This is a genomic window from Neolewinella aurantiaca (assembly GCF_008014675.1).
GTDB lineage: Bacteria > Bacteroidota > Bacteroidia > Chitinophagales > Saprospiraceae > Neolewinella > Neolewinella aurantiaca.
Map to the genome: position 1 here is coordinate 178,011 of NZ_VOXD01000005.1, position 45,708 is coordinate 223,718.

Annotated in this window: 31 protein-coding genes; 19 read left to right on the forward strand and 12 right to left on the reverse strand. The window is 53.6% G+C overall.

Going from position 1 to position 45,708, the window contains the following annotated elements; genetic code table 11:
• Window positions 1-140: 140 nt before the first annotated feature.
• The 4 genes from FUA23_RS05115 to FUA23_RS05130 form a co-directional block, all read right to left on the reverse strand.
• Window positions 141-1,313 carry a phytase gene (locus tag FUA23_RS05115; protein ID WP_147929650.1) on the reverse strand — a complete coding sequence of 391 codons (1,173 nt, stop codon included), beginning with the start codon at window positions 1,311-1,313 and terminating at the stop codon, window positions 141-143.
• Between the two features lie 67 nt (window positions 1,314-1,380).
• The gene (locus tag FUA23_RS05120; RefSeq protein ID WP_147929651.1) at window positions 1,381-4,149 is read right to left on the reverse strand and encodes a TonB-dependent receptor; all 2,769 of its coding nucleotides are present in this window, start codon (window positions 4,147-4,149) and stop codon (window positions 1,381-1,383) included.
• 256 nt (window positions 4,150-4,405) lie between these two features.
• Window positions 4,406-7,309, reverse strand: coding sequence for a TonB-dependent receptor (locus FUA23_RS05125; RefSeq protein WP_147929652.1), 2,904 nt, complete (start codon window positions 7,307-7,309; stop codon window positions 4,406-4,408).
• Between the two features lie 446 nt (window positions 7,310-7,755).
• Window positions 7,756-12,216: a T9SS type A sorting domain-containing protein gene (locus FUA23_RS05130; RefSeq protein WP_246144036.1), complete on the reverse strand. Its 4,461-nt coding sequence runs from the start codon at window positions 12,214-12,216 to the stop codon at window positions 7,756-7,758.
• A 299-nt stretch (window positions 12,217-12,515) separates the two neighbouring features.
• Between FUA23_RS05130 and FUA23_RS05135 the strand changes: the two genes are divergently transcribed.
• The 8 genes from FUA23_RS05135 to ilvA all read left to right on the forward strand — a co-directional run bounded on the left by FUA23_RS05135 (window position 12,516) and on the right by ilvA (window position 19,283).
• On the forward strand, window positions 12,516-12,947 hold the full coding sequence (locus FUA23_RS05135; RefSeq protein WP_147929653.1) for a DUF2147 domain-containing protein: 432 nt from the start codon (window positions 12,516-12,518) through the stop codon (window positions 12,945-12,947).
• Between the two features lie 79 nt (window positions 12,948-13,026).
• Entirely contained in the window at window positions 13,027-13,263 is a 237-nt protein-coding gene (locus FUA23_RS05140) for a hypothetical protein (RefSeq protein ID WP_147929654.1), read from the forward strand.
• A 181-nt stretch (window positions 13,264-13,444) separates the two neighbouring features.
• A complete protein-coding gene (locus FUA23_RS05145) occupies window positions 13,445-13,948 on the forward strand; it encodes a metallophosphoesterase family protein (RefSeq protein ID WP_147929655.1) in 504 nt (167 codons plus the stop codon).
• 267 nt (window positions 13,949-14,215) lie between these two features.
• The gene (gatC, locus tag FUA23_RS05155; protein ID WP_147929656.1) at window positions 14,216-14,509 is read left to right on the forward strand and encodes an Asp-tRNA(Asn)/Glu-tRNA(Gln) amidotransferase subunit GatC; all 294 of its coding nucleotides are present in this window, start codon (window positions 14,216-14,218) and stop codon (window positions 14,507-14,509) included.
• A 112-nt stretch (window positions 14,510-14,621) separates the two neighbouring features.
• The gene (locus tag FUA23_RS05160; RefSeq protein ID WP_147929657.1) at window positions 14,622-15,365 is read left to right on the forward strand and encodes an ABC transporter ATP-binding protein; all 744 of its coding nucleotides are present in this window, start codon (window positions 14,622-14,624) and stop codon (window positions 15,363-15,365) included.
• Between the two features lie 193 nt (window positions 15,366-15,558).
• Window positions 15,559-16,410 (forward strand): DUF3667 domain-containing protein, encoded by an 852-nt coding sequence (locus tag FUA23_RS05165; protein ID WP_147929658.1) that lies wholly within the window; start codon window positions 15,559-15,561, stop codon window positions 16,408-16,410.
• Between the two features lie 361 nt (window positions 16,411-16,771).
• On the forward strand, window positions 16,772-17,818 hold the full coding sequence (ilvC, locus tag FUA23_RS05170; RefSeq protein ID WP_147929659.1) for a ketol-acid reductoisomerase: 1,047 nt from the start codon (window positions 16,772-16,774) through the stop codon (window positions 17,816-17,818).
• A gap of 208 nt (window positions 17,819-18,026) precedes the next feature.
• Window positions 18,027-19,283 (forward strand): threonine ammonia-lyase, encoded by a 1,257-nt coding sequence (gene ilvA / locus FUA23_RS05175; RefSeq protein ID WP_147929660.1) that lies wholly within the window; start codon window positions 18,027-18,029, stop codon window positions 19,281-19,283.
• Between the two features lie 153 nt (window positions 19,284-19,436).
• On the opposite strand, the gene FUA23_RS05180 is transcribed toward ilvA, so the two are convergent.
• The 4 genes from FUA23_RS05180 to FUA23_RS05195 all read right to left on the reverse strand — a co-directional run bounded on the left by FUA23_RS05180 (window position 19,437) and on the right by FUA23_RS05195 (window position 22,293).
• On the reverse strand, window positions 19,437-20,135 hold the full coding sequence (locus tag FUA23_RS05180) for a hypothetical protein (RefSeq protein WP_147929661.1): 699 nt from the start codon (window positions 20,133-20,135) through the stop codon (window positions 19,437-19,439).
• A gap of 108 nt (window positions 20,136-20,243) precedes the next feature.
• Entirely contained in the window at window positions 20,244-21,206 is a 963-nt protein-coding gene (locus FUA23_RS05185; RefSeq protein WP_147929662.1) for an AlbA family DNA-binding domain-containing protein, read from the reverse strand.
• Window positions 21,207-21,311: 105 nt separating this feature from the next.
• Window positions 21,312-21,794 carry a helix-turn-helix transcriptional regulator gene (locus FUA23_RS05190; protein ID WP_147929663.1) on the reverse strand — a complete coding sequence of 161 codons (483 nt, stop codon included), beginning with the start codon at window positions 21,792-21,794 and terminating at the stop codon, window positions 21,312-21,314.
• The gene (locus tag FUA23_RS05195; protein WP_147929664.1) at window positions 21,781-22,293 is read right to left on the reverse strand and encodes a hypothetical protein; all 513 of its coding nucleotides are present in this window, start codon (window positions 22,291-22,293) and stop codon (window positions 21,781-21,783) included. Before FUA23_RS05195 ends, FUA23_RS05190 begins: the two co-directional genes overlap by 14 nt.
• A gap of 184 nt (window positions 22,294-22,477) precedes the next feature.
• Between FUA23_RS05195 and FUA23_RS05200 the strand changes: the two genes are divergently transcribed.
• From FUA23_RS05200 to FUA23_RS05210, 3 genes are all read left to right on the forward strand, one after another.
• Window positions 22,478-25,774 (forward strand): UvrD-helicase domain-containing protein, encoded by a 3,297-nt coding sequence (locus FUA23_RS05200; RefSeq protein WP_147929665.1) that lies wholly within the window; start codon window positions 22,478-22,480, stop codon window positions 25,772-25,774.
• A 2,167-nt stretch (window positions 25,775-27,941) separates the two neighbouring features.
• Entirely contained in the window at window positions 27,942-28,421 is a 480-nt protein-coding gene (locus FUA23_RS05205) for a hypothetical protein (RefSeq protein WP_147929666.1), read from the forward strand.
• A 13-nt stretch (window positions 28,422-28,434) separates the two neighbouring features.
• A complete protein-coding gene (locus FUA23_RS05210; protein WP_147929667.1) occupies window positions 28,435-28,911 on the forward strand; it encodes a nucleoside deaminase in 477 nt (158 codons plus the stop codon).
• A gap of 27 nt (window positions 28,912-28,938) precedes the next feature.
• Here FUA23_RS05210 and FUA23_RS05215 read toward each other — a convergent pair whose 3' ends face one another.
• The gene (locus FUA23_RS05215; RefSeq protein WP_147929668.1) at window positions 28,939-29,529 is read right to left on the reverse strand and encodes an alpha-ketoglutarate-dependent dioxygenase AlkB; all 591 of its coding nucleotides are present in this window, start codon (window positions 29,527-29,529) and stop codon (window positions 28,939-28,941) included.
• A gap of 159 nt (window positions 29,530-29,688) precedes the next feature.
• Here FUA23_RS05215 and FUA23_RS05220 point away from each other — a divergent pair, with 159 nt between their 5' ends.
• A complete protein-coding gene (locus FUA23_RS05220) occupies window positions 29,689-29,937 on the forward strand; it encodes a CBU_0592 family membrane protein (RefSeq protein ID WP_147929669.1) in 249 nt (82 codons plus the stop codon).
• A 34-nt stretch (window positions 29,938-29,971) separates the two neighbouring features.
• Window positions 29,972-30,520: a hypothetical protein gene (locus FUA23_RS05225; protein WP_147929670.1), complete on the forward strand. Its 549-nt coding sequence runs from the start codon at window positions 29,972-29,974 to the stop codon at window positions 30,518-30,520.
• Between the two features lie 69 nt (window positions 30,521-30,589).
• On the opposite strand, the gene FUA23_RS05230 is transcribed toward FUA23_RS05225, so the two are convergent.
• The 3 genes from FUA23_RS05230 to FUA23_RS05240 all read right to left on the reverse strand — a co-directional run bounded on the left by FUA23_RS05230 (window position 30,590) and on the right by FUA23_RS05240 (window position 32,630).
• Window positions 30,590-31,246, reverse strand: a complete 657-nt coding sequence (locus tag FUA23_RS05230; RefSeq protein ID WP_147929671.1) for a DUF4349 domain-containing protein — start codon at window positions 31,244-31,246, stop codon at window positions 30,590-30,592.
• Window positions 31,247-31,250: 4 nt separating this feature from the next.
• Window positions 31,251-31,790 (reverse strand): HD domain-containing protein, encoded by a 540-nt coding sequence (locus FUA23_RS05235; protein WP_147929672.1) that lies wholly within the window; start codon window positions 31,788-31,790, stop codon window positions 31,251-31,253.
• 276 nt (window positions 31,791-32,066) lie between these two features.
• Window positions 32,067-32,630, reverse strand: a complete 564-nt coding sequence (locus FUA23_RS05240; RefSeq protein ID WP_187270894.1) for a TlpA disulfide reductase family protein — start codon at window positions 32,628-32,630, stop codon at window positions 32,067-32,069.
• A 258-nt stretch (window positions 32,631-32,888) separates the two neighbouring features.
• On the opposite strand from FUA23_RS05240, the gene FUA23_RS05245 reads away from it, so the two are divergent.
• The 6 genes from FUA23_RS05245 to FUA23_RS05270 all read left to right on the forward strand — a co-directional run bounded on the left by FUA23_RS05245 (window position 32,889) and on the right by FUA23_RS05270 (window position 45,503).
• Window positions 32,889-36,116 carry a S41 family peptidase gene (locus FUA23_RS05245; RefSeq protein WP_246144037.1) on the forward strand — a complete coding sequence of 1,076 codons (3,228 nt, stop codon included), beginning with the start codon at window positions 32,889-32,891 and terminating at the stop codon, window positions 36,114-36,116.
• A 111-nt stretch (window positions 36,117-36,227) separates the two neighbouring features.
• Window positions 36,228-37,469 (forward strand): hypothetical protein, encoded by a 1,242-nt coding sequence (locus tag FUA23_RS05250; protein WP_147929674.1) that lies wholly within the window; start codon window positions 36,228-36,230, stop codon window positions 37,467-37,469.
• Window positions 37,470-37,854: 385 nt separating this feature from the next.
• The gene (locus FUA23_RS05255) at window positions 37,855-39,786 is read left to right on the forward strand and encodes an alkaline phosphatase PhoX (protein WP_147929675.1); all 1,932 of its coding nucleotides are present in this window, start codon (window positions 37,855-37,857) and stop codon (window positions 39,784-39,786) included.
• A 124-nt stretch (window positions 39,787-39,910) separates the two neighbouring features.
• Window positions 39,911-41,869, forward strand: coding sequence for a cytochrome-c peroxidase (locus FUA23_RS05260; RefSeq protein WP_187270895.1), 1,959 nt, complete (start codon window positions 39,911-39,913; stop codon window positions 41,867-41,869).
• Window positions 41,870-42,021: 152 nt separating this feature from the next.
• Window positions 42,022-43,560, forward strand: coding sequence for an FG-GAP repeat domain-containing protein (locus FUA23_RS05265; RefSeq protein ID WP_147929677.1), 1,539 nt, complete (start codon window positions 42,022-42,024; stop codon window positions 43,558-43,560).
• A 176-nt stretch (window positions 43,561-43,736) separates the two neighbouring features.
• Complete coding sequence (locus tag FUA23_RS05270) at window positions 43,737-45,503, forward strand: ABC transporter substrate-binding protein (protein ID WP_147929678.1); 1,767 nt, start codon at window positions 43,737-43,739, stop codon at window positions 45,501-45,503.
• Window positions 45,504-45,708 lie beyond the last annotated feature (205 nt).

Consider the following 45,708-nt stretch of genomic DNA (forward strand, 5'->3'; position numbering starts at 1 on the left):
CAGGGCTACTGTAACCAATCAAACCCAATGGATTTTCAACAGCGGTAGCCAAATCGCTTATCACATATCCCTTATCGCTTTTCCCTTATCTGGTTTCGGAGAAGCCGCCGGCTGAAGCCGGGGCTACTGTAGAAGTAGTTTTACCGCAGCTCCAGTTCTTTAACCACCGCTCCCCAGTCGACCAGTTTAAAGTTTTGGGGCAGCATCTTACCATCTTCGTAGTTGAACCCGTCCTGCGCAACGAGCAGGCCATTGGGGAAGGCGGGGCCAAAATCGCCGGTCATTACTTCCAGGCCGTCGGTTTCTTCGATTCCATCGCAGTTTGATCCATCCGTAACCTTGAAGCTTCCGAGGTATTTATTATCGCCCGCGCGGTCAAATACGGCGTAGCTGAAGTTCCCCTGAATGCTTACCACTAGGTACCCCTCTCCGTTCGCCTCCCGGGCAAGGGTGATCCCCTCGATGTCAGGAACGAGCGCGGTATTGGTTTCTGCATCCGCATCTTTAACCAGGCTTTGCACCTGCGTTCCCGCCTGATCATCTTTGGGATCCAGGGGCAGTTTCCAAACGCCCCGGGCCTCCTCGCCTACGTAGAGCCAACCCAGCTCCGAGTCGGCGACCATCCCTTCGGTCTGGGAGGCAAATGAAATATCCCGCACCAGTTCCAGCGCATATTTGCCGTCCGTTTCCACGAGTTTGAACTGCTGCATCCGCCCGTTCTTTCCGTTGGCGATGGCATACACTTCCGCGCCGGACCGACCGAGACAGAAACCGTAAATGTCGTCAATTTCCGTGCTGTCTACCTTCAGTGCGTCTACCGCTACATCTGTCAGTTTTCCGGTTTCCGGATTCACGCTGAACAAGTCGATCGACTGGTCAGACCGGTTGCTGCAGCCCAGCAACGTAATGGTGCTGTCGCCAGACTGCACGCCGGTCAGGATATCGATGTTGTTGATCTTCCCAATGGGGTAATAGTCCACCTCCGCTCCGCTGAGGTCGTACACGGCCATTCCGCCGGTTTTATTGGAACCGTAGATCAGGCTCTTTGCCGGGTCAGCCGGATGCCGCCAGATGGCAGGGTCGTCGGCGGCGTCCTCCAGCGAAGTCGCCCGCGCGCTTGCCGTTTCCACGAGCGCCGTCACGGAAGGTTCTATCAGGTCCTGGCCGGCGTACGCAGCCACCAGGGCGAGACTGTCTTCGCGGGCTTCGGTGGTAGCTGCGTCTACGGTTATCGGGGGCTCCGGAGGAAGCTCGTTACCGCAAGAAAGAAAAAGCTGGAGGAGTAAAAAGAATGGTACAATGCGGGACATCATCAATCATGGTTGAGACGCTGTGCGTCAGTGGGTGGACATACGACGCACAGCGTCTCGGCCATAAGTTTTACTTAACGAGATCGAATTTGACGCCGAGATCGAAGCGTACGTTGTAGTACTCCGCCTGGAAGGTTCTTGATGTGTTGCTGCCCTGGAAGTAGCGCAGCGGTTGATTCAGCAGGTTGTTGGCGTTTCCGTAGAGCGTGAAACGCGGGCTGATGCTGTAGTTGAAGTTGAAATCGAGGTAAGTCACCGCATCGTAGTTGATGTCTCCAAAAGCCTCCTCGCCTACTTCGTCGATGAAATCGGAAGCATAGTTAAACGAAACGCGCGTGGTCAGTTTTCCTGCGTCGTAACCTAACGATGCATTGAGGGTATGTTTAGGAGCTCCCGGCAGCCTCAGCTCTTCGTTCTCACGGCCTTCGAAGTTGAAGTCGGTTACTTTAGAGTCGATGTAGGTGTAGTTGAAGTAAACACCAAGGCCAGCGAGTGACGGGCTGATGAAATCGAGCTGACGCTGGAAGGCAACCTCCAGGCCAAGTAAGCGGGCACTGCCTCCGTTGATTGGCTGGGTGAAGCTTCCGTATTCAGTACCCTGAAAGGTGAAATCATCGAAGGTCTGGCTCACGATGAAGTCGTCGATGTTTTTGTAGAAAACGCCACCGGACACGAGGCCGACGTTGCCGAAGTAGTGCTCCATCATCAGGTCGAGGTTCATGCTTCGGGTAGGGTCGATGTCCGGATTGCCGATGCTGATGTCTTCACCGTCTTCGATTTCCTGGTAGGGCACCAGGTCGAAGTAGTTCGGGCGGGCCAGGGTATTGGTGAAGGCAAAACGCAGGATGGTTTTTGGCTTCAGGTTGTACTTGAGGTGGAGGCCGGGCAGGAGGTTGAGGTAGTCGGATTTTTCGGCCTCTGTGGCCGTCAGCGTTTCCTCTTCGTCGTCGTAGCGGAAGCCGGAGTATTCGAGGCTTGTTCTTTCCAGGCGCAGACCGGCCACCGCCAGCAGCTTGGAGCCGAGTTGTTGCTCGATCATGGCGTAGCCACCTACGATGTTTTCGTTGGCGTCGAAGTTACCGGCCAGTTCGCTCAGGTCTGCTTCCCCTTCAAAGCCGCTGCCATTCAGGTTCAGGTTACCGACGAATTCACGGTTTACGTAGGAGCCGGCGCTGTAGTCTCCGGCCAGGAAATCGTCGCGAGTCAGGTCTTCCAGGTTATTGAGGCTCTGGTCGAAAACATCATCGTTGACGGGTTCGTACTCGAAGAAATTGTTGTCGCGGACTTTAGACTTTGTCCGCAGGCGAGCACCAAACTTGAGGGTATTGCGCTTCGGCCCTGCCGCGGTGAGCGGCAGCTCGAAATCGAGGCGGCCGTTGACGTCCTCATCTTTCGTGAACTGGTTTTCCTCGGTGAGCTCGGCCAGTTCCCAGGCGGAAGAAGGATTCTGAAATTCACCCTCCAGGGCGGAGATTTGCGGTTCTTCCTGGTTGGAGAAGTCGACGGTAACGGGCACTACGTCGCCGCTGCCGAGGGTCATGTAGCGTTCGTGCGGGCGGTCTTCGCTGGCCCGGGCGTAGTTGGCGCTCCAGGTGGTTTTCAGTTTACCGAGCAGGTGCTCGCCGCTGAGACTGAAGTTCATCATCCGCTGGTCTTCCAGGCGGGCAAATTTCTCGTCTTCGGTGCCCGACTTGGTTTCGCGCTCCAGTTCGGCCACCCACTGGCCATCCTCTTCTTCGATGTCGGCATAGACAACGCGGTAGCGGTTTTCCCAGTCGTTGCGGTGGTTGTAGATGCCCCGGAAGAAAACGGTGTTGTTGGGGTCGAATTTGTAGTCGAGGCTGAGGGAGTAGCTCTGGCGTATCCGCTGCAGGTAGTACTGGCGGATCTGAATTTCTTCGGGGTACTCGGTTTCGCCTTCGTCGAAGATATCATTGTCGTTGGCATCATCGTAGGTCCATTCAGCTTCTACGTTGTCGGAGCCGAGGTTGTTGTCGAAGTAGGAGCCGGAGACGATCACGCCAAGCTTGCCGTCGGCGTAGCGATCGCCGTAGATGAGCGATCCGTTGAAGGTTGGCTCGTTGGCCAGCAGGTTATAGCCGCCGCCGATGGTTCCGGAAATACGACGCTCGTAGGGCGCGGCGCGGGTAACCAGGTTTACGGCACCGCCGATGGCGTCGGCATCCATATCCGGCGTAACGGCTTTGCTCACCTCCACGGCCTGCACCATGTCGGCGGGAATGAGGTCGAGCTGAATGGATCGTGCTTCGGCTTCCGCCGAAGGGATGCGTTCGCCGTTAATGGTGATGGAACTGAGCTGAGGAGGTGTACCACGGACGTTACCGAAGCGTGCTTCGCCCTGGTCGTACTGCACGTTGACGCCGGGAACGCGCTTGAGCGCGTCGCCGATGTTCTGGTCGGGGAAGCGGCCGATCTGGTCGGCGGCAATCACGTTGGTAATGTTAACCGCAGACTGCTGTTGGCTCAGGGCGCGGCTCTGGCCGCGCAACTGGCTGATGACGGCTACTTCGGCCAGAACGACCCCCGGTGCGAGGCGTACGTCCAGCTCTGTCGTCTCGCCTGCGGCGATGGTGAAGGTTTGGGTGTTTTCGGTAAAACCGATGTATGTTGTCGTGAGATTATGACTACCGGCAGGCAGATCAAGAAGGTTGTAGCGGCCGTTTTGGTCGGTCACCGTTGCTCCTTCCCCGTTCAGGAAAAGCGTGGCACCGGCAAGCGGCAGGTTTGCTTCGTCGATCACGCGTCCGGTAAGTTTGCCGGTTTGGGCGTGCAATAAAGAGGTGAAGACAAAAAGGACTAAAAACAGTAAGTTTCTCATAGTATACGTAGTGAGCCGCAAAGGTCTACAGGCTGTGTTAAGCCGTTTACGCATCAGGATGAAGACGGGGTTAAGAGACGTGGGCTCAATGTTAAACTTTCTGGGCGCGGCCGCGGGTGCAAGGGGCGGTTTTTTCAGGCGCGGTACAGGCATCTACTAACTCCCTTTGCACCTGCGGCCCCGCCATAAAAAAACGCCCCCCGCAAAAAGCAGGAGGCGTTGTAAAAATGATTACAAGGTAATCTAGTGCAAAGTCTTACAGGCTGTAGCTAACGCCCAGGCTGAGGTCTACACCCCGGGTGTACTGGCTGAAGATGTATTCTTCTCCCTGGAAATCACTGAAGGTCTTGAAGTCAGGGTTCAACAGGTTGCGGCCACGGAGGCTGAATTTGAAGTTGTTCACCTGCTTGGAAACAGAGATGTCTAACTGACTGCGTCCTTTCTCAAAGATATCAGGAGACCCAACGGCACCGATCGACTGAAGACGATCGCTGAAGTAGTTGTAGGCAATGATCGCGTCCCAGCCGGTTTCTGGCGTACGGAAAGCAAGATTAGCGTTGGCAACGAAGTCAGACTGACCGTTGAATACCCGCTCGCCGCTGAAATTAGGATCAACCTCCTGGCCGAGTTGAACCTCACGCTCATCGATTTCCTGATTACTCTGGATGTAGGCGAAGTTAGAGCTGAATGTAAAGTTCTGGAACGACTCACCAAGAACAGCCAGTGACTTACGGAATTCCAGTTCGACACCGTAAAGATCAGCGCTCTCGGAGTTCGTCCAGGTAAACTGCTGTTCTCCGGCAAGGCGGAAGGTTGTTACGATCGGGTTGGTGAATTGCTTGTAGAAAGCACTGAAAGCGATCACTTCGCCCGGATTAGGGAAGACCTCGTAGCGAAGATCGAAGTTGTTGATGTCGGTCAACTTAAGGTCAGGGTTACCAAAAACGGGAGGTTCACCAAGGAAGCCGAAGCTACCGAAGGGCGCTACCTCACGCATGTTGGGGCGAGCGATGGTTTGGGAGAAACCAAGGCGAACGTTGGAAGATTCGGTTGCCTTGAAGATCAGGTTGAGGGCTGGCATCAGGTTGGTTTCTTCGATGTTTGCCGTATTATCGTCGATGTTGGCTTGGTTCGGCTCGTCGCGCTCGCGCTCGATGCCTACTACATCACTTTCAACCAGGATGGTCGTTTGCTCAACTCGTAATCCACCAACTGCCTTCAGGCGCTCAGAGATTTCGTAAGTAAGCATACCGTAGCCTCCGGCTACATCAAAGGTTCCTGTGTAGCTGTTGGCAGCGTTGGAGTTATCGAATACGTGAACACCGATGACGTTGCTCCCCGGCTCTCCTCCGATGATACCTAGGTTGTCAGGACCAAGAAAGACGTCGAAGTCTCCTCCTGCCTGGCTGAAGGAGATTCCGCTGCGGTTGTTGTAAGCGTAGATGTTCTCGTTGAAGTCCCGCTCTTTGGTCTGGTACAGCCCACCAAACCTGAAGTTGTTAGCCTTGCTCTTTTTCTGAAGGAAAGGAATGGTGATGTCTAGTTTACCCTGGTAAGAATCATCCGACAGGTCGCGGAAGAAGCGGCTGGGGCGTTGGAACTGAGACGGGTCGATGATGAAGTTCTCACCCTGCTGGATGTACTCCGCGAAGCGCAGATCGGGTTCGTTCTGCTCACTGTCAACGTAGTTGGCTGTCCATTCAATTTTGGTACCGCCAAGGTTAGTCAGTACGTGCTCACCCTGAGCTACGTAGTTGATCAATTCTCGCTCCAGGAAGGTAGATGCCTGTGAACGGTAGAAGTTGTCCGCCTCACCGCTGGCTCCTTTGTCTTCGTTAGACCCCTGAAGGATACGACCTTCGGTAAAGCCCTGGTGGCTATACAGACCGTAAAGGGTAATGTTGTTGGAAGGGCTGGGCTTGAAGCTCAGGCCGAGCATACCGCCAACCTTGCCCGCCTGCGTGCTTTTATCATCACGAACATCGTAAATTTCCTGAAGCGGGCCACCGTCGCCGGGGTTAACGTAGTTACCACGACGGCCGTCGTTGTACTGGCTGTAATCCTGGCTAACACTCGCCGTAGCGAATACGCCTACTGGCATAGAACCGAGGTTGAACTGGTTGCCAATGTTTGCGCTCAGGCTGTAGTCAAGGCCGGAGTCTTTATTATTCAGGGTAAATCCGTTACCAAAATCATTAGCAACGTCGTCCAGTGCTGCGGCAAGTTCATCGTCGGAACGGGCCGGACGACCAGCGCTTGAAGAAAAAACAGCAAGCTCACTGTTTTCGTAAGTTGCAACCGCTGCCGGACGGTCAAGCGTACCGTCGTTATAGCCCAGGCCGATACCGTCTCCGGCGTCGTAGGTTACGAAATTATCCTGCAGGTTGCTCTGTCCGTTGTAGCCAGCAGAAGCGGATACGCCCCAGGTGAAACGCTCAGGCAGCGCCTTGATTTTGATGTCTACGCTACCACCGGTGAAATCACCAGGCAGGTCGGGCGTAAAGGTTTTTGAGGCAGAGATATTATCGAGGATGCTCGTCGGGATCAGGTCAAGCTGAGCACTATTGCGGTACGGGTCGATGCTCGGCAGGCGCAGACCATTGATGGTTGTAGCCGAGTAGCGGTCACCAAGACCACGAACGTAAACGTACTTGCCGTCAACAACGGTTGTTCCGGTTACCTTCGTTAGAGCCGAAGCCGCAGTAGATGCACCGAGAGAAGAGATTTCCTGCTGGGAGATAAGATCTTTCGCGTTGATGTCGTTCTGACGAATTTTCATCACCGCTACTTCACCGCGTTCCAGCGCCTTGGCCTTTACGGTAATGTCCATATCAAGTTCAATGCCTCCACCGTCGGCGCTGAAGTTTACGTCTAACACGGTAGTTTCGTTTGCGATCACTTCTACGTCCGGAACTACCTGATCAGCGTAACCCACGTATGATGCTACTATGGTGTAAACACCGGGGTCGGCCTTGAACTGGAACTTACCTTCGATGAAGTCGGTCTGAGCTCCAGTAGTAGTTCCTTGAATTACAACGTTGGCTCCCAGCATCGGGAAACCGTCCTCGTCGTAAACAGTACCGGAAACGGCTCCGGATTGCGCGAATGCCGTTGTTGCCACCAGTAGGAGCACGGCGAGGGTCAAAATGCGATTCAGCATAAGATCAGAAATTAAGAATTTTTTTGCACTAAATTATGGTGCAAAGTTCGCGGTGTTTCGCGGGCATACCGCGCAATTAGGGTTTATCATAATGTTAAGTCTCAACCACTTAAAAACCTAGTGTTTATGCGGGTTTTAGGCGCACACGCAGGTACGGGGAAAGCTTTTTAAAAGGCAATGTAAAACCAAGGTTAAGCAAATTCTCTCGCAGATAGTGTCCCATTTACACTATCGTTCCTGTTTTGCCTTCCTTTCGCCCGGAATACAGTTGCCGGACAGCGCATTACGCTCAAATGAACGCTAACCTGTTGTACTGCCGGAGAGACACGCTCTAACGGTGAAAACAACAGCGCACCGGCTCATTCATAAACCAGAAAGCCCCGAACAGCAGAGTGCTGTCCGGGGCTTTCATCGTCAAATCCCGGTGGGGGGATTTGAGGCAGAGCTTATTTGTTTACAACAAGCTTCTGGAGCAGACGGCCACCTTCTGCATCGAGAACGATGAAGTAGGTACCGTTAGGCATGTTGGTTACGTCGATGTTCTCGAACTGAGCACCTGCGTTGTAGGTGCGGGCACGGCGGGCCAGTGGGCGACCGAGCATGTCGATTACAGTCAGGGTAACATCAGCAGTGCGGGGCAGTGTGAAGTTTACGCGGGTAACATCACTTGCCGGGTTAGGCACAGGAGCGTCGAGCAGGAATCCTGCACTTTCAACTTCACCTACGCCAGTAGTACCCATCACTACAACGTTGGTAGTAGTAAGAGCAGACCAGCCGGTGAGCCAGTTAGGAGCGCCGTTGCCGAGGTTCTCACCTGGCTCGAATGCACCGTAGTACTTAACAGATTCGAAACCGTCAACCGCAGCGGGAGCACCAAAGGCAGCAGGGCTGAACTCATTCGGACGTGGGTCGATGTCACCACCGTCACTTTCACGGTCCATGTCGAGGAGTACCGGATCAATCAGGCGGTTGTTGGCAGCAACCATGCCGGCAGCTACAACAGCAGAAGATACAGTGTTCACAGCTTCGCCCTGATCAACAGCCAGGAAGAGATCGGCAGCATCAGTGCCTGCACCGAAGTTGAAGAAGATGTTATCGCTAAGGGCGAGGTCACCGGCAACGAAGCGGGCGTAAGCATCCACTTCAGTGTCGTCGCGGTCTTCGATAGCGATGGCAGCACCGTTGAAGTCAGTGAAGATAGAGTTGCGGTAGAATCCACCGGCGTTGTCACGGAAGAGAACGGAGAGAGGAAGTGCACGGTTAGCGTCACCACCAGTAGCAGTTTGGCCGTTACCGATACCTACATAAGTAGCATTGTAGATAGTCGGCTGGCTGAAAGGAGCCTGACCGTCGGGGTTGGCACCATCGTGCTCACCGGAGCGACCAGTACCAGCGCCGGGGCCCTGCAGGGCGTACCAGAACTGGCCACCACCGCGCCATCCGAAGTCGTAGTCGAAACCATCGTCTCCACAGAAAGAAACAGCGGCGTGATCTACTCGTACAGTTCCGCCGAACCACTCGATACCATCGTCGAGGTTGGCGAATACTTCAACGTAATCAATGGTTGTACCAGAACCTACACCACCAAGGGTTAGGCCGTTGATTTCGTTACCGGTAGAAAGCTGGGAACCACCGTGACGGATAGAAACATAAGTAAGTGTACCGGAACTTTCAGTGTCGTCGGGGTTAGCACCACCACCGAAGGTGGCACGGGATTCGTCGGCGTCGATACCTTCGATGTTGTCTTCGCCACCGGGGCGGGCAACGGTAGCGTTACCAAGGATGATCAGTCCACCCCACTCACCACGGTCAGCGTTGGTGAAGTCGTTGTCGTCGTCCAGATCATCACCGGCTGCGGTGAAGATAATCGGAGCTTCAGCAGTACCGGTTGCGTTGATCTGAGCACCACGGGAGATGATCAGGGCAGAAGTATTGTCTCCGGTAGATACATCGTCAGCACCAAGGCCGCGGATCACGGTTCCCTGCTCAATGTTAAGCACACCGTCCTCTTCGAGGAATACGAGACCATCAAGGGTGTAGCAGTTACCGCCACCCCAGTTGTAAGTCTGGCCACCAACGAGGTCAGCATCGGTGATGGTGATACAGTCGTTGTTGTTGATCGGAGTAACTACGTCACCAAGGTAACCGTATTCTGCAAGGGCAGTCCAGTCAGCCAACCAGTTGGCAGTGTTACCGAATGCACCACGGTAAGTAACGATGCTGAAGAATTCATCGTCGGAAGGAACACCTCCTCCGAGAGCAACGCCACCGGCGTTGATCCGTGGGTCAAGGCCTCCGTTCGGTGTGCGGCTGATACCGGCGATACCAGTAGCACCGATGGTGTTGTCCGCAGCGAATGCAGCAGATAAAGCAGAGGTAGAAGCAGGAACTACAACTTCGCCCTGGTCTACAGCAAGGAAAAGGTCAGAGGGGGTAGTACCGGCACCGAAATCTTCGAAGATGTTGCCAGAGAAGGCCAGGTCACCCGCCTGGAAGCGAGCGTAAGCATCTACGTCGGTGTCATCGCGGTCTTCAACGGCAATGGCAGCGCCGTTAAAGCCAGTGAAGATGGAGTTGTTGTAGAAACCACCAGCGTTGTCGCGAAGCAGAACAGACAGTGGAATGGCACGGTTGGCGTCGCCACCGGAAGCAGTAGCACCGTTACCGATACCTACGTAAGTAGCGTTGTAGATCGTTGGCTGGCTGAAAGGAGCCTGACCGTCGGGGTTGGCACCATCGTGCTCACCGGAACGACCGGTTCCGGTACCGGGCTCCTGAATAGCGAACCAGAACTGGCCCTTACCGCGCCAGCCGAAGTCGTAGTCGAAACCGTCATCACCACAGAAAGCAACAGAAGCGTGCTTCACAGAAACGGTACCACCGAACCACTCGATACCATCGTCGAGGTTAGCAAAAACTTCGATGAAGTCGATCTCAGTACCAGCACCTACACCACCGAGGGTAAGGCCGTTGATTTCGTTACCGGTAGAAAGCTGGGAACCACCGTGACGGATAGACACGTAGTTCAGCACACCGGAGCTTTCAGCATCGTCAGGGGTATCACCGCCACCGAAGGTTGCGCGGGCTTCGTCGGCGTCGATACCTTCGATGTTGTCTTCGCCACCGGGGCGGGCAACGGTACCATTACCGAGGATGATCAGGCCACCCCACTCACCGCGGTCAGCGCTGGTGAAGTCGCCGTTATCGTTGAGGTCGTCTTCAGCAGCAGTGAAGATGATTGGCTCAGCGGCAGTACCACGAGCGAAGATCTGTGCGTCGCGGGCAATGATGAGGGCAGAAGTGTTGTCTCCGGTAGAGATACCGTCGGCGTTGAGGCCACGGACAACGGTTCCTGCTTCGATGTTCAGTACACCGTCAGCTTCGAGGAACACAAGACCGTCGAGGGTGTAGCAGTTACCGCCACCCCAGTTGTAAGTCTGGCCACCAACAAGGTCAGCGTCAGTCACTACGATACAGTCGTTAGTATTTACCGGTTCTACGTTGTCACCGAGGTAACCGTATGCGTCTAGTGCAGTCCAGTCCTCAAGCCAGTTAACACGGTTGCCAAAGGCACCACGGTAAGAAACGAGGTTGAAGAATTCATCATCGGAAGGTACGCCGCCACTAAGAGCAGCACCACCGGCGTCGATCCGTGGATCGAGGCCTCCGTTTGCGGTACGACCAATGCTGGCTATGCCGGAAGCACCAATGGTGTTATCAGCTGCGAAAGCAGCAGCAACAGTAGCGGTAGAAGCAGGAACTACAACTTCGCCCTGGTCTACAGCAAGGAAGAGGTCAGCGGCAGTGCTGCCGGCTCCGAAGTCTTCGAAGATGTTGCCGGAGAAGGCCAGGTCACCTGCCTGGAAGCGGGCGTAAGCATCCACGTCTGTGTCATCACGGTCTTCAATGGCGATTGCAGCGCCGTTAAAGCCAGTGAAGATGGAGTTGTTGTAGAAACCACCAGCGTTGTCGCGAAGCAGTACAGACAGAGGAAGAGCACGGTTGGCATCACCGCCAGTAGCAGTAGCACCGTTGCCGATACCAATGTAGGTAGCGTTGTAGATCGTTGGCTGGCTGAAAGGAGCCTGACCGTCAGGGTTTGCACCATCGTGCTCACCGGAACGACCAGTACCGGTACCGGGCTCCTGGATAGCGAACCAGAACTGGCCCTTACCGCGCCAGCCGAAGTCGTAGTCGAAACCGTCGTCACCACAGAAAGCAACAGAAGCGTGCTTTACGGAAACAGTACCACCAAACCACTCGATACCATCGTCAAGGTTAGCGAATACTTCAACGTAGTCGATCTCAGTGCCAGCACCTACACCACCAAGGGTAAGGCCGTTGATTTCGTTACCGGTAGAAAGCTGAGCACCAGCGTGACGAATAGACACATAGTTCAATACACCGGAGCTTTCAGCATCGTCGGGGGTATCACCGCCACCGAAGGTTGCGCGGGCTTCGTCGGCGTCGATACCTTCGATGTTGTCTTCGCCACCAGGGCGGGCAACGGTAGCGTTACCGAGGACAATCAGGCCTCCCCACTCACCGCGGTCAGCGCTGGTGAAGTCACCAGCGTCAGAAAGATCGTCTTCGCGTGCCGTAAAAATGATAGGAGCATCAGCGGTACCGCGGGCAAAAATCTGTGCTCCACGGGTGATGATCAGTGCAGAAGTATTATCTCCGGTAGAAATCTGATCATTCTGGATGCCACGAATTACTGTTCCTGCCTCAATATTGAGGACACCTCCTTCTTCAAGAAATACGAGGCCATCTAGGATATATTCGTTGTCATTCGTCCAGTTGTAAGTCTGACCACCAACGAGGCTGGCATCAGTGATGGTGATCTGAGCTGAAGCGAAACAGCTGCAGAACATCGCCACCATAAATAAGGAAAGCTTGGTATGCATAGTACAAGAGTTGATTTATGCCGCAAAGGTCACTTAAGGCCGTTAACGCTACCTTCGCAGAATGTTAACTTATTGTTACACGTACACTATCCAGGATTAAGTTTGGCTACCAAATCCAGCTATTTGGGCGCGGCCGCAGGAGCAAGGTCCGGGACCAAACAGGCTAACAATGCTTTCCCGAAGGCGTTCCACACTGCATCCTGCGGCCCCGCCCCTGGCCCATACTTCTAAAAAGTCTTCCATTCCATACGAAACCCAACAAATTGTCCGTTATCTTACCGCATACCAACCTGAGCTAAATGAGCAAAACCTACACACTTCTCCTTTTCATCTTTGTCGTTCTCGCAAGTAATCTCCAGGCCCAAAACACCGGAGCCATTACGGGAAGCTGGAAGACCATCGATGACGAAACCGGCGAGACAAAGTCGGTCGTGGAAATCTACGAACAGGACGGTAAGTATTTTGGCCGTATCGCCTCGCTGCAGAAGAACAAAGACGCCCGGTGCACCGAGTGCTCCGGCAAGAAAAAAGACCAACCCATCGTCGGCCTCGTTATCATCGAAGACCTGAAGAAAGACGGTGACTCCTGGAGCGGCGGCTCCATTCTCGACCCGCAAAAAGGCGCTACGTACAAACTTTCAGCCTGGTTCGACGAAGACCCCAATACCTTATATATACGCGGTAAGCACTGGACGGGGCTCTACCGCACCCAAACCTGGACCAGAAATTAAAATCATGCCCCGAAAACGTTTTCCCCGTTTTTGGGATCATACATAAACCAAACCTATTATTTCACTCTTAAAGATCATCATGAAGCAAACTTCTACTCATAATGACATGCTCGCCTATTTGTACGGCGAAAGCACCCCAGCCCAGACGCGGGCGACGGAGGCAGCCCTGGCTGCTGACCCGGTCCTGCGCGGAGAGCTGGCGGAGCTCACCCAGGCCCAGGCAGCTCTGCCGCGCGTGCGCTTCAGCGCACGCAAGCGACTGCTGGACGTAGTTCGTAACTACGCGTTCGGGCCAGATTTGCAGCTATCGGTTTAGTCTGAGACCCGCTCTTAGCAGCCCGATGGTTTTGTGGTCCCCGCGGTGCTCACGCACCGGGTCGGTTCCACGCAACTGCCGCGCACGGCAACAACACAGGCGTTACCTGGGGTGAACCTTCACTCTGGTAACGCCTGTTTACTTTTGCAGCAGTACCTCATGCATCAGCAACCAACCCACCATGAAGATAGGCCTCCTCTCCGACACCCACTCTTACCTCGATCCCCGCGTTTTCGACTACTTTGCCGACTGCGATGAAGTCTGGCACGGAGGTGATGTCGGCGATGAATCCCTCCTCGACGAGCTGGAAGCCTTCAAACCTCTCCGTGGTGTCTACGGCAACATCGACGATACGGCCGTTCGGCGGCGACTGCCCCTTAACCTCGATTTTGAAGTAGAAGGCCTGCGGGTGTTCATCACGCACATCGGCGGCTACCCCGGCCGTTACACGCCCCGCGTCCGAAAATTGCTGGACGAAATAAAACCCGGTCTCTACATCTGCGGCCATAGCCACATCCTGAAGGTAATGATGGACAAAAAACGCCACTGCCTCCACATGAACCCCGGCGCCTGCGGTAAACACGGCTTCCACAAAATGCGGACCTTGCTGCGCTTCGACGTCGAGAACGGCCGGGTGGAAAACCTGGAAGTGATCGAGCTGGGGTTACGAGGGAAAGCGGACTGAGTCGGGAGTCGGGAGTCGGGAGTCGGGAGTCGGGAGTCGGGAGTCGGGAGTCGGGAGTCGGGAGTCGGGAGTCGGGAGTCGGGAAAATAATTTTTTTATGGTAAAGATCCGTAAGTTAAAATCACCTCCCTGTGCATGGTTACCTGCGTTAAAGCCGGTTCTGTAGGAGGCGAGAGGGAGATCCCTACACCTTCTTGTGACACACGCCATAGCAGCCTGTTCGGAGCATCTATCATTCCGTACATTACATTTGTCGAAAAAAGTACCATGACCGTAGACGATGCCCTAATATCGCGTTTAGCGAAACTCTCCCGCCTCTCTCCTACCCCGGAGCAGTCCGTGAAGCTGCAACGTGACCTGAAAAACATTCTGGGTATGGTGGAAAAGCTGGACGAATTGGAGCTCGACGCCGTGGAGCCGCTTCGCTACGTCACCGGAGTGGAAAACGTTCTGCGCCCCGATGAAGTATCCGGCCACATCGATCGCGACCGCGCCCTGGAGAATGCTCCCGACGCAGACGTAGAAGGTGGGTTTTTCCGGGTCCCCAGAGTTATTGAATAGATTGCTGGTTCTTTGATCCGTTGGATCCTCAGAATATCGGGAGCCTCTCCCCCATCAGTCTTTACGACAACTGCTAAAACACCAACAAACTAAAGAACTAAAATACCAATTGATGTCCCATCCCGTAATTCAGATCCACGATCTTACCAAGACCTATATTATGGGTCAAACCAAGGTTCACGCCCTTCGTGGCATCGAGTTGCTCATCAATACGAATGAGTACGTTGCACTGATGGGACCTTCGGGCTCCGGGAAATCAACCCTGATGAACCTGCTCGGATGCCTGGATACGCCAACCGCCGGCCGCTACGCACTGGACGGTAAGGATGTCTCCAAAATGGACGACACGGAACTGGCCCGGATCCGCAACGAAAAGATCGGCTTCGTCTTCCAGACGTTTAACCTTTTGCCGCGCCAGACTACGCTGGAGAACGTCGCCCTTCCCCTCGTCTATGCGGGCATCAGCCGTAAGGAGCGCGAAGCGCGCGCCCACGAAGTGCTCACCTCCGTTGGCCTCGGAGACCGGACCGGACACCGCCCCAACGAACTCTCGGGTGGTCAGCGGCAGCGCGTAGCGATTGCCCGCGCCCTCGTCAACAACCCCAAGATCATCCTTGCGGATGAGCCTACCGGCAACCTGGATACCAAAACGAGTATCGAAATCATGGAGATTTTCGAGAAGATCCAGGCCGAAGGCAACACCGTTATCGTCGTTACCCACGAGCCCGACATCGCCGAGCACGCCCACCGCATCGTCCGTTTGCGCGATGGATACGTTGAAAGCGACGAGCGTAACAAAGAGATCAGACTCGCCAGTGACCCCGACCACCGCTACAAGCAAGGACTCAGCCTTTAGGTTCGGCTAAACTGTTCCAAGACGCGTAGCTTTTTATAGTGCTTCATCTTCTGGTCAAAGGCCATGAAATCAGGATGCAGAACACAGAGATCAGAACCCCGCAAACTGCGGATTTCTGCCCGTGGCCTGCATATTGTGTTCCGAACACTGCCTTGATTATATTCCAACCACTACGTAAGCTACCTTAGCCCTCATGTCAACCACCTGCCTGAACTGCCAGACTGAATTTACCGGCAACTTTTGCCCGGAATGCGGCCAACGGTCGAATGTGGAGCGGTTCACGTTTCCGTATTTCTTTTCCCGCGAGTTCCTTTCTGCTACCTTCAATCTGGAGCGGGGCTTCTTCCATACCTGCCTCAACCTTGCTTATCGCCCCGGACACATGATCCGGGAATACCTTAGTGGCCGGCGGAAGGAGTATTTCAACTTCATTACCTTTTTGCTGGTACTACTGACCGTTGAGGCGGTGCTCTGGTCATTGGCCTACAACTCCCCGGCGGAGTTTATGCGGCAACAAATCCATGACCAGATGGTGAAAACAGGGTCGAATTTGGCGGACAACCTGACTTCAGCCGATGTCATATCAGTCCTGGCCAATCAAAAGTTCCTCTTCATCTTAGCCATCCCGTTAGCGGCGGCGGTTCCGTGGCTCGTGTTCAAACGTACTGGCTTCAATTACCTGGAGCACATTATTGCGGTCTGCTTCCTGCTCGCCATGAATACCCTGCTTGGTATGACTATGGGAATACTGGGCTTGTTTCCGCTTGATTTCGGAATTTACAGCGGAATTTATATGGTCATTGCCAACGTAATACTGGTATTCGACTTCGCCCTGTACTGGCAACTCTCCAGGCAAACGAAGTACACCAACGGCGGGCGGTTATGGAGAACACTCGCAGCAGGGCTATCCGTGCTCATTGTGATCAGCATGACCCTCCAGTTCGCCATTGGTATTTTGGTAGGATATAAGGGAAAAATGGAAGCAGACGAACAACAGATCGAAGTTCCGCTGGCGCAGCCGGAGGCAGAACCGACCGTTGATTAGGCTATCCTTACAACCGGTTCGTAAGGCAGTCAGGTGGCGCGGCCGCAGGTGCAAAGAAGAGGTTTGGGGGCGATGCGCTTTCAGAAAACGCACTTTGCATCCTGCGGCCGCGCCTGCACAGCTTGTAGAAAGTAATGAGTTGATTTACCACATGTTTCTGGGTGTTTGCACACTTCGGTCCTGCGGCTTTCGTCTGACCAAATACACTTCTGACCCGAGCGAAGCAAGCATCGATTTGCCGAGCACTACCCACTACATTCTACCCTATGCCCACTCTCTTACCCATCGTAATTATCTTAAGTTTTACCCTAAGCCAGTTGCGCCTCCTTTCGCATATTTGCAATCCAATAAATAATAAGATATGGCAATGCTGAATTTTGGCGGCACCGAAGAAAAGGTCGTCCTGCGTGAAGAATTCCCCCTGGAGAAAGCCCGGGAAACCCTCAAAGACGAAACCATCGCGGTGATCGGTTACGGTGTACAAGGCCCCGGCCAGAGCATGAACCTGCGCGACAATGGTTTTAACGTAATCGTAGGCCAGCGCAAGGGCGGTGCCAGTTGGGACAAAGCCGTCGCTGACGGTTGGATTCCCGGTGAGACACTCTTCCCCATCGAAGAAGCTGCCGAAAAAGGCACCATCATCCAGTACCTCCTCTCCGATGCAGCCCAGATCGAAGTTTGGCCAACCCTGAAGCCCTACCTCACCCCCGGTAAGGCACTGTACTTCAGCCACGGCTTCGGCATCACTTACAACGAGCGCACCGGCATCGTTGCTCCCGAAGGTGTAGACGTAATCCTCGTTGCTCCCAAAGGCTCCGGTACTTCCCTCCGCCGGATGTTCCTCGCCGGCCGCGGACTCAACTCCAGCTATGCTATCGCCCAGGACGCTACCGGTCGTGCTTACGACCGCGTGATCGCTCTCGGTATCGGCGTTGGCTCCGGCTACCTCTTCGAAACCGACTTCAAACGCGAAGTATACTCCGATCTCACCGGCGAGCGCGGCACCCTGATGGGTTGCATCCAGGGCATCTTCGAGGCTCAATACAGCGTTCTGCGCGAAAACGGCCACAGCCCTTCCGAAGCCTTCAACGAAACCGTGGAAGAACTCACCCAGAGCCTCATGCCACTCGTTGCCGAAAACGGAATGGACTGGATGTACGCCAACTGCTCCACCACCGCCCAGCGCGGCGCGCTGGACTGGAAAGACAAGTTCCGCGACGCTACCCGCCCCGTCTTCGAAGAGCTCTACAAGAGCGTCGCCTCAGGCGAAGAAGCACAGCGTAGTATCGACTCTAACAGCCAGGACGACTACCGCGTCAAGCTGGAAGCAGAACTGAAAGAACTCCATGACTCCGAAATGTGGCAGGCCGGCCGTACCGTGCGTGGCCTCCGCCCGGAAAACAACTAGATTGCTGTAGTTGCAATCTGTTTTACTCCACGGAGTGATTCCCCTCTCCGGAGGAAAAACAAATCACGTAGCGCCGGTAAAGCCCATGGGCATTACCGGCGCTTTTGTACCAAAAACTACCTCCCCTGTCCGGCCGCCAGAGCAGGAATCGGGAATCCGATCCTTCCCCGTGTGGCAGTCAAAGCAAGAATCAAATATTGAGAATCCCATGCCCGCAAAACTGATTTCAGTAGAAGAAATAATGCGCGCCCGTCGGCGCCTCCGCAACGTAGCTTTGCACACGCCTCTGCAACGCAGCCCCCGGCTCAGCGATCATTACGGAGCAGAAATTTACCTGAAACGTGAAGATTTGCAGGCTGTACGCAGCTACAAAATACGGGGTGCCTACAACAAGATGGCTAAGCTCTCAGCGGAGCAGAAAGAACGCGGCATCGTGTGCGCAAGTGCGGGTAACCACTCGCAGGGCGTTGCCATGGCCTGTCAGCTGATGAAAGTGAAAGGTGTGATCTTCATGCCCGCCGTAACCCCCATGCAGAAAGTGAATAAAGTGCGCTCCTTCGGCAAGGAATACGTCGAGATCGTGCTCACCGGAGACACTTTCGACGATGCTTACGCCGAGTCTATCAGAGCGATGGAAGAGCGCGGGCTTACCTACGTTCACCCGTTCGATGACCGGGACACCATTGCTGGCCAGGGAACCGTAGGGCTGGAAGTTCTCGACGACGCCCCCCGCCCCGTGGATTACCTGCTGATGGCCATCGGTGGCGGCGGCCTGAGCGCCGGTGTTGGGAGTGTATTCGCCCAGCTCAGCCCCGAAACCACGCTCTACGGCGTGGAACCGGAAGGAGCACCCGCGATGTACGACAGCCTGGAGAAAGGAGAGGTCGTAACGCTGGGCAAGATCGATAGCTTTGTGGACGGCGCCGCAGTGCGCCGGGTGGGAGCCAACAACTTCCCCATCGTACAGGAAGTCGTCGAGTCCGTAATGCTCGTCCCCGAAGGCAAAGTCTGCCAAACGATGTTGGAACTTTACAACGAAGACGGCCTGGTGGTGGAGCCCGCCGGCAGCCTCTCGGTCGCGGCCCTCGACCAACTCGCCGCCAAGCACGACCTGACCGGCAAAACGATCGTCTGCGTTATCGGCGGCGGCAACAACGACATCACCCGCACGGCGGAAATACAGGAACGGGCCTTGCTCTACGCCGGCCTGAAGCACTACTTCATCGTCCAGTTTCCGCAACGGGCGGGTGCGCTGCGCGATTTCCTGAACATCCTTGGCCCTGAAGACGACATCACCCACTTCGAGTACACCAAGAAACACAACCGGGCCTCGGGGCCGGCGCTGGTCGGGATTCAACTTGGCTCGCAGGCTGATTTCAAGGCGCTCGTGAAACGGCTTACGGATGGAGGAATCCGGTTCGAGCATATGAACGACCAGCCGCTGTTGTTCCAGATGTTTGTGTAAAGTCTCCCCCTTCTTCATGGGAAAGGGAGTTTTGAGAACGTCGGAAGCGCTTGTAAAATGCAGCCCTATGCAGAATTGTTGTCGGCCTCGGGCCATTAGTAATCCGGCGCGGCCGCAGGTACAAAGCCGGTTAAAAAACCAGTCGCTCCTCCGCTAGCAAATCATCAACAGGCGGCGCTTCCCGTCCGCCTCCAGGGGTGCACGGTGCAGACAGGGAAGTACCTCACTCTCCGGATGATCAATCGCCAGGCGCCACATATGCCCGACGCCCAGATTGATCGGGCGTGCCTCCGGCAACGCCTGGTAGTGGAGGTCGAAGTAGTTTTCCTTCAGGAAATCTTCAAAACCTTCCTCCTCTCCGCCGTAGAGTTCCCTCAGCTTTTCACGCAGCTCGGGTACCAGAATTTTCTGGACGCCCTGGTCGTTCGGCAATATATCGCTGGCCGCGCCGTGGTAAGTACACAGAATAGTATCGGTAGGTACCGGAGAACAGTCTACGTGATAGGAATAAACATCGGTTGGGAAGGCCAACGAGCTGTCGTCCCTCTCATAGCATCTGATTACGTTCAGGACGGGGTCGGCGCCGTAGTCCTGCAGTAGTTTCAGGTCATTCAGCAGCGTTTTTCGGGCGAGCTGGCCTTGCTCGCTCAGTTCGAGCGCCATCAACTCTTCCTCGCCGAGGGTAACGATGTCTTCCGCCACATCCACCTTTTCGACAATTTCGGCGAAGTCGCCCTCCAGATTGCGGCTCCAGCAGATGGCGTTGGTGTCGCCTTTGAAGGGAGTGGTGGTTAGGAGTTTGAAGGTGTTTGTTTTTTGGATTTGGGGGGTAGAGGGAGAGGAGATTGGCATGGTTGGATGGATGCAGAGAATTCGTAGAAGACAATTCCAACTGTAGCGCAACTTAATGCCTCGTTGCAGTTGGGCGAGTTTTGAAATTTAAGTGGCGTGCACTTACATTCAGCGAACAGAACAATGCTCAGGTTTAAGCATATCTTCTTTACTTATTGTTATTTTTCTTTTTACCAATTCCATGTTCTCAGCAATCAATTCAAACTCCAAAATTATATCGCAAAAATCTTCCATTCTTAGGAATGAAAATTCTCCTCTAATTCGGTCAACTTCGAGAAGAACATTTGGATAGATAACTATATCATTTCCACCTGAATATTCTCGGTAACATCTAGTTCCGTTTATTTTTTTGAGTCCAATATGTCCATTCCCATTGAGTCCATGCTCTGCAAATTTATATGCTAGATTCATCTGAACAAATAGGTAAGGGAATTTCGCAATAGCTTTTCCTTTATTTTCCACAGCAAATACGATTTCCGCTCTAAATTCATTTTGTTCTGCTCCGATTCTCCTCCAAGACATGTCACTAATTTTAATGTCTAACATCGGAGATTTATCCCTAGCGAACATATCCGTAATATCGTAATGTTCGGCAATGTAAAAACTATCTCCACTTCTTTTGTAATAATGCTTATCAGAATAAAGCGCCATATGAGGCGCAACCCTGCTTTTTGGAACAAATGTCTTAATAAATCCTCTATCGCCTTCGGACTCCAACAGGATAATTTCATGTCTGACACCTTCAATAGTAGGAACTACTGATTGCCCTTCAAGAGAATTGAGTCGATTCGAGAATTTTTTCAATTCATTAATTGGTTTTAGTCTCGTCGCACAATCAACTCCATTATTCATAGCTGCTTCTATCCCCCAAATTAATATTCCACCATCAGAATTGGCGAATCCTGAGAGACACTTTGATAGATTCTTTTTATCAGAATTTCTATTTTTATCATTAAAATTTAAATGGACCGCTCTTTTAAATTCTAAATGAACATCTTCCTCTCTTTTATCCTTAACGAATCTCTTTAATTCTTCAAGGTCAATTTCATCAAAATATTTTTCTAAACTCATCTTAATTAATTTTTAAACAAGTATGCCCGAAACCATCACACCTGCAACAGTGTCTAGAACAATGTGATTGTCAAAAGAACTTAACTTTGTGATAACCTACACCCCTCACTCAATAAGCTCCAAAAGACTATACTCCTCATAAGAAGCCGAAGACCGCATATAAGCCGAAAGCTCATTCTTAGACTCAATATGAAGCCAAATAACCGGACTGATACTAAATATCTTACCCGTCTTTATTGCCAGATCAGGATTAATTTTCCGTCGTCCTTTAAGCGTAGCAATCAAGTTAGAGTAATCGTAATCGATGTATTCTGAAAATCTCTTCTTACTGATTCCTGTTGCCTTAAGAAGCTTCTCGATAAAGCTTCCTGCAGGAATTATGTCAGTGTTATCATTGTCTGACAGGTAAGACTCCATCTGGAATCTCAGCGAAATAATCTTGTTTTCGACGATCGCAGACTCAGTCTGACTTTTATTATGGTTGACAATAGCATCTTTCAATGCTTTAAACGATTGGCTATTCATGTTGACCAGACTTTCACCTAATCCGTTGACACCACCGGGATTAACAATCTTATTCTTCTTCATTTTCTGCTAGTTTTATTGTTAAGTATTTCTTCATCAGTTCCTTACCAGCTTGAGGGTCAAAGAACATCTTCTGGCCCATTGCAAAAGTTGCACCGTACTTCTCTTGATACAACTCAATCAATTGGGTTTTGCTCTCAAACGATAGGTAGCCTAAGTAGTAGTTCTTTCCTTGCTCGAAGCTTTTATAACAACCGAAGGCTATTAATCCTCCGGCAACATTGTCGTATTTTCCTTCGCTACCATAGTTATGAGGAGCTACTTCAATGTTGTTCATGTACAACATTTCCTCATTGATGAAAGTAAGCATGAGCATTCCTTCGACTGTATTAGGCTCTTCGACTGTTGACAACTTGTAAAACTCAGCCCCTTCCGTTTTCCCGAGCTTCTTCCAAGTGAACTGCCAACCATCTCGCTTTGAAGGTAATTCTGCTTTACTTGCTTTGGTGATTAGACCTTCAATTAGCTCACCGCTTTCTACTTCCTTGAGGTTAACTCGCATCTGTTGTTATTTCATCGCAAAGATACGGTCTTAAAACGACAGCAACAACTTAAATAGTGTCAAATTTAGACTATTTTAAACACCTCTTCCCTGCTCCAAAACCTTCCCCCCGCACCTGCGGCCCCGCCCTGAAAACTCCGCTTACTACCCTACAAATCAGCCGACAGACCTGTACCTTCGCCCCATGCCCCTGAAAAACCTGAAACTGATCTCCGCCGGCGCCGGCTCCGGCAAAACGTACCGCCTGACCCAGGAAATGACCGCGCTGCTCACCTCTGGTGCAGCGCGTCCTTCCGGCATCATTGCCACCACCTTCACCAAACGGGCTGCTGCCGAACTGAAAGAACGCGTACGGGTAAAGTTGCTGCGGGAAGGGATGACGCAGGAAGCCAACGAACTCAAGAACGCCCTGATCGGTACCGTCCACGGGTTGGGCGTGAAGCTGCTGAAGCGCTTCGCATTCGAGGCCGGGGTGTCTCCGCAGGTAGACATTATTGCCGACGAAGACCACCAGCGGCTCTTTAACCTGAGCATGGCCGCCGTCATTAAGGTGGAAACCATCGAGGAAATCGAAGAACTGTGCGATAAGCTCGGCCTGAGCCTCGACGGCGAAAAATTCAACTGGCGCAAAGAAGTACTGCGGGTGGTCGACATCATCCGGGGCAACAACTTCGATGCCGACGCCATCGCCAAAAGCAAGCGTAAATCGTGGGAAGAACTGGCTAAAATCCTGCCGCCGGTCAACGCTAAAATAACGGATGAGTCCTTCCGGTCGCGGCTGAAGATTGCCCTGTCAGAAACCATCGCCGCACTGGAAGCCAACGAAGACGTGGACGCAACCAAAGTCACCGCAACCGGCAAAAACACCCTCAAGCGACTCTTCAGCCAACTCAACCGCAAAGGGTACCTCCCCTGGTACGAACTCTGCAAACTGGCGAACTTCAAAGCAAAAGGCGTGGGCGCCAAGAGCCGCGACCTGGTTGACCCCATTGTGGAAATCGGTCAGCTTCACCCTACCCTTTCGGCCTTCCAGAACGATTTGCACCGTTACCAGGACCTCATCTTCGACTGCGCCGAAGCCGCCATCGCTGAATACGATAAATACAAGAAAAACCGGGGCAGGATCGATTACACCGACATGGAAGTACTCGTCCTTGGCTTACTGGACAACCCCTCCGTACAGGAAACCCTCCGCCGCGAGCTGGACCTCCTGATGGTCGATGAATTTCAGGACACTAGCCCGATTCAGCTCGCGTTGTTTCTGCGCCTGAGCGAACTGGCGAAACAGTCCGTTTGGGTTGGTGACCCCAAGCAATCCATTTACGGATTCCGGGGAGCAGAACCCCGGCTCATGAAGGCCGTAATGAACGCCAATGGCCCGGTAAACCCGGCCAACATCCAGAAGAAAAGCTGGCGGAGCCGCGAAGATGTGGTCTACGCCTGCAACGCCATCTTTACGAAGGCATTCCCCGACATCACCGAAGAAGCGGTAGTCCTCGACCCCGTACGGACCCGAGAAGGAAGCGAACTCGCTCCGGCGGAGAGCCCTGAATTTGCCGAACGCTCAGGTATCATGCACTGGCATTTCGAACTGGACGGCAAAGGGCGCATCTCTAAGTCATGGACAATGGATGTGCTCGCCAAAGCCATCACCGAATTGCTCGAAAACCCGCCCCTGATTCTCCCGAAAGGCAGCGACGAAGAACGACCACTGATTGCCGGAGACATCGCCATCCTTTGCCGGACTAACTACGGATGTGTAGAAATGGCCTCCGCACTCGCCAAGCAGGGCCTACCTGCCGCCATCGCCCGTACCGGTTTGTTACAAACCGCTGAATCGACGCTGATCCTCGCCTGCCTGAAGTACCTCCTTAATTCGTCCGACAGCCTCTCCGTGGCGGAGATTCTGCTCTTCGGCAGCCGCCACGACCTCCCCAATATCATTGATTCCAGGCTTGACTTCCTCGAGGAACAGGACGATGACAGCAAACAAGACCGACCTGCCCGCTGGGAAGAAAACGACCCTTTCATCAGCATCCTCGACGGGTTGAGGACAAGTACCGGCGAACATTCCACCAGCGAAATGATCAACCTGCTGCTGGAACGCCTCGACCTGAGGCGTGTCATCGTTGCCTGGGGTGATGGAGAACAACGGCTCAGCAACGTAGACGAGCTCCGCCGGCTGGCGGTGGCTTACGAAGACAATTGCCACCGGCTGCACCGCGCGGCCTCGCTGGGTGGTTACCTTCTTTACCTCGACCAACTGCTCCGCGCCGAAAAAGACGCACAGGGCGCCAGCGAACGGCCCGAGGCCGTTAACGTCCTCACCTACCACCGCAGTAAAGGACTCGAATGGCCTGCAGTTGTGGCGATGAACTTGGACCAGAAACTGAGGGCAGATGTGTGGGGTATCTCCGTTGAGGCGGAAAAAGAAGAAGTAGACCTGAGTCGCCCCCTGGCCGACCGCTGGTTGAAGTACTGGGTCAACCCCTACGGCCGCCAGACCAAGGGCGTTGATTGGCTCGAAGCCCTGAGCGAAAGCCAGTGGCAGGTGCGTTCCACCGATGCCGCAACGGCCGAAGAAGCACGGCTCCTCTACGTCGGTTTCACCCGCGCCCGCGACTACCTGATCCTGCCCACGAACAAAGACGGAGCTCCCTGGCTAGACCGCGCCTTTGCGCGCGGCGGCGGCACGGTTCCTGTCCTGACGCCCGATTCTACCGATGCGCCCTTCGACTGGGGCGGCAAGGAGGTAAACAAATTTCTTCAGACCTGGACGGAGCCGCGCAACCTGCCTTCGGCGGAGCTCGGCTACACAGCAGTTCCCTTTATCGACGAGCTGCGGGAAGGAAGAAAAACCTATCCTGATGGCTTCGCATCGCCGGAATGGCGGCTGGACAATTACGGCGGCGGAACGCTCGCCCGCCAACACCGGTATTTCTCTCCGTCAGCCCCGGACCCCGCCACCGATGAACGGCTATACGGGCAGGCTATCGGAAATTTCCTCTCGGGTATGCCGACTCAACTCGATCCGGCCATACAGATCGAACGCGCCGCAAGCCTGCTGGAAAATTACCTTCCCGGAGGAGAAACAGACCCGCAGGAAATGGTGAACCAGGCAACGGCTTTCTCTGACTGGCTGAAGCAAAACTACCCCACAGCGACGGTTCGCCGCCGCGTACCGCTCAACTTTCAGATCAGCAACAAACAAATTCATCTTACCGCCGACTGGCTGCTCGAGCTCGACAACGACCAACTGGTCTTGATTCAGGATGTCTATCAATCTGGCAAACAATTTGATAAGCAGAGCGCACAGCACGTAGCAGATCTGGCGCTGACGCAGGATGCAGTGCGGAGTTTGACGGGCAAGGTGGTTGCGGAAAGCTGGTTGCACCTCCCGGTAATGGGCTGCGTGTGGAACAGTTCTGCCTCTGTTGCGGTGAAGGCTTCAGTTGGTGAACAAGGGTCTTTGTTTACTTAATTCGCAGTTCCCTGAATGGGCATAAAGGGAAGAGTTCGGTCCTCGCATCGATGGAGGAGTTTTTCTCCGATTAGCTCCGCATCACATCTCGTCTTACCATGCCTACCGGCGGCCCTCAATGCCGAACTTCAGTTTTTCAGGAGAGTCGGACCGGATCGGGATGCTAAATATTCACTCAACAATCAAAGTGTAGAGTGCAAAATGCAGAGTTCAGTCCCTCTTGGTTAGGCCTTGGCACCGGCAGTGGAATCCGGTTTTTGAAGCCGTTAAAAAATGGAAACTGTCTGAGCGTTCCCGAAGCCCAAAAATCTGCACCAAAGATTTCGACCAACCAACAAGCCAGGAAACAACCCAACCAACGCCGACGCGAGTTTTTCCATTTTAGGCTTCAGAAATTGGATTCCACGATCAGCCGGTGGCATAGCCTTGATTTTTTGGTTCGTTTTTTATCAAGAAAAAATGAACGGGCCTAAGGGAAAGAGCTCAGTCCTCAGACACCGGTGGAGAAGTTTCACTCCGATTAGCCCCGCATCACATCTCGTCTTACCTTGCCTGCCGGCGGCCTTCTTTGTCAGGGCAAAGAAGCAAACCCCTCAGGCTGTGTCCCCGGCTGATCAATAATCCGGTCACTGCTGGCCTAAAAAGCAAAAACTCGCCTCAAACTGATCCTTCGAAGTCTGGAACTATCGGAAGTCGAAGCCCTTCGGAAATGCAGCAACTCTGTGTTGGCTCATACAACTTGCTTTTCTTAACGGCCACCAGCAACCGCATTAGTGGCCGGGGCCAAGGCCGAAGTAGCTGCGCAATGAAAATAGTCGAAGGCATCGATGGAGGAGTTTTACTCCGATTAAATCCAACCCGTCAATCAAGCAACCTGAAGTCGCTAATCCCTGCTATTCACCGGAGGTGAAGGCGGCCGGACCAAAGCTTATACTTGATGCTCCAACTTCCGTAATTGAAAGCAAAGCACAGAACTCCGACACTCCGCCTTCGGCCTTGGCACCGGCAGTGGAATCCGGTTTTTGAAGCCGTTAAAAAATGGAAACTGTCTGAGCGTTCCCGAAGCCCAAAAATCTGCACCAAAGATTTCGACCAACCAACAAGCCAGGAAACAACCCAACCAACGCCGACGCGAGTTTTTCCATTTTAGGCTTCAGAAATTGGATTCCACGATCAGCCGGTGGCATAGCCTTGATTTTTTGGTTCGTTTTTTATCAAGAAAAAATGAACGGGCCTAAGGGAAAGAGCTCAGTCCTCAGACACCGGTGGAGAAGTTTCACTCCGATTAGCCCCGCATCACATCTCGTCTTACCTTGCCTGCCGGCGGCCTTCTTTGTCAGGGCAAAGAAGCAAACCCCTCAGGCTGTGTCCCCGGCTGATCAATAATCCGGTCACTGCTGGCCTAAAAAGCAAAAACTCGCCTCAAACTGATCCTTCGAAGTCTGGAACTGTCGGGAGTCGAAGCCCTTCGGAAACGCAGCAACTCTGTGTTGGCTCATACAACTTGCTTTTCTTAACGGCCACCAGCAACCGCATTAGTGGCCGGGGCCAAGGCCGAAGTAGCTGCGCAATGAAAATAGTCAGAGGCACCGGTAGATAAGTTCTACTCCAACTGAACCCAACAGGAAAATTATGCGACCAGAAGTCGCTTTTCTCCGCTATTCACCCGAGGTGAAGGCGGCCGGACCAAAGCTTATACTTGATGCTCCAACTTCCGTAATTGAAAGCAAAGCACAGAACTCCGACACTCCGCCTTCGGCCTTGGCACCGGCAGTGGAATCCGGTTTTTGAAGCCGTTAAAAAATGGAAACTGTCTGAGCGTTTCCAAAACCCAAAAATCTGCGCCAAAGATTTTGATCAACCAGCAAGCCAGGAAGCAACCCAACCAACGCCGACGCGAGTTTTTCCATTTTAGGCTTCAACAATTGGATTCCACGATCAGCCGGTGGCGCAGCCTTGATTTTTTTGGTTCGTTTTTTTATCAAGAAAAAAATGAACGGGCAAAACGAGAAGAAGCGCAGTCCTCGGGCACCGGTACTCCGATTGAGCCCGCGCTACATCCCGTCTCACCTTGCCTGCCGGCGGCCCTCAATGCCGAACTTCAGTTTTTCAGGAGAGTCGGACCGGATCGGGATACTAAATATTCGCTCAGCAATCAAAGTGTAGAGTGCAGAACGCAGAGTGCAGTCCCTCCGCCTTCGGCCTTGGCACCGGCAGTGGAATCCGGTTTTTGAAGCCGTTTAAAAATGGAAACTGTCTGAGCGTTCCCGAAGCCCCAGGATCTGCACCAAAGATTTCGACCAACCAACAAGCCAGGAAACAACCTAACCAACGCCGACGCGAGTTTTTCCATTTTAGGCTTCAGAAATTGGATTCCACGATCAGCCGGTGGCGCAGCCTTGATTTTTTTGGTTCGTTTTTTTATCAAGAAAAAAATGAACGGGCAAAACGAGAAGAAGCGCAGTCCTCGGGCACCGGAAGAGGAGTCTCACTCCGATCAAACCTCTACGCACCAATCAAGCAACCTGAAGTCGCTAATCCCTGCTATTCACCGGAGGTGAAGGCGGCCGAGGAGCTGCAGCCTCCAGCAAAACCACAACCATCAAAAATGAAAGCGGTAAATTTGCCCAACTACAGAGTAAGCTAATTAAACTATCGACATGACAAACAGGGACGAATACTTCATGAAACGAGCCATCGAGATGGCAGAAAAAGGAATGTCGATGAACGCGGGAGGCCCCTTCGGTTGTGTGATCACCAAAGACAACGAAATCATCGCCGAAGGCTTCAACCGGGTAACCTCCACGAACGACCCAACCGCTCACGCCGAAGTAGTCGCCATCAGAGAAGCCTGTAAAAAGCTGGGATCGCACCAGCTTGAGGACTGTACCATCTACGCCTCCTGCGAACCCTGCCCAATGTGTTTCGGTGCGATCTACTGGGCAAGGCCCAAGCAGGTATATTTCGCCTGCACAAAAGAAGATGCCGCAAAAATCAACTTCGACGATCAGTTCATCTACGATGAATTAGAGAAAGAGATTGACGACCGGCAAATCAACTTCATCAGCCTGCTCAGGAAAGACGCCATTCATGTCTTCGACAAATGGGCCGAGAAGGTAGACAAGGTGAAATACTAGTACTCAAAGACATCCCAATCTCATTTATCAGGAAAATGCACGCAAGGTAACGGAGACCCTGCGTCCGGTATACTTCTTCGACTTCGGTACTTCGTGGGTCCAGGCCAGGTTGGTATCCCAGGGAATAACGAGGGCTGATCCGTCCGTGAGCAGGGTGTCCTTAAAGCCCTGTCCGCCCCAGGGGCGGAAACGAAAAATCCGATCTTCCCCCAACGAAATGGTCACAATCGGAGTGTCCGGAATCAGCCCGGTACGGCTGTCGCGGTGCTTGCCCATGTAGTGCCCGGCGGCGCCATCGTACCAGTTGAGCAGAAAACCATTCAGCCGCTCGTCGACGTTGGCCCGCGACCAATCAAGAAATTGCTGCAGTTGAGGAGTAATCGGCACGGCATTATTCCGTGAGCCGGAATACCGGTAATCACGCCCGTAAGCTTGTTGCCACCGCGGAGTTTTCACCTCTTTTCCGTGCATAACCAGGGTGTGGTATTCATCGGGGTGCATGTCCCATAATTCGTCAAATTCAAGGTATTCTCTCAATTCCTGTACCGGAAAGCCCGTCGTATACACTACGTGATCGGGGTCAAGAGAAACAGACGTAAAGATTTCTGAATTAAGCATCCTGCAAAATACAAACAAAAACACGTTTTAAATAAAATACAACCTTAAAAGTTTCATTTAATTCTTTTTCGGAATGTACCTTCGGCAAACAAACGATGTATTGATCAACAAATACTCACAATGGCTACACAAAGCAGACTTCCGTTTGTTAGGTTTCCCATGGACACATTAATAACTATTGCGGGCTGGGTTGGTGCTTTGGGATTACTCTTCGCTTTCGTCGGTTCCTCACTGGATAAACTGGACAACCTCGGCACGCCTTATCACCTCATCAATTTCGTTTGCTCGGTACTATTGATCGTCAACGCAGCGGCTAACAGTGCTTACCCATTCGTTGTTATCAACTCGTTTTGGTCGCTGATGTCAGCTTATGCTATCGGTAAAAACCTTTTGGGCCGACCATCCTGACAAACCTATACCTCACCATAAAGCCTTTCAGCTAATGCTAAGATTTTCAATTCTGGGCCTGCTCCTTTTCAGTCTCAGTCTACTCTCTGCCCAACGCGAAGCAGACTACATTGACGCCCTGGCGCTTCATCTTGGAGCCCAAAAAGAAGTCGCCGTAACCAGCGGCCGTGTCGACCTCGAAACAGCCACCCACGCCATCGAGGTGGAACGCGCACCGAAGTGGAAAAACAGTATCGGTCAGGCCCTGTGGTACGGCCTTCAGCGCAACAAACAGCCGGGTATAATCCTTTTGGTAGAATCTCCCGCTCAACGGAAATATGCTATCCAGTTAGGTTCTGCCCTCGATTATGCCGGTCTTGGCAACAGCATCACCGTGTGGCTATGGCCGGATGATTTCCCCGGCGTCGAACCACGGGCCGCTGCAGCGTCTGAACAGCAACAACCCGCTGCCGGAACCGGGCAGTACTGGCTCAATCTGAACGGCAACAAACGACACAAGAGTAGCTGCCGCTGGTTTAAGAACACAGCAAAAGGGCGACTTTGCACGGCAGACGAAGGCGTGGCGGCGGGCTGCTGCCGCTAGCCTACCCGGAGGGATTCCCGCTGAAAACAACCGGCTGAACAATTCTGCCCTACCCGCCTTCTACGGCCACTAATTACGAACAAACAACCACTTCACCGCGGAGTAGGCGCCCTTGAAAACGTAGCCTAAAGGCCCCGGCCTGGCCCGACGGGCCAGATCAACGGAAATGGAGGAATAGGCTTCCTGCTGATCAATGCGGTTGATCCGGCCCTTCAGTAAATCTATGGTTTCGGTGAGGCGTTCCAGTTCACGCTCCACCAGGAGCGTCTCTTCTACGTTTTGGGCCCTGGCCAGTAATTCGAGGTAGCGCTGGCGTGCTTTTTCGGCGTTGTCCAGCCGGATGCCCATATCGAAGTACGCTTCCGTTACGTCTTCGGCGGTAATGTTTTTGCGGGTCACCTCTCCCAGCGTACTGATACGGCTGATCACCTCGTCCAGCTCGGCGGCTGGTACACGGATGGTTGCTCCGTAGCTGCTTGTCCGGTTCACATAACCATCGAACTCCTTCGTCATTGCCACAATCACACTTAGTGCCGAATCCGGTTCAGCAACGGTGACTCCAAGGCTGGCCGAGTAAAGGAGCTTACGCTCGTCGTCATTTACCTGTTGTTCAGACCTTTCGCCATCAAAATATGCTGCCCCCACTCCGGAGGCAAGGTAGGCTTTGGAGCTGCAGCCAGAGAGGGCGAGCACAATAGACAGGATAAATAGTGTAGCGTATTTCATTGTATCAGTTAACGATGTATTCACTGATCTTCTTGCGTAGCCGCGCAGCGGCTACCGGGCTGGCGGCTCCGAGTTGCTTTAGTATCAGCTCGGCTTCTTCCCGGTAGGCCATCCTTTTTTCCTTAGGCCAGGACGGAGGCGGAGGCGAAAGGTTATCGATGCGGTCGCACAGTTTAACGATCGCCACCTCGCGGGGCTGCGCGAGGATTCGGGCCAGGCTGTCTTCCATCTGAGCGCGCTTTGTAGGCAGTGTTTCGTTCTTGGTGAGTGCTCGTACGCCGGCGAGCACTTCATCGCCGAACTGCTCGCTGAGTGCTTCATCCTTTAGGCTGGTATCCTCGAGGCTGTCGTGCAGGATGGCGCACAGCCGGGTAAGTTTAGCGTTCAGTCCGGGTTCCTGGCTGAGGACGTAATTGACCTCGATGAGCACCGCACCAAGGTGGGTCAGGTAAGGAACCGAAACATCTTTTTCGGGAGTCTTGTAGCGCTGGCCGTCGTGCAGGCGGGAAGCCAAAAGCCAGGCTTTTTTAATGGTATCAGGCATAGTGGGTCAATTTACGCAGCGCAGACGCAGGATACAAATCTGTTCAGCGGTATTCAGATTGCTGTCTTCTGAGCTTTAACCAGAAGGCCTGAAGGTTACACCAAAGAATACACTGCATACCTGAACTGATACGAGGAGGCTTTGCCTTCTGCTGAAGGCATGACGAACAGAGCTTTCCGAAGGAGTTCGAAAACTTACTGACCAAAAGACTTGTCTTCCGGTTCGGTTCCTTGCCTTTCAACGTTCGTTGCACCTGCGGCCGCGCCTAAACCGCCCTTACTGTACCCGCGCTACAAGGCCTTCCAACTCCCGGTAACTACTGATCTGGCCTCTGTTGAAGTAGCGTTGCCCATTGCGGTAAAACAACGTAACGGGAATAGAACTGCGTTGCCATTGCTGATCGACTTTGTAAATCCAACCATCGTAGAAATTATCGGTAAATGCTACTACCGGCAGATTGAGCGGCCGGCTCTCGACGAAGTCTTTCATTTTGCTGCGGACGTCTTCCGGCTTATCAAGACTGATCATGACCACCTGTACATCGTTACGGCTCGTCTCGTTGGTCAGTTGCTCAAAGAAAGCCATCTCAGTGATGCACGGCCGGCACCAGGTTGCCCAAAAATTGATGACGTAGGTGATGTTATCGTCTTTGCGCTGTAACAATGGTTCGATTTCCGAGAAAGAAGCATAGACCGGGTACTTCAAACCGGGGTCGTTAGCAGTAAGAAGCGCCTTCATTTGGGGAGAAACCACTCCGGCGGCATTACTCGCGCCAGCGGGCTTAAACAATGCACAACTGGTCAGAGTCAGAAACAGAGCGAGTACCGGGAAGATTTTCATAGATTGATTTTGAAGGCTAATACGGTGGCAAAGGATGTTTTGTTGTGTACACGGGCCTGTGTATGCAAGCATACTTCTTCAAAAAGGATTCGTGCCTTGCAACCATTCGTTCGGCCTACCGTCTTTGGGTCAGAACCCAAAGTGCCTCCGGCAGGTAATAAAGCCTTTCCGGAAAATTGAAACATCTGTATTCATACTCAAAACATCAGAACCCGAATTTACTTACCTTACCTTTCCATTCTAACCAGAACCACCCAAATGAAATTTCGCCTCTTTTTTGTCCTGGCTGCCCTGTGCTTTGCCGGGACATCCCACGCCCAGACCCGGTTGCTCAGCAACCCTGCCATCAGCAGTAACCATATTGCCTTCAGTTACGCTGGCGATCTTTGGATCGCGGACAGTAACGGCAGCAACCCTCGCCGGCTTACCATCGATGACGGAGCAGAGATCGCTCCCCTATTCAGCCCCGATGGTCAAACCCTTGCCTTCACCGGCCAGTACGACGGAAACTACGATGTTTACACCGTCCCCGTAACCGGCGGAATCCCCAAACGGCTGACCTGGCACCCCGATGCCGACATTGTACAGGACTTTACCCCCGACGGCAAAGATCTTCTGTTTACCTCCCGCCGGGACGTGTTCACCAACCGCTTTAACCACGCCTTCACCATCGGCCTCGGGGGTGGCGCAGCCACGCCACTCAACATCCCCACCATCAATGATGCTGCTTACTCCGCCGACGGGAAACACCTCGCCTATACTCCCCTGGGCGATCGCTCAAGCATGTGGAAAAATTACCGGGGCGGCACCATCTCCCGCATCTGGGTAATGGACATGTCGGATAACTCCGTCGTTGAAATCCCTAAACCCGAAGGCGGTTGCAACGACAACCAGCCACGCTGGATCGACGGCAAAGTCTACTTCCGCAGCGACCGCAACAAAGAATACAACCTCTACGAATTCGACCCCGCGACCAAGGCCGTGAAACAACTGACAAAGTTCAAAGACTTCCCCGTCCTCAACATCAATTCAGGTGGCGGAAAAGTCATCTTTGAGCAGGCAGGTTATCTGCACATTTACGACCCCGCAAGCGGCAAGCACCGGCAGGTAAGCATCACGGTAAATACCGACATCATCGACGTCCGCCCTTACTGGGTTTCCGGTGCGCAAAACATCCGCCACGCCGGTGCTTCTCCGTCCGGCAAACGCGTAGTGGCCGACTTCCGCGGCGAGGTCCTCACCGCCCCCGTAGAGAACGGCGACGTGCAGAACCTGAGCAACACCCCCGGTGTACACGAAACACATCCACGCTGGAGCCCGGACGGCAAAACGATCGCCTACTTCTCCGATGCTTCCGGAGAGTACGCGCTTCACCTCTACGACAACAAGCGCAAGGAGGCTAAGTCTATCGCCCTCACCGGAACCGGATTTTACGCCTTCCCGCACTGGTCTCCCGACAGTAAAAAGATTGCATTCGTGGACAACGGACGCAACCTTTACTTCCTTGATATTCCGTCAGGAAAAATAAGCAAAGTAGCCACCGACGATGCCTACTTCCCCGGCGATTACCGCGAACTGTTCGGTTCGTGGTCCAAAGACAGTAAATGGCTGGCCTACTCCAAAATAACGGAGACCAACTTCGAACGTGCCTACATCTACAACACTGAAACCGGGGAGAGCAAAGCCGTATCCGATCCGCTGGCCAACGTCACCGATCCTACCTTCGATGCTTCCGGCAAGTACCTCTACCTCTCCGTTTCAACGGATGCGGGCCCGGTCATCAATTGGTTTCAGCAGTCGAGCAACGACATGCGGATCACCAACGACATTTACCTGCTGACGCTGCAGAACGACGAAGTTTCTCCGCTCATCCGCCGCAACGATCTCGAAGAGATTGAAGAAGACGGCGAGGACGCAGGTGCAAAGGAGGCTGAAGAGAGCAAAGACGAGACTGTCCGCATCGATTTCGATGGTATCGAAAGCCGCATCGTTCATCTCCCCATCGGCAACGGCAACTTTTACAACCTCGAATCCGCCAAGCCCGGCGAGCTGCTCTACATCTCGAGCGGCGACGAAGGAAACACCCTCCACCGCTACTCGCTGACGGAGCGCGAAGACAAAGAATTCATGCCCGCCTCCTGGTTCGAAGTAACCGGTGATGGAAGCCACCTCTTCGTTGGTGCCCGCGGGCAATGGGCCGTAACGTCGGTAGGCAACCCCACCGCCAAAGATCTCAAATCTCCCGACAGCTACGGCATGAAAGTGAAGATTGAACCCCTCACGGAGTTCCCCAATATCTTCAATGAGATGTGGCGCGTCAACCGTGATTATTTCTACGACCCCGGAATGCACGGCGTAGACTGGGAAGCCATGAAGAAGAAATACCAGGCCTTTCTGCCGCACGTAAAAACACGCCCTGACCTGTACCGCGTGATGGAATGGATGGGTTCTGAACTTGGCGTTGGTCACCACCGCTTCGGCAGCCGGGGTACGCGCCTCAACAATCCCGACCGCGTAGGCGGCGGCCTGCTCGGCGCCGACTATACCGTAGAGAACAACCGCTACCGCATCACCAAAATCTACGGGGGGCTGAACTGGAACGGCGATCTCCGCAGCCCGCTTACCGAACCCGGCGTAAACGTTAAGGAAGGCGAATACATCCTGGCCGTTAACGGTGAGGACGTAGTTGGCACCGACAACTTTTACCGCTTTTTCGAAGAGACGGCCGACAAACTCGTAGAACTGACCGTTGGCCCCAATGCCGACGGCAGCGGTTCGCGCACCGTGATGGTTACACCTGTGAGCAACGATTATGCGTTGCGCAACCGCGACTGGGTAGAGGGTAACATCAAAAAAGTAGATGAAGCCACCAACGGGCAGGTAGCCTACGTATACGTACCCAACACGGGGGGCGGTGGTTTTCAGTACTTCAAGCGCTACTTCTTCCCGCAGGTAAATAAAAAGGCCATCATCGTAGACGAGCGCTTCAACGGCGGCGGGCAGATTGCCGATTATTACATCGAACACCTGATGCGCCCCTACCAGAACAGCTGGACCTACCGCTACGGCAGAGATCAACACGCTCCGGTGGCCGCCATCCACGGTCCTAAAGTGTTGCTCACCGACGAAACGGCGGGATCCGGAGGTGACCTCTTCCCCTACCTCTGGCGGAAGAACAATCTCGGGCCCATCATCGGGAAACGTACCTGGGGTGGCCTCGTTGGCGTACTCGGCTATCCTGAATTCATCGACGGCGGCTCAGTGACTGCGCCCAACGTCGGCTTCTGGGATAAGGATGGCTACCGCGTCGAAAACGAAGGCGTTGCACCCGACATCGAAGTCGAGCAATGGCCCGCCGAAGTAATGTCTGGCAAAGACCCCCAATTAGAGCGGGCGATTATGGAGGTGATGAAATCTCTGAAAGCAAAGCCCGTTACCGAGCCTAAACGACCACCGTTCGAAAAGCGGGGCTCGGCGGGGTACTAAGCTCTCTATTGGTTCCGAAAAGCTGCTGTCCGGCCGCCTTGCGTTCGCCGTTTTTTTGCCCGTGGGCGGAGGAACAGCCAACGCAAGGCGGCCGAATAGTATCTTACCCCCGTGAAAACACTCACCTTACGCATATCCAACAGTGGCGCGCACTTCAGCGACACCGGGTTCATCCCCTGGTCTGCAACCAACCTGCCGTCCGGTGATTTTCGTTTCAGCGAGCGGACCGATATTTACTGGCAAGTCATCATGCTGGCTTACGATAAGAATACGGCACGGCTGCGGGTGCAGGTATTGGATTTTGAAGCAAAGCCAGAAAGCTTTGTTCCCGGCCGGGAGATGAAGTCTCCGGTGCGCATGCTCGAGTTTATGCCGTTAGCGGAAGCCCCCTTCAAGGCACAGCTGTCTTACTACAAAGCTGGTGCGCTGAAGGATATTTTGCTGCCGAAGACCAGTGTCGATGAACCCGCTTTGCATCCTGCGTCCGCGCCCGGTGAGGAGGCTACGTCTTCGTCAGTCCGCCCGGTACAATTCACTTATCCCCTCCTCGATCTGACCTTTGCCAACGGCGGTGTGAAGGGCGAAGTCGACCTGCCCGGCATCAACGAATTGCTTCCTTTCAAGATCATCAACGACCACATCGTGGCCGAATTTGACGCCATCAAAGCTTTTTTCGTCAAAGCCCTGAAACGGCAGACCATCAAGGTCAGTACAACCCTGCGCTTTGTGGACGGAGAGCCGCAACTGGGCCGCGCCACGTCGCCTCAAATAGACAGGATCAACGGCGAGATGCTTGAGCTTTTCCGGGCCCGCGCCGTAAAGTCACTTCTCAACTTCGACCCCGTCAAAACGGTAGACAAATCGCTCTTCACCCCGGAGGATGTCTTTGCCAGCCTCGACGACGACGAACTCGGAAAAGCAACTTTACCGACCGACGGCCACGACCTGCTGGCCGAAATACTTCGTCACAAAAAGGTCCGCAATGCCCGTCAGCTTGAGTTTTTGGCGGGTACCCTCCACGAAGCCCATACTAAACTTCGCTACGTCCTTTCCCCCTCCTTCGGCTTCGTCTTTCTGGCCACCGGCCAGGATGCCAACCATTTCATCCTCGAACTTCTGGACAGTCACGCCACCTACGTTTGGTCCATCCCCAAAGCGTGGGAGAGCCTGAACGCGCAGTTTCGTTCCGTAGAACGGGAAATTGCCGCCATTGGGCAACTTGGCCGGGGGCAATACCGCCGGACGCTGCACTTCGAGCACGAATTCTGGTTCGTTATTCACGAAAATGCCGAATCGGGTCTGGTGGACGGCTTCCCCCGGTGGAGGAATCGACTGCTGGAAGGATTGGTATAATTCATATTCTCGTTTTACCCTACATCAAGTTTCCCTCAACCCCGGGATTCCGTTCATTTTTGAGCTATTTAAAAGTGGCCGGGGAGAGTATATACCGGAACCAAAGTGGTTAAGTCTTTACCGCCAAACAACATTCTGGTAACAAAAACACAATAAATGTTTAAATGCATATTTACCATAAGTTTAAACGCTCAGCAGTCTTGCATTTTACATGTGAAAACATCATTAATTTCCGTATTAAATTATTCGTAATTAATTAAACCGAAGCTCATTTTTACTCGAAAAACAGCGCAGGGTTATTCATACTTTCATAATATCAAATAGTTGATCAATCGGTGGTGCAATGGGGACATTTGTTTTTTTTAACAAACCAATACCACACACCATGAGATCATTTTTTCTTTCACTAACCATACTACTGGTTGGTGGGCTTGCCCACGGCCAGCTCGTATTTCCTTTCGAGATCGATGCTCCTACCGACTACACCCCCAACCGCGTTGTGATGCCCGGCAGCCCGCTGAGCCTTCAGGTACTGTTCATTGGTGGTACCGACATGGTACAGACCACTGCAACCTACGGTAACGAAGCCGGCCAGACCCACGCCAAAGAATGGCACGACTTCATCGGCTTTACTCCCGATGAGACCGGCGAAAGTCTGGGTTGGGTTTCGGTCAACCACGAGAGCATTTACCGCGACGACCGCATCGGCGACGGTGGCGGCATGTCCGTTTTCAGAGTTGAGCGCGACGAAATCTCCGGCGACCTTAACATCCTTGACCAAACCCTCGATGACGGCCGCTCCGGCAAGTTCTTCAACGTAGACTTCGTGAACACCGTTGGCGAAACCGGCATGAACTGTGGAGGCATCAGCTCAGTAGTAGACGGCCGTATATGGACCGCAGAAGAGTGGTTCCGCGGCAACAATGCCTCTATCAACAACGGTGTCTTTTCTAACGACAACGCATTCGGTTCCGGCCCTTACGGCATTGGTTACAACGAAGAAGGCGGCAGCAACACAGCTAACCAGGGTGTACGTGACCTTCGCCCCTTCGAAGTTGACGCTCCTGAGTTCCCCTTCATCCACGGCGATACCATTGCCAAGTATGAGAACTTCAACTGGATGGTTGAAATCGACCCGAAACAAGCTAAAGCCATCCGCAAGCAGTACAACTTCGGCCGTCAGGGTTTCGAAGGAGGAACTGTTTCTCCGGACAACAAGTACATCTACCTCGGTGTAGACGCTACTCCTGGTTTCTGGATGCGTTTCGTTGCTGACACTCCCGGTGACTTCACTCAGGGCGATATCCAGGTCTACAAGCACGACGCTGACGAAAAATGGATCACCATCGAGCAAACCGCTGAGAAGATGCTCGACTTCGGTACACAGGCGGTTGCAGCCGGTGCAACTATGTACAACCGCAACGAGTGGGTAGCCATCGACGCTACCACCGGTATCGTTTACTGGACCGAGACCGGCCGCGACAAACCCGGTGGCAACTGGAGCGATGAAGCCGCTAACGGTGCCGTTTACGCTCCTCACCACCTTGCCCGTGCAGCTGCTCAAGGTGTTGAAGGCCCTGGTTCATCTGATTACTGGGACTACTACGGCCGCGTACTTCAGTACGACCCCGCAACCGAAGAAGTTTCTGTTGTTATTGAAGGTGGCCCTTACTTCGAAGAAAGCCCAACCCAGGCAGATTACCCAACCAAGCACCTCTCTAACCCTGACGGCCTCAACGTGATGACCATCGACGGAGAGCAGTTCCTCGTTATCATGGAAGACCTCAACGGTGAAACCTTCGGTCGTATGCCGCTCGAGAACAACTCCGGTGGTACTGGTATCCGTCACCGTATGTGTGAAATGTACCTCCTCCAGATCACCGACCGTGACACTGTAGCCAGCGTAGACGAACTGGTTCGTCTCACGGTTACTCCCGTAGGAGCTGAAATTACCGGGGCCATCGCTACCCCCGACGGCAAAAGCCTTCTGGTAAACAGCCAGCACCCAAGTGGCGCCAACCCATTCCCGTTCAACCACTCACTGACCTTTGCCATCCACGGCTTTGACAACCTGACCGTTACCGGCCTGCAGGCTCCTGATATCAACGGTGACCGGGACCGCTTCGCGATCTACCCTAACCCGACTACACAGATTGTGTACTTCAATACCAACCAGGACGTGGCACTCTACAACGCCAACGGTCAGCGCCTGCGCGTTTACCGTAACGTAGACAGCATCGACGTTGCTAACCTTCCTTCCGGCATGTACTACCTGCGTAGTGAAGACGGACAGGTGGTTGAGCTCGTAAAACAGTAACCACGGCTGAAGAGAAATGAGTTTGCACAGCAAGCGAATTCCTCCTCAACCCCTTCAGTTCCGGCCGGCCGGTGCCTTAACCAGCACCGGCCGGCTTTTTTTAAGAGTTTCAAGCTATCGACGTATGAAATCCCTCCTTTTTGTGGGCAAAGCATTGCTTTTTTCCTGTAGTTATATTTTTCTGGGTCACTTCCTGAGTATCGGTGATCTTTTCCCTCCTGAAAACGAGCTTGACCAGGCCCTCTTTCAGACCACTGAAGATTTTCACTCCGACCTTTCAGAACTGGAAAACCGTCTGACAACCTACGCACAACTGGCCGCCAACGACCATACACCCGTAAACGATTTACGGGAGATTCACACCAGTTGCCGCGAACAATTCAAAAGAACTGAATTCCTGTTGGAATACATCGAGCCTGCTACCGTCAGGCTGCACCTTAATGGCGCTCCCCTCCCTAAAACAGAACCCTCGGTCCCCGAGGTCGTCGTGATCGAACCCGGCGGGCTGCAAACCCTCGACGAAATGGTTTCCGAACCGGAGATTGACCGCAAGGCTATTGCCAATATCGCTTCTAAGCTTCTTAAAGACTACCAATTGCTGTACCGCCAGGTCAGCGCCCGCAGACTTCAGCACCGCCATGTATTTGAAGGAGCGCGGGAAGAAATTCTCCGCATTTTCACCCTGGGGGTGACCGGATTCGATACTCCGGGTACGGGCGCAGCCCTCCCTGAAAGCCGTATCGCGCTGCAAACCATCGCAAAAGCATACGCTGGCTACAGCAACAGTGCTGCTGCCAGGGCTCCGCAAGCAAACGCGCGCATTACCGAAGCCCTGCAACTGGGCGACGAGATGCTGGCCACCAACGACTTTGATGGCTTCGACCGCCTCCGGTTTCTACGTGAAGTAATAAATCCACTCACCGAGAATTTGCCCCGCGTACAAGCAGCGCTGGAGATAGAATCTATTGCGGATTATACCTTACTCCCCCACCCCGTCAACCCTCAGCCTTCCACGCTCTTCGACGCCGACTTCCTCAACGCAGACTACTACGCTAACCTGAGCGATTCCCCCAACCGAAAAGCCCGGCTCGAACTCGGAGAGTTACTGTTCTTCGACCCAATACTCAGCAACAACCTCAAAACGAGTTGTGCAAGTTGCCACCAACCTGGCAAAGCATTTACCGATGGACGGCAGCGCAGCCTCTCCAACGATGGCAAAAGCATGGTACAGCGCAACGCCCCTACTCTGGTTAACAGCGTATTTGCTGAGAAATACTTTCACGACCTCAGGGAAGAACATCTTGAGCGCCAAATGAACCACGTCGTCGCCAATGAACTGGAATTTGCAACTGACTTTATCACCATCGAAAAGCGGCTGCGGCAAAGCGAAGAATACAAAGCGCTGTTTGCAGCAGCATACGCCGATCAACCCAAATACCAACTCAGTAAATGGAGCATCAGTGATGCCCTGAGCAACTACGTCATGAGCCTCCGGTCGCAAAACAGTGTATTTGATCGATTCGCCCGGGGCGAAAGCGAAGAACTGGCCGAGGAAGTACGTCGTGGATTCAATGTATTTATGGGCAAAGCAACTTGCGGGACCTGTCATTTCGCGCCAACCTTTAGTGGTTTGGTTCCTCCGCACTTCGCCGAGAGCGAAAGTGAAGTCCTGGGGGTTCCCGCCGATTCTTTGTGGACCAACGCCGAGCTCGACGCCGATCCCGGCCGGATCGCCAACCGTTTACCCCGTGACGAAGCTTACTTCTACGCCTTTGCCTTCAAAACCCCTACGGTGCGTAACATCGCCGTTACCGGCCCGTACATGCACAACGGAGTGTACACCGACCTGCGGCAGGTGATGGAATTTTACAATCTTGGTGGTGGGGCTGGCATAGGGATAAACGTTCCACACCAAACGCTGCCCGGGGGCGCTCTGAACCTCTCCGAAACGGAAATAGCGGACGTGATTACATTCATGGAATCTCTGACGGATTATGAATCGCTCAACCACACTCCGGCCAAACTACCCAGCTTCCCTGACAACGAAGCGTGGAACAACCGGAAGGTTGGCGGAGACTATTAGCGCGAGGTATCAAATATTTCTTTGTAGGTCTTTTGCGGCAACCGGCTTCTGCTAAAACGCCGTAGCCAGCTCTGGTTTTCCGGCAACATTGCGACCTTTACGGCCAAATCCGGATAATAACAGATCCGGCCGGCATCAAAAGCCTTCCAATTATGCGATTAATTACCGGCAGCCTGGTAGCACTGCTCTTCATCTGCGTTGCGTGCGGTGAAACAGAACCGCATACCGTCAACGATCTTGAGAACAGTCTGGGGCGGCGCAGCGCAGGTGCAATGAACGGGGATGAAGAGCCAGGTTTTCTGGGTGCTTGTTCCTCTTGCCACGCATTGCCCTCCCCGGGAGATCTTCCTTACGGCATCTGGGATACCGTTGTATTGCCCCGAATGGGGCATTTTCTGGGCCGTTTTCAGCCGGGAGAGCGCGATCAACTGCTGAGCGCCGACCCCGCCGGGCGTCAAAATCTACTGGCGGCCAACGTTTATCCTGCACAGCCGATTGTCGACGATATCGACTGGCAGCGTATCCGCGACCACTACCTGACCAATGCGCCGCAGGAACTACCTGTATCCGCAGAATCTCCAGCCACGACCACAGTCCAATTCACAGCCCGATTCCCGAAACTCTTCATGTCTCCTCCCAGCGGGAGTTTCATCCGCATACCCAAAGACGGCGGAGTGATGATGGCAGATATCAATAAAGGAGCGCTCTATCGGTTCGACAAGAAACTCGAAGCCGTTCAGCAGCTTCCTGCAGCAGGGGGCCTGACTGATCTGACGGGCAACGTAGGGATAACCATCGGGTCTTTTTCACCAACCGACGCCGGAACGGGAGAGTTGTTACGTCTGGGAGCAAATGGCACCGATACTCTTGCAACCGGGCTCCGGCGGCCTACCAGTCTGCTGCGCATCAACACCGACGACGACCCGGAGCAGGAAATCATCGTTACGGAGTATGGCAAATGGACAGGCAGGCTCAGCCTCTTCGACCCAACGCCGTCTGGCAGTTACACTGCGTCGGTGCTGGCGCAACGACCAGGAGCCCTGAAGGTTTTACCGGGCTTTGGCGGGGAAGCACCTTCGGTGTTTGTACTTTTTGGTCAGGGCCGGGAACAGGTAGTTAAGTACACCTTTGACAAAGGAAATATTGTAACGAAGGTGATGCTCGACTTCCCCCCCTCCTACGGATCGGTGAACCTGAGGTGGGCCAACTGGAACGATGACCCCTACCCCGATCTTATTTACATTAACGGAGACAACGCCGACTATGTAAGTCAGCCAAAGCCCTACCACGGCATCCGGATATTTGCCGGCACCGAAAGCGGCGTATTCGAAGAAGCTCTCTTTTTACCACTGGCGGGTGCATACGACGCCGTCGTCGAAGATTTCGACGGTGATGGCGACAGAGACATTGCTGCTATTTCCTTCTTTCCGGACTATGAGAACGACACCCCGGCAGCGGCTGTCTTTTACGAGCATAATGCAGCCGGAGGCTTCACGGCACAGCATCTTCCGGCAGCCGGCAAGGGGCGCTGGCTGCGGCTTTCAGTCGGTGATTACGATCAGGATGGCGACCCCGATCTGGCGGCCTGCTCGCTGGCGATGGAAACAGCAAAAGACCGGGGCGAAATTGCCCGCTGGATTACCGGCGGGCTCCCCTTCATCGTGTGGGAGAACAACAGTGCCAGCGATTGAACCGGACTCCATCGTAATTCAGCTCTCAAAAAGCACGGCTTTGCACCTGCGTCCGCGCCCTAAACGAGCCGGGAAAGAAGAACAAACCCGATTTTCTTTTCCCGTTTAAAAAAGGATGTAACTGGTTTGTCCTATCTTCGCTGAAGAGAGAATCTACAGACCAAACCAACTATTCCATGACAACCCGTTATTTCCTCTGCCTCTTAATGGCGGCGGCCTTCTTCGCGTGCGGCCCGGACCCGAAGCCAATGGTGACGACCGACACGCCCGTCTCCGCCGTTGACTTTAAGCATACCGATAATGTACTCCGCGTCGCACTGAGACAAGAGCCCGAGGGCCTCAACCCTGTCTTAACGGCTCAGGCGGATTCGCGCTACGTACGCGAACTCATCTTCCAAACTCTTAATGGTCAGGACCCTGAGACTTTCGAAGTAATCCCTCTGCTGGCCACTACGCCCGACGTACGCAAAGAATCAGGTGGTGGTGTATCCTACTCTTATGAGATCGATCCCAACGCAAAATGGCCCAACGGACTGCCCGTTACGGCGGCCGACGTGGTCTTCAGCCTAAAAGCGATGATGAACCCTGAAGTAGAGTCCGGCCCCTACAAGCCCTACTATTACAATATCGAATCGGTAATCACCAGTCCCGGTAACGAGCGGCGCTTCCGGGTGATGACCCGCCGGCCCTACCTGCTTGCCAAACAGTCAATTGCAAGCCTGACGGTGTATCCGGAGTACGTTTATGATCCGCAGCAGCTTTTGCGGAAAGTCCGCCTGTCCGACCTTACCGACGAGAAAACCGCCGCACGCCTGAAAGGAAAAGACGAAAACCTGATCGCCTTCGCCAAAGAGTTTAACGACATCAGTACCGCTACCGAGCCCGATAAGGTCGTTGGCAGCGGGCCTTACCGCCTTCTCTCCTGGGAAGCCGGCCAACGGCTCACCCTGGAACAACGCCCCGACTACTGGGCCAAAGACACCCGCAAGGAAGAGCTGCAGGGGAAGCCGGAGCAAATCATCTTCGAGTTCATCCCCGATCCCCAAACGACCGTCAACGCACTACGTGATGAAAAAGTGGACTTTGCCCTCAACCTTTCGGCCGGCCAGTTCCGGGAATTACGGGAAGATGACTTCCTCAAAGCCCGCTATGATTTCGCTACGGTGCCCGGCACCAGCTACTTCGGCCTGACGATGAATATGCGCGAAGGCATCTTTAAGGACAAAGCAACCCGCCAGGCGATGGCTCATCTCGTCGATGTAGATGCGATCATCGAGCAGTTCTTCCCCAACGGACTTGCTTCACGGGTTCACGGCCCGGTCCTGAGTGGTAAAGACTATTACGCAGACCTTCCCCACAAAGACTACTCGCCCGAAAAAGCACTGGCGCTGCTGGAAAGTGCCGGCTGGGAAGACACGAACGGAGACGGTACCCTCGACAAAGAAATCGATGGAGCCAGAAAGGAGTTCAAGTTCAAATTCCTCACCTTCCCCTCCCCGGAAGCAGAAGGCATCGGGGCCCTGATGAAAGAGTGGATGGCTGAAGCGGGCATCGAAGTCGAAGTTGTCGCCATGCCGGGCCGGGCCCTCTACGAAGAGTTGAATAAGGGAGATTTCGACATGGGGCTCCAGGGAATGGGACTTGACCCTAACCCGGATGAGTTCACCCAGGTGTGGGCGTCCACCAGTGTACCGCCAAACGGTACCAACCGGACTGGTTTTGCTAACGCTGAAGCCGACCGGCTGATCAGAAGTATTGCTTCGACCGTGAACGACAAAGACCGCGCGCCCATGTACCAGCGCTTTCAGGAAATCATCCACGAAGAGCAGCCGATGGTGTTCCTCATTTCACCGGCGACCAGAATGGTGGTCTCGAAGCGGTTCTCTTACTCCACCTCACCGATCTCCCCCGGGGTGCGGTTCGGAGCCTTCGAGCAACGCTAAATGCGTACTTCATTGACAATCCACTGATTGCCAAAAGGAGACAGGTAGCGGGTAGAATGAAGCAGTAGCGACGTGCGAAACACAATGGTCCGCTACGATTTTAGGCTTCTAAAAAAGGGTAGGCCCTTAACTTGGTGATTCTCACACCTACCAAGAATGACCTACCCGACGAAAATCGAAACTCTCGCTGCCCAAATATTGCAAA

Excerpts from the sequence above, each read along its gene's own strand:
- FUA23_RS05115 (WP_147929650.1), bottom strand. The coding sequence starts at position 1,313 with ATGATGTCCCGCATTGTACCATTCTTTTTACTCCTCCAGCTTTTTCTT.
- FUA23_RS05120 (WP_147929651.1), bottom strand. The coding sequence starts at position 4,149 with ATGAGAAACTTACTGTTTTTAGTCCTTTTTGTCTTCACCTCTTTATTG.
- FUA23_RS05125 (WP_147929652.1), bottom strand. The coding sequence starts at position 7,309 with ATGCTGAATCGCATTTTGACCCTCGCCGTGCTCCTACTGGTGGCAACA.
- FUA23_RS05130 (WP_246144036.1), bottom strand. The coding sequence starts at position 12,216 with ATGCATACCAAGCTTTCCTTATTTATGGTGGCGATGTTCTGCAGCTGT.
- FUA23_RS05135 (WP_147929653.1), top strand. The coding sequence starts at position 12,516 with ATGAGCAAAACCTACACACTTCTCCTTTTCATCTTTGTCGTTCTCGCA.
- FUA23_RS05140 (WP_147929654.1), top strand. The coding sequence starts at position 13,027 with ATGAAGCAAACTTCTACTCATAATGACATGCTCGCCTATTTGTACGGC.
- FUA23_RS05145 (WP_147929655.1), top strand. The coding sequence starts at position 13,445 with ATGAAGATAGGCCTCCTCTCCGACACCCACTCTTACCTCGATCCCCGC.
- gatC (WP_147929656.1), top strand. The coding sequence starts at position 14,216 with ATGACCGTAGACGATGCCCTAATATCGCGTTTAGCGAAACTCTCCCGC.
- FUA23_RS05160 (WP_147929657.1), top strand. The coding sequence starts at position 14,622 with ATGTCCCATCCCGTAATTCAGATCCACGATCTTACCAAGACCTATATT.
- FUA23_RS05165 (WP_147929658.1), top strand. The coding sequence starts at position 15,559 with ATGTCAACCACCTGCCTGAACTGCCAGACTGAATTTACCGGCAACTTT.
- ilvC (WP_147929659.1), top strand. The coding sequence starts at position 16,772 with ATGGCAATGCTGAATTTTGGCGGCACCGAAGAAAAGGTCGTCCTGCGT.
- ilvA (WP_147929660.1), top strand. The coding sequence starts at position 18,027 with ATGCCCGCAAAACTGATTTCAGTAGAAGAAATAATGCGCGCCCGTCGG.
- FUA23_RS05180 (WP_147929661.1), bottom strand. The coding sequence starts at position 20,135 with ATGCCAATCTCCTCTCCCTCTACCCCCCAAATCCAAAAAACAAACACC.
- FUA23_RS05185 (WP_147929662.1), bottom strand. The coding sequence starts at position 21,206 with ATGAGTTTAGAAAAATATTTTGATGAAATTGACCTTGAAGAATTAAAG.
- FUA23_RS05190 (WP_147929663.1), bottom strand. The coding sequence starts at position 21,794 with ATGAAGAAGAATAAGATTGTTAATCCCGGTGGTGTCAACGGATTAGGT.
- FUA23_RS05195 (WP_147929664.1), bottom strand. The coding sequence starts at position 22,293 with ATGCGAGTTAACCTCAAGGAAGTAGAAAGCGGTGAGCTAATTGAAGGT.
- FUA23_RS05200 (WP_147929665.1), top strand. The coding sequence starts at position 22,478 with ATGCCCCTGAAAAACCTGAAACTGATCTCCGCCGGCGCCGGCTCCGGC.
- FUA23_RS05210 (WP_147929667.1), top strand. The coding sequence starts at position 28,435 with ATGACAAACAGGGACGAATACTTCATGAAACGAGCCATCGAGATGGCA.
- FUA23_RS05215 (WP_147929668.1), bottom strand. The coding sequence starts at position 29,529 with ATGCTTAATTCAGAAATCTTTACGTCTGTTTCTCTTGACCCCGATCAC.
- FUA23_RS05220 (WP_147929669.1), top strand. The coding sequence starts at position 29,689 with ATGGACACATTAATAACTATTGCGGGCTGGGTTGGTGCTTTGGGATTA.
- FUA23_RS05225 (WP_147929670.1), top strand. The coding sequence starts at position 29,972 with ATGCTAAGATTTTCAATTCTGGGCCTGCTCCTTTTCAGTCTCAGTCTA.
- FUA23_RS05230 (WP_147929671.1), bottom strand. The coding sequence starts at position 31,246 with ATGAAATACGCTACACTATTTATCCTGTCTATTGTGCTCGCCCTCTCT.
- FUA23_RS05235 (WP_147929672.1), bottom strand. The coding sequence starts at position 31,790 with ATGCCTGATACCATTAAAAAAGCCTGGCTTTTGGCTTCCCGCCTGCAC.
- FUA23_RS05240 (WP_187270894.1), bottom strand. The coding sequence starts at position 32,630 with ATGAAAATCTTCCCGGTACTCGCTCTGTTTCTGACTCTGACCAGTTGT.
- FUA23_RS05245 (WP_246144037.1), top strand. The coding sequence starts at position 32,889 with ATGAAATTTCGCCTCTTTTTTGTCCTGGCTGCCCTGTGCTTTGCCGGG.
- FUA23_RS05255 (WP_147929675.1), top strand. The coding sequence starts at position 37,855 with ATGAGATCATTTTTTCTTTCACTAACCATACTACTGGTTGGTGGGCTT.
- FUA23_RS05260 (WP_187270895.1), top strand. The coding sequence starts at position 39,911 with ATGAAATCCCTCCTTTTTGTGGGCAAAGCATTGCTTTTTTCCTGTAGT.
- FUA23_RS05265 (WP_147929677.1), top strand. The coding sequence starts at position 42,022 with ATGCGATTAATTACCGGCAGCCTGGTAGCACTGCTCTTCATCTGCGTT.
- FUA23_RS05270 (WP_147929678.1), top strand. The coding sequence starts at position 43,737 with ATGACAACCCGTTATTTCCTCTGCCTCTTAATGGCGGCGGCCTTCTTC.